Annotated in this window: 51 protein-coding genes (2 of these 51 cut by a window edge); 26 read left to right on the top strand and 25 right to left on the bottom strand. The window is 34.8% G+C overall.

The annotated features are described in order from the left end of the window. Nucleotides 1-1,802, bottom strand: partial view of a T9SS type A sorting domain-containing protein gene (locus IEV72_RS01680; protein WP_229731762.1) — the 5' portion only. It extends 472 nt beyond the left edge of the window; 1,802 of the gene's 2,274 nt are visible here — the first part of the coding sequence; its start codon is at nt 1,800-1,802; its stop codon lies beyond the left edge, outside the window. Nucleotides 1,803-1,968: 166 nt separating this feature from the next. Here IEV72_RS01680 and IEV72_RS01685 point away from each other — a divergent pair, with 166 nt between their 5' ends. The 6 genes from IEV72_RS01685 to tsaB are packed head-to-tail and all read left to right on the top strand — an operon-like array spanning nt 1,969 to nt 8,475. After that, nucleotides 1,969-2,670 (top strand): ABC transporter ATP-binding protein, encoded by a 702-nt coding sequence (locus tag IEV72_RS01685; protein WP_188457337.1) that lies wholly within the window; start codon nt 1,969-1,971, stop codon nt 2,668-2,670. Further along, complete coding sequence (locus IEV72_RS01690) at nt 2,663-3,904, top strand: ABC transporter permease (protein ID WP_188457338.1); 1,242 nt, start codon at nt 2,663-2,665, stop codon at nt 3,902-3,904. The genes IEV72_RS01685 and IEV72_RS01690 overlap by 8 nt, the downstream gene beginning before the upstream one ends. A gap of 1 nt (nt 3,905) precedes the next feature. Continuing rightward, a complete protein-coding gene (locus IEV72_RS01695) occupies nt 3,906-5,165 on the top strand; it encodes an ABC transporter permease (RefSeq protein WP_188457339.1) in 1,260 nt (419 codons plus the stop codon). A 30-nt stretch (nt 5,166-5,195) separates the two neighbouring features. Next, complete coding sequence (locus IEV72_RS01700) at nt 5,196-6,320, top strand: efflux RND transporter periplasmic adaptor subunit (protein WP_188457340.1); 1,125 nt, start codon at nt 5,196-5,198, stop codon at nt 6,318-6,320. A 22-nt stretch (nt 6,321-6,342) separates the two neighbouring features. Beyond that, nucleotides 6,343-7,788 (top strand): TolC family protein, encoded by a 1,446-nt coding sequence (locus tag IEV72_RS01705; protein ID WP_188457341.1) that lies wholly within the window; start codon nt 6,343-6,345, stop codon nt 7,786-7,788. Nucleotides 7,789-7,803: 15 nt separating this feature from the next. Further along, nucleotides 7,804-8,475, top strand: coding sequence for a tRNA (adenosine(37)-N6)-threonylcarbamoyltransferase complex dimerization subunit type 1 TsaB (tsaB, locus tag IEV72_RS01710; RefSeq protein ID WP_188457342.1), 672 nt, complete (start codon nt 7,804-7,806; stop codon nt 8,473-8,475). A gap of 78 nt (nt 8,476-8,553) precedes the next feature. Here the strand turns inward: tsaB and IEV72_RS01715 are convergent, their stop codons facing one another. Together IEV72_RS01715 and metG are read right to left on the bottom strand one after the other, a co-directional pair. Beyond that, nucleotides 8,554-9,393 carry a mechanosensitive ion channel family protein gene (locus IEV72_RS01715; RefSeq protein WP_188457343.1) on the bottom strand — a complete coding sequence of 280 codons (840 nt, stop codon included), beginning with the start codon at nt 9,391-9,393 and terminating at the stop codon, nt 8,554-8,556. A 25-nt stretch (nt 9,394-9,418) separates the two neighbouring features. Beyond that, nucleotides 9,419-11,482 (bottom strand): methionine--tRNA ligase, encoded by a 2,064-nt coding sequence (gene metG, locus IEV72_RS01720; protein WP_188457344.1) that lies wholly within the window; start codon nt 11,480-11,482, stop codon nt 9,419-9,421. A 439-nt stretch (nt 11,483-11,921) separates the two neighbouring features. Here metG and hemE point away from each other — a divergent pair, with 439 nt between their 5' ends. The 4 genes from hemE (at nt 11,922) to IEV72_RS01740 (ending at nt 16,718) form a co-directional block, all read left to right on the top strand. Next, nucleotides 11,922-12,947 carry a uroporphyrinogen decarboxylase gene (gene hemE, locus IEV72_RS01725; protein WP_188457345.1) on the top strand — a complete coding sequence of 342 codons (1,026 nt, stop codon included), beginning with the start codon at nt 11,922-11,924 and terminating at the stop codon, nt 12,945-12,947. Nucleotides 12,948-12,965: 18 nt separating this feature from the next. Next, nucleotides 12,966-13,355 carry a hypothetical protein gene (locus tag IEV72_RS01730; RefSeq protein ID WP_188457346.1) on the top strand — a complete coding sequence of 130 codons (390 nt, stop codon included), beginning with the start codon at nt 12,966-12,968 and terminating at the stop codon, nt 13,353-13,355. Between the two features lie 225 nt (nt 13,356-13,580). Further along, nucleotides 13,581-14,438 (top strand): HAEPLYID family protein, encoded by an 858-nt coding sequence (locus IEV72_RS01735; RefSeq protein WP_188457347.1) that lies wholly within the window; start codon nt 13,581-13,583, stop codon nt 14,436-14,438. Between the two features lie 288 nt (nt 14,439-14,726). Continuing rightward, entirely contained in the window at nt 14,727-16,718 is a 1,992-nt protein-coding gene (locus IEV72_RS01740) for an IPT/TIG domain-containing protein (protein ID WP_188457348.1), read from the top strand. 261 nt (nt 16,719-16,979) lie between these two features. On the opposite strand, the gene IEV72_RS01745 is transcribed toward IEV72_RS01740, so the two are convergent. The 5 genes from IEV72_RS01745 to IEV72_RS01765 form a co-directional block, all read right to left on the bottom strand. Beyond that, a complete protein-coding gene (locus tag IEV72_RS01745; RefSeq protein ID WP_188457349.1) occupies nt 16,980-17,543 on the bottom strand; it encodes an REP-associated tyrosine transposase in 564 nt (187 codons plus the stop codon). A gap of 152 nt (nt 17,544-17,695) precedes the next feature. After that, nucleotides 17,696-19,228 (bottom strand): DUF4301 family protein, encoded by a 1,533-nt coding sequence (locus IEV72_RS01750; RefSeq protein ID WP_229731763.1) that lies wholly within the window; start codon nt 19,226-19,228, stop codon nt 17,696-17,698. After that, nucleotides 19,221-19,784: an AAA family ATPase gene (locus IEV72_RS01755; protein WP_188457350.1), complete on the bottom strand. Its 564-nt coding sequence runs from the start codon at nt 19,782-19,784 to the stop codon at nt 19,221-19,223. Before IEV72_RS01755 ends, IEV72_RS01750 begins: the two co-directional genes overlap by 8 nt. Next, nucleotides 19,739-20,377, bottom strand: a complete 639-nt coding sequence (pnuC, locus tag IEV72_RS01760) for a nicotinamide riboside transporter PnuC (protein ID WP_188457351.1) — start codon at nt 20,375-20,377, stop codon at nt 19,739-19,741. Before pnuC ends, IEV72_RS01755 begins: the two co-directional genes overlap by 46 nt. Continuing rightward, a complete protein-coding gene (locus IEV72_RS01765; protein ID WP_188457352.1) occupies nt 20,361-20,621 on the bottom strand; it encodes a thiamine-binding protein in 261 nt (86 codons plus the stop codon). Before IEV72_RS01765 ends, pnuC begins: the two co-directional genes overlap by 17 nt. A 212-nt stretch (nt 20,622-20,833) precedes the next feature. On the opposite strand from IEV72_RS01765, the gene lepA reads away from it, so the two are divergent. Both lepA and IEV72_RS01775 read left to right on the top strand, forming a co-directional pair. After that, a complete protein-coding gene (gene lepA, locus IEV72_RS01770; RefSeq protein WP_188457353.1) occupies nt 20,834-22,630 on the top strand; it encodes a translation elongation factor 4 in 1,797 nt (598 codons plus the stop codon). Nucleotides 22,631-23,308: 678 nt separating this feature from the next. Then, nucleotides 23,309-24,199: a T9SS type A sorting domain-containing protein gene (locus IEV72_RS01775; protein WP_188457354.1), complete on the top strand. Its 891-nt coding sequence runs from the start codon at nt 23,309-23,311 to the stop codon at nt 24,197-24,199. A gap of 160 nt (nt 24,200-24,359) precedes the next feature. On the opposite strand, the gene IEV72_RS01780 is transcribed toward IEV72_RS01775, so the two are convergent. Together IEV72_RS01780 and rnhB are read right to left on the bottom strand one after the other, a co-directional pair. Continuing rightward, complete coding sequence (locus tag IEV72_RS01780; protein WP_188457355.1) at nt 24,360-26,822, bottom strand: hypothetical protein; 2,463 nt, start codon at nt 26,820-26,822, stop codon at nt 24,360-24,362. Nucleotides 26,823-26,945: 123 nt separating this feature from the next. After that, complete coding sequence (gene rnhB / locus IEV72_RS01785; RefSeq protein WP_188457356.1) at nt 26,946-27,545, bottom strand: ribonuclease HII; 600 nt, start codon at nt 27,543-27,545, stop codon at nt 26,946-26,948. A gap of 150 nt (nt 27,546-27,695) precedes the next feature. Here rnhB and IEV72_RS01790 point away from each other — a divergent pair, with 150 nt between their 5' ends. Then, a complete protein-coding gene (locus IEV72_RS01790) occupies nt 27,696-29,630 on the top strand; it encodes a putative porin (protein WP_188457357.1) in 1,935 nt (644 codons plus the stop codon). Between the two features lie 131 nt (nt 29,631-29,761). Here IEV72_RS01790 and IEV72_RS01795 read toward each other — a convergent pair whose 3' ends face one another. Beyond that, nucleotides 29,762-29,959, bottom strand: a complete 198-nt coding sequence (locus IEV72_RS01795) for a Sec-independent protein translocase subunit TatA/TatB (RefSeq protein ID WP_188457358.1) — start codon at nt 29,957-29,959, stop codon at nt 29,762-29,764. Nucleotides 29,960-30,190: 231 nt separating this feature from the next. Here IEV72_RS01795 and IEV72_RS01800 point away from each other — a divergent pair, with 231 nt between their 5' ends. The 6 genes from IEV72_RS01800 to IEV72_RS01825 are packed head-to-tail and all read left to right on the top strand — an operon-like array spanning nt 30,191 to nt 37,253. Further along, nucleotides 30,191-31,060, top strand: a complete 870-nt coding sequence (locus IEV72_RS01800) for a M23 family metallopeptidase (protein WP_188457359.1) — start codon at nt 30,191-30,193, stop codon at nt 31,058-31,060. 1 nt (nt 31,061) lies between these two features. After that, nucleotides 31,062-32,564 (top strand): GH3 auxin-responsive promoter family protein, encoded by a 1,503-nt coding sequence (locus IEV72_RS01805; RefSeq protein WP_188457360.1) that lies wholly within the window; start codon nt 31,062-31,064, stop codon nt 32,562-32,564. A 15-nt stretch (nt 32,565-32,579) separates the two neighbouring features. Beyond that, complete coding sequence (locus IEV72_RS01810) at nt 32,580-34,256, top strand: DUF6909 family protein (protein ID WP_188457361.1); 1,677 nt, start codon at nt 32,580-32,582, stop codon at nt 34,254-34,256. Nucleotides 34,257-34,267: 11 nt separating this feature from the next. Beyond that, nucleotides 34,268-35,284 carry a dTDP-glucose 4,6-dehydratase gene (gene rfbB, locus IEV72_RS01815; RefSeq protein ID WP_188457362.1) on the top strand — a complete coding sequence of 339 codons (1,017 nt, stop codon included), beginning with the start codon at nt 34,268-34,270 and terminating at the stop codon, nt 35,282-35,284. A 2-nt stretch (nt 35,285-35,286) separates the two neighbouring features. After that, nucleotides 35,287-36,273 (top strand): porphobilinogen synthase, encoded by a 987-nt coding sequence (hemB, locus tag IEV72_RS01820; RefSeq protein WP_188457363.1) that lies wholly within the window; start codon nt 35,287-35,289, stop codon nt 36,271-36,273. A 5-nt stretch (nt 36,274-36,278) separates the two neighbouring features. Next, nucleotides 36,279-37,253, top strand: a complete 975-nt coding sequence (locus IEV72_RS01825) for an ABC transporter ATP-binding protein (RefSeq protein ID WP_188457364.1) — start codon at nt 36,279-36,281, stop codon at nt 37,251-37,253. A 146-nt stretch (nt 37,254-37,399) separates the two neighbouring features. Here the strand turns inward: IEV72_RS01825 and IEV72_RS01830 are convergent, their stop codons facing one another. Further along, nucleotides 37,400-37,828 carry a hypothetical protein gene (locus IEV72_RS01830; protein ID WP_188457365.1) on the bottom strand — a complete coding sequence of 143 codons (429 nt, stop codon included), beginning with the start codon at nt 37,826-37,828 and terminating at the stop codon, nt 37,400-37,402. A 110-nt stretch (nt 37,829-37,938) separates the two neighbouring features. Here IEV72_RS01830 and greA point away from each other — a divergent pair, with 110 nt between their 5' ends. After that, the gene (gene greA, locus IEV72_RS01835) at nt 37,939-38,412 is read left to right on the top strand and encodes a transcription elongation factor GreA (protein WP_188457366.1); all 474 of its coding nucleotides are present in this window, start codon (nt 37,939-37,941) and stop codon (nt 38,410-38,412) included. A 48-nt stretch (nt 38,413-38,460) separates the two neighbouring features. On the opposite strand, the gene IEV72_RS01840 is transcribed toward greA, so the two are convergent. Beyond that, nucleotides 38,461-38,901 carry an exosortase F system-associated membrane protein gene (locus IEV72_RS01840; RefSeq protein WP_188457367.1) on the bottom strand — a complete coding sequence of 147 codons (441 nt, stop codon included), beginning with the start codon at nt 38,899-38,901 and terminating at the stop codon, nt 38,461-38,463. Further along, nucleotides 38,894-39,451: an exosortase family protein XrtF gene (gene xrtF / locus IEV72_RS01845; RefSeq protein WP_188457368.1), complete on the bottom strand. Its 558-nt coding sequence runs from the start codon at nt 39,449-39,451 to the stop codon at nt 38,894-38,896. The genes IEV72_RS01840 and xrtF overlap by 8 nt, the downstream gene beginning before the upstream one ends. A gap of 84 nt (nt 39,452-39,535) precedes the next feature. Between xrtF and IEV72_RS01850 the strand changes: the two genes are divergently transcribed. Continuing rightward, the gene (locus IEV72_RS01850) at nt 39,536-40,015 is read left to right on the top strand and encodes an XrtF-associated fRMsr-like GAF protein (protein WP_188457369.1); all 480 of its coding nucleotides are present in this window, start codon (nt 39,536-39,538) and stop codon (nt 40,013-40,015) included. A gap of 265 nt (nt 40,016-40,280) precedes the next feature. Here the strand turns inward: IEV72_RS01850 and IEV72_RS01855 are convergent, their stop codons facing one another. After that, on the bottom strand, nt 40,281-42,194 hold the full coding sequence (locus IEV72_RS01855; RefSeq protein WP_229731765.1) for a polysaccharide biosynthesis protein: 1,914 nt from the start codon (nt 42,192-42,194) through the stop codon (nt 40,281-40,283). A gap of 196 nt (nt 42,195-42,390) precedes the next feature. Here IEV72_RS01855 and IEV72_RS01860 point away from each other — a divergent pair, with 196 nt between their 5' ends. Next, a complete protein-coding gene (locus tag IEV72_RS01860) occupies nt 42,391-43,074 on the top strand; it encodes a ComF family protein (protein ID WP_188457370.1) in 684 nt (227 codons plus the stop codon). A 40-nt stretch (nt 43,075-43,114) separates the two neighbouring features. Here IEV72_RS01860 and IEV72_RS01865 read toward each other — a convergent pair whose 3' ends face one another. The 10 genes from IEV72_RS01865 to purH are packed head-to-tail and all read right to left on the bottom strand — an operon-like array spanning nt 43,115 to nt 53,494. After that, nucleotides 43,115-43,891 (bottom strand): enoyl-CoA hydratase/isomerase family protein, encoded by a 777-nt coding sequence (locus IEV72_RS01865; protein WP_188457371.1) that lies wholly within the window; start codon nt 43,889-43,891, stop codon nt 43,115-43,117. Nucleotides 43,892-43,895: 4 nt separating this feature from the next. Beyond that, entirely contained in the window at nt 43,896-45,341 is a 1,446-nt protein-coding gene (locus tag IEV72_RS01870) for a sensor histidine kinase (protein WP_229731766.1), read from the bottom strand. Nucleotides 45,342-45,350: 9 nt separating this feature from the next. Then, nucleotides 45,351-45,896: a CopD family protein gene (locus IEV72_RS01875; protein ID WP_188457372.1), complete on the bottom strand. Its 546-nt coding sequence runs from the start codon at nt 45,894-45,896 to the stop codon at nt 45,351-45,353. 45 nt (nt 45,897-45,941) lie between these two features. Beyond that, nucleotides 45,942-46,427, bottom strand: a complete 486-nt coding sequence (locus IEV72_RS01880) for a hypothetical protein (protein ID WP_188457373.1) — start codon at nt 46,425-46,427, stop codon at nt 45,942-45,944. A gap of 3 nt (nt 46,428-46,430) precedes the next feature. Further along, on the bottom strand, nt 46,431-47,672 hold the full coding sequence (rodA, locus tag IEV72_RS01885) for a rod shape-determining protein RodA (protein ID WP_262890022.1): 1,242 nt from the start codon (nt 47,670-47,672) through the stop codon (nt 46,431-46,433). 1 nt (nt 47,673) lies between these two features. Further along, nucleotides 47,674-49,536 carry a penicillin-binding protein 2 gene (gene mrdA / locus IEV72_RS01890; protein ID WP_188457374.1) on the bottom strand — a complete coding sequence of 621 codons (1,863 nt, stop codon included), beginning with the start codon at nt 49,534-49,536 and terminating at the stop codon, nt 47,674-47,676. Next, entirely contained in the window at nt 49,533-50,033 is a 501-nt protein-coding gene (mreD, locus tag IEV72_RS01895; RefSeq protein ID WP_188457375.1) for a rod shape-determining protein MreD, read from the bottom strand. Before mreD ends, mrdA begins: the two co-directional genes overlap by 4 nt. After that, nucleotides 50,026-50,853: a rod shape-determining protein MreC gene (mreC, locus tag IEV72_RS01900; protein ID WP_188457376.1), complete on the bottom strand. Its 828-nt coding sequence runs from the start codon at nt 50,851-50,853 to the stop codon at nt 50,026-50,028. The genes mreD and mreC overlap by 8 nt, the downstream gene beginning before the upstream one ends. 16 nt (nt 50,854-50,869) lie before the next feature. Next, the gene (locus IEV72_RS01905; protein WP_188457377.1) at nt 50,870-51,898 is read right to left on the bottom strand and encodes a rod shape-determining protein; all 1,029 of its coding nucleotides are present in this window, start codon (nt 51,896-51,898) and stop codon (nt 50,870-50,872) included. Nucleotides 51,899-51,952: 54 nt separating this feature from the next. Next, the gene (purH, locus tag IEV72_RS01910) at nt 51,953-53,494 is read right to left on the bottom strand and encodes a bifunctional phosphoribosylaminoimidazolecarboxamide formyltransferase/IMP cyclohydrolase (protein ID WP_188457378.1); all 1,542 of its coding nucleotides are present in this window, start codon (nt 53,492-53,494) and stop codon (nt 51,953-51,955) included. Nucleotides 53,495-53,807: 313 nt separating this feature from the next. On the opposite strand from purH, the gene IEV72_RS01915 reads away from it, so the two are divergent. The 4 genes from IEV72_RS01915 to kdpB all read left to right on the top strand — a co-directional run. Beyond that, nucleotides 53,808-55,154, top strand: coding sequence for a sigma-54-dependent transcriptional regulator (locus IEV72_RS01915; RefSeq protein ID WP_188457379.1), 1,347 nt, complete (start codon nt 53,808-53,810; stop codon nt 55,152-55,154). A 399-nt stretch (nt 55,155-55,553) separates the two neighbouring features. Next, entirely contained in the window at nt 55,554-55,631 is a 78-nt protein-coding gene (gene kdpF / locus IEV72_RS13730; protein ID WP_188457444.1) for a K(+)-transporting ATPase subunit F, read from the top strand. A 3-nt stretch (nt 55,632-55,634) separates the two neighbouring features. Then, the gene (kdpA, locus tag IEV72_RS01925) at nt 55,635-57,329 is read left to right on the top strand and encodes a potassium-transporting ATPase subunit KdpA (protein WP_188457380.1); all 1,695 of its coding nucleotides are present in this window, start codon (nt 55,635-55,637) and stop codon (nt 57,327-57,329) included. A 9-nt stretch (nt 57,330-57,338) separates the two neighbouring features. Beyond that, nucleotides 57,339-57,671 carry the beginning of a potassium-transporting ATPase subunit KdpB gene (gene kdpB / locus IEV72_RS01930; protein ID WP_188457381.1) on the top strand. It continues 1,734 nt past the right edge of the window, so only the first 333 of its 2,067 coding nucleotides appear in the window; it begins with the start codon at nt 57,339-57,341; the stop codon falls past the right edge of the window.

Here is a 57,671-nt window from a genome sequence, read left to right on the forward strand (position 1 = left end):
TAAGGACCTCCACTTGCCACAACTGTTTCGCTAGAATTAACAACCTCCCATGTAGTTTCGTCTGGAAAATTATCTAACTCAATAGTTAAAACAAGGTTTGAAGAACCTACTGTTTCTGCAACTACAAAATCAGTAGTAGCTTGATTGTTGTTTATATCTTCATCTCCATTTAAGTCTATATCAACTACAAACGTATTTTCTTCTACTTGTAAAGTATATTGTGGTACTGAAATAGTTTCTGTTTCTCCTGCTAAAAGATTACCGCTCCAGTCTATATTGGTGGGAGCATCTTCGTTAAAAGCATAATTTATTGAGAGTGAAGTAATGGGATCATTCCCTGCATTTGTTAATACAATTTCTGGGCTTACATTATTGTCACAAACATCATCTAATCCGTTAATACTAACCGCAGCATCTACATCTAAAACTTCCATAGCTGGATACACATCTAAAGTAGTTTGGCCTGTGTTGTTTGGATCAAGCCAGTTACTTAATCGCGTACTGTTTGTATTTCCAAAATCCCAAGATGTAGCAAAGCGACCGTAAAAGTCTATTTGACCATTGTTAGATGTGCCAGAACATGCAGCGCCGCCACCAGCTAGTTGACCAATAATTCTTCCGTTTTGATCGAATAAAGCAGAACCAGATGAACCAGGTTCAGTAACGCCTTCTTCCCAATTGTTTACTAACCACATCTGCATAGAAGGATCGCCATTAAAAGGAGTTGTACTTTGAGTTGCGCCATCATCATCTCGGCAAACTTTCATGATGTCTCCACTTGGGTGGTGAATACCTACTTCAAAAGTGGGATTGGTATTAGACCTGTCCCAACCAGCCCAAACCAAATCCCAACTGTCAGGTAAGTTTGGATTAATTTCGAGCAATGCCATATCAGATTTAGAATTACTAGCTCTTAATACGGCACCACTAGCAGTTTGGTCAAAAGTTCCGTTTTGTGAGTTTGTAAAAGACGCACACACCGGATTTGGGCTCGTCCAATTGAAACGAAATGCCCAACTTCCAACTCCACCGCCTAAACAATGGTTAGCTGTTAAAAAATACTGAGCTCCATTATTAGATGTATTATTTATTAATGTTCCTGTACAAAAACCATTACCACCAACTACCGTCATCGCTACGGATTTCTTCAAATAGTCTTTCATATCTTCGAAATCGTCACCTATAGGACAATCTACATCTAAATTACAAGCACCAGAATCATTCAAGGCTTTTTGCATTGCATCGTTTTCAGTAACAGAACGGTAACCATGAACTACTTGGCTTATATTCAAATCGCCTTTCCCCATAGCTTCTTTGGGTTCGTAGTATTCAACAAAAACTTGCTCACCTTCAATTAACCATGAGCCAAAAACCATTTCATCTGAATTTTGGGTATGCGTATATGCACCCAAAAGGTCTGTTCTATCTTCATTATAAAAATACAACTTAGCTCCTTCAGGTAAGTAAAATTGGTCAAAAATAAAGTTGAGTGTTTTTGCTCCTTCCGATTTGAAACTGACTAACCAGATTCGATCGCCATTAGGTAAAGTTTCCCAAGTTCCGGTATTATCTAAGCCATAACTTACAGAATGTTCGTAACCAAATCTCCACGGAACATCATCTCGTTCATCGTTTACTTGATCTTCTTTTTGTAATTTTTTCAAATCGAAATCAGGTAAATCAATTGGGTCTAAATTTTGGACATCAAGTTTCCAACTAATTGGTTTCCCTTCATTAGTTACTTGACTCCAAGACAACGTAGTACATAAAATTAAAAGTAAAAGTGTATAGGTTTTGTTCATTATTTAATATTTTAAACCGCAATCTATTGTTTTGAATTGAAAAAAAGAAATTATATCGAGCTTTAACAGGTTGATTAAAATTACGTAAACAATGTTAACAATATAATAACAAAAAGTTTTTGTAACATTTTGGTAAATCTTCAGTCATATAAGCAAAGTATATTACATGATTGAAATTAAAGACTTACACAAATCTTACCAAATTGGTAAAAATTCGCTTCACGTATTAAAAGGAATTAACTTTAGCGTAAAAGAAGGAGAATTGGTTTCAATCATGGGTTCTTCAGGTTCTGGAAAATCTACCTTATTGAATATTTTAGGCATTCTTGATGAAGCAGATTCAGGTTCATATAACCTAGATGGAGTTCCAATTAAAAACCTAAATGAACGTATTGCTGCTAATTACAGAAATAAGTTTTTAGGATTCATCTTTCAATCTTTCAACTTAATCAATTATAAATCTGCTTTAGATAATGTGGCTTTACCTTTATATTACCAAGGTATTTCAAGAGGCGAAAGAACCGACCGCGCTATGAGTTACTTAGAGAAAGTTGGACTAGCCGATTGGGCTTCTCACAAACCCAATGAACTTTCTGGTGGTCAAAAACAAAGGGTTGCTATAGCGCGCGCTTTAGCCAGCCAACCCAAAGTTTTACTTGCGGATGAGCTAACAGGAGCTTTAGACACTAAGACTTCTTATGAAATTATGGATTTAATCCAGCAAATTAATGATGAAGGAAAAACAATTTTAGTGGTAACCCACGAAGAAGATATTGCACAAATGACTAAGCGCATTGTTCACTTAAAAGATGGTGTAATTATAAATGACGAAAAAGTTGAACAAGTAAGAGCAATCGAGAATGTTTAGTTTAGAACGTTGGCAAGAGATTTTTGAAACCATTAGCAAAAACAAACTCCGTACTTTTTTAACTGGGGTTTCTGTTGCTTCGGGTATCTTCATTTTAATTATATTATTAGGAGTAAGCGTTGGAATGCAAAACGGGATTGAAAAACAGTTTCAAAACGATGCATCTAACATTATTAATATTTATCCCGGTTATACAACCTTAGAATACAAAGGCTTAAACCCTAAACGAAGAATTCAATTTACCAATGAAGATTACGAATTGGCTTTAGGCGACAAAGAAGAAGTAGTACATAAATCTTCCGATTTTCAGATTTGGAGCCGTTTAATTTCCTATAAAAAAGAATTTGGCAGCTACCGAATTCAAGGTGTAATGCCCGATTTTCAATACTTAGAAAATGCTTCGATTATTGAAGGCAGGTTTATCAATCAACTCGATTTAGATCATTTAGAAAAACATATAATTATTGGTAATCGCGTAAAAAAAGATTTATTTAAAGATAATTCACCCTTAGGAGAATACATCAGTTTGTCTGGTTTAAATTTTAAGGTTGTAGGAGTTTACACCGATCCAGGTGGCGATAGAGAAGAAGCTAGAGTGTACATCCCACTTACAACAGCTCAGGTAGTTTTTGGTGCAGGCATCAATATTCGTTCTATGGGATTTACCCTACCAAAGGTAGATGATTATGACGAAGCTTTAGCCGAATCGAATAAATTTACAGCTAAAATTGAACGCCAACTAAAAGCTAAACTTCTCGTAAATCCTTTAGATACCAGTGGGATTTTCATCAGTAATAATATTGAAAATACCAAAGAAATTTATCAGCTCATTTCTGCTATGAAAATATTTTTCTGGTTTGTAGGTATTGCTACTTTGCTAGCTGGAATAATTGGTGTAAGCAACATTATGCTAATTATTGTAAAAGAACGTACTAAAGAAATTGGAATCCGAAAAGCGCTAGGAGCAAAACCCATGTCTATTGTTGCCATGGTATTGCATGAGTCGGTTTTTGTTACCGCTTTTTCAGGATTGATAGGCTTAATTTTAGCATTAGCATTATTAGAATTTGTAGGACCAATGGTTGAATTAGATTTCTTAATCAATCCTTCAGTTAACTTTAATATCGCCATGACTACCGTTGTTATTTTAATTGTAGCAGGAGCAGTTGCTGGATTTTTTCCAGCTTGGCGTGGAGCAAAAATTAAACCCATAGACGCATTAAGAGACGAATAATATGTTTAGTAGAGACAAATGGAATGAAGTAATCGAGTCGCTGTCTTCTAATTTATTTAGAACAGTACTTACTGCTTTTGGCGTATTTTGGGGAATTTTTATTCTCGTAATATTATTGGCTGCAGGAAATGGTTTAGAAAATGGAGTGAAGCAAATTTTCTCTGGTATTTCATCCAATTCTATGTTTATGTGGACACAAACCGCATCTAGACCTTATGATGGTTTGCCCAAAGGCAGACGCTATAATTTTGACGTTAACGATGTTACTGCCATCAAACAAAAAGTAAACGGCTTAAAATACGTTTCCCCAAGAAACCAATTGGGTGGATTCGGTGGCGAAAATAATGTAGTTCGGGGTTTAAAAAATGGAGCTTTTAACGTGTACGGAGATTATCCTGATATTCAGGAGCAAGAACCCATGAAAATTGTACGAGGTCGATTTATTAACCAAAACGACATTGAAAACAAACGCAAAGTAGCTGTTATTGGCGAAGGCGTACAAAAAGAATTATACGGAATAGATGAAAACCCACTTGGAACCTACGTAAAAATTCAAGGGGTTAATTTTATGGTGATTGGTATTTACAAAAAGCGAGGCTTTGGTGGCGGTAATGCAGAAGAAGACCAAAAACAAATTTATACACCTTTTACTTCCTTTTCACAAGCTTTCAATTTTGGTGAAGTAGTTGGTTGGATGGCCATAACCGCTAATGATAATTATTCTATCACCAACTTAAAAGAACAAATATTTGATGTAATAAAAGCTAATCACAGAATTCATCCAGAAGATGACCGAGCAATTGGCAATTTTGATTTATACGAACAGTTCTCTAAAATTCAAGGTTTATTCATTGCTTTAAATGCAGTAGCTTACTTTGTGGGAATTTTAATTTTACTTTCTGGAGTTATTGGCATCAGTAATATTATGCTTATTGTAGTAAAGGAAAGAACTAACGAAATTGGTGTTCGTCGCGCATTAGGTGCAACGCCTTGGAACATACGCGGACAAGTTCTGTTTGAATCTGTTTTTTTAACCTTAATTGCTGGAATGGCAGGAATTGTATTTGCTACAGGAATTTTAGCCATTATTAACCAAGTTTTACCTGAAGATAGCGACATACCATTTGTAAACCCAAGTGTAGATTTACCAACCGTTGTTACCGCTTTAGTTATATTGATCATTGCTGGATTGTTTGCAGGATTTATTCCAGCCCAAAATGCTATAAAAGTAAAACCTGTAGACGCTTTAAGAACCGAATAAAAACCAAAAGACCTAATACCTAAATAAAAAATGAAAAAAGCTCTTACCATCATTGTTCTCTTAATCATCGTTGCGCTCTTTGGCGGATCATTGTATTATTTGTATCAAAAAAACCAAGAAAACCCAGAAGTTTTCAAAACTGAACAAGCTTCAGAAGAAACCATCATTAGAAAAACAGTTGCTACGGGAACTTTAATCCCACGTGAAGAAGTGGAAGTAAAACCCAACATTTCTGGAATTGTAGATCAATTACTAGTAAAACCTGGCGATACCGTGCAAGTTGGAGATTTAGTTGCTAAACTGAAAGTTGTTCCTAATATCAACAATTTAAATTCAGCTAAAAACCAATTGCGTCAAGCTAAAATTAATCTTGAAAACGAAAAAAGAATTTTCGAACGTCAAGAAGAATTATTCGAAAAGGGAGTGATTTCTGCAAACGATTATGATTTGGCAAAAAACGCCTTCGATAATGCAAAGCAAACTGTTCTTGCTGCAGAAGAAAATTACGAAATAATTCAAACTGGTACTACGCAAGATGCAGGAAATGCAGCTACTACCGAGATTAAAGCTCGAATTTCTGGAATGGTACTCGATGTCCCTATTAAAGTTGGAAATCAGGTAATTGAAGCCAATAACTTTAACGAAGGAACAACCATTGCTACCATTGCTAAAGTAGATGATATGATTTTTGAAGGAAAGGTAGACGAATCTGAAGTTGGAAAAATTAAAGAAAGTCTTCCACTAGAAATTACAGTTGGTGCAATCGAGAACACCAAATTCGATGCTATCTTAGATTACATTGCGCCACAAGGTGTAGAAGAAAACGGAGCGGTTCAATTTGAAATTGAAGGAAGTTTAAAAGATACAAAAGGAATTTTTATCAGAGCAGGATTGAGTGCAAATGCATCGATTATTCTTGAAAAAGTAGAAAATGTTTTAGCTATTAAAGAAGCTTTAGTTCAATTTGATAAAGAAACAAAAGCTCCTTACGTTGAAGTTGAAGTAGGAGACCAAAAGTTTGAAAGACGTGATATTGAACTAGGCTTAAGCGATGGAATCAACGTTGAAATAAAGTCTGGAATTGACAAAGACGATAAGATAAAAGTCTGGAATAAAGTTGAAGAACCTATTGCTAAAGATAGAAGAAGAAGATAAATAATATCCCAAATTGAAGTTTATGAAAATTATATATAGTCTTATTCTTGTTGTGTTTGTTTTCTGTACGAGCACAACTTCTTTCGCACAAGAACAACCTACAGAGTGGACATTAGAAGCCTGTATTAAACATGCACTAGAAAATAACATTACCGTAAAACAAACACAACTCGATTTAGAAAATGCAGAAATAGACATTAAAGATGCTGTTGGAAACTATTTACCAAGCTTAAATGTTGGTGCTAACAATCAATGGGTTTCTGGTTTAACGCAAAATGTAACTACGGGTGTGTTAGAGCAGCAAGTTAACCGAAATTTTAGTGCAAATGCCACTTCTACAGTTTCTATTTTTAATGGTTTATCTAATTTACGCCAGTTTGAAAGAGCAAAAATAAATAGGTTGGCTAGTACGTATAACCTCAACCAAATTAAAGACGATATTTCACTTGCTGTAGCCAATTCGTATTTGCAAGTTCTGGTAAGCAAACAAAGCCTTGCTATTTTAGAAGAACAAAACAAAGTAACCCAAGAGCAATTACAGCAAACTCAATCTTTAGTAGATGCAGGCACGCTACCAGAAGGTGAAATCTTACAGATTAGAGCTCAAAATGCTGATGAAGTTCGTCAAATTGCTGTTGCTGAAAATGATGTACAAGTAAGCTTAATTGGTTTAGCACAAAACTTATTGATTAAAGATTACGAAAACTTTGATATTGCAGATGAAGAATACGATATTCCCATCACTGAAATCTTAGAGAAAAATCCTGACGAAATTATTGAAAAAGCAAAACAAGAGCGTTATGAAGTTCTTCTTGCAGAGCAAGATGTAGAATTAGCTAAAAAAGATTTACAATTGGCTAAAAGTCAATATTACCCAACGTTGAATGCTTTTTTTAATTACAACACCCGAGAAAGTGACAGAGAACGAGTTATTTCTGGTGGACTAGATCCAGACAACCCAACGCAACAAATAGGAGTTGTAGAAAATACTGGGCAAGCGGTAGTTTCTCCCAATTTCTTATTAGAAACAGTAAGTGCAGATCCATTTTTCGATCAATTGAGAAATAACGATGGATATGCTTTTGGACTTCAATTAAACATTCCCGTTTTCAATGGTTTTTCGGTACGCAACCAAGTAGCTAGAAATAAAATTAATGTAGAACGCAGCGAATATCAATTAGAGCAAATTGAACTTAACTTAGAATCAAATGTGTATCAAGCTTACTTAGATGCACGCGGAGCGGCAAAAGCATACGATGCAGCACTTTCTGCAGTAGAGTCTCAGCAAACTGCTTTTGATTATGCTAAAGAACGTTTTAATGTTGGCGTTTCTAATGGATTTGAGTTTACCCAATCTAAATTTAGGCTAACCAATGCTGAAAATCAACTAATTCAAGCCAAATACAATTTTATTTTTCAGATAAAAGTCTTAGAATTGTTCTTTGGAATTCGCCCAATTGAATATTAATTAGAATTTAAAAAATTGGCATATATATTAAGTATTGAAAGCGCAAGCACCAATTGCTCGGTTGCAGTTTCTGAAGATGGAAAAACAATTTCAGTAAAAGAATTGAATGCGGCTAATTATAGTCACGCAGAAAATTTACACGATTTTATTCAGCAAGTTGTAAACGAAGCAAATCTAGATTTAAACCAAATTCATGCGGTTTCGGTAAGCAAAGGTCCTGGGTCTTATACTGGACTTCGTATTGGTGTTTCTGCAGCAAAAGGATTGGCTTTTGGCATAGGAGTTCCGTTGATTTCAATAGGAACTTTAGAAGCGCTAGCTCTTCAAATTAAAACTGAATCTGCTGTGATTATTCCAATGTTAGATGCACGAAGAATGGAAGCCTATACACAAGTATTTTCAGCTAAACATCAACATTTAAGTGCTGTTGAAGCCACAATTTTAAAAGAAGATTCATTTGAAAATTACTTAAAAGAAAATCAAGTTCATTTTATAGGTTCGGGCGCAGCTAAATTTGGTGAAATCTGCTCACATTCCAACGCGCATTTTCACCCTAATTTGGTTCCTTCAGCAAAAGAACAAGCTGAATTAGCGTTCAACAAATTTCAACAAGGAGATTTTGAAGATACTGCTTACTTTGAACCCTTTTACTTAAAAGATTTTGTAGCAGGTAAGCCCAAAAAATAATTTTGAAACCATTCAATAAAAAAAGCTGCTTCCGTTTAAGTGGAGCAGCTTTTTTATTTTAATGTATTGAGTTGAATTCTATTGTTCCTTATCCATGTTGTACAAATGCACATCGCGTTGTGGGAAAGGGAAGGATACTCCTGCTGCTTCTAATTCTACTTTCATTTTTTCCATAAAATCGAAGTGCAGCCCCCAGAAATCTTCGTTAGTTGCCCAGAAACGAACTGATAAATCTACTGAATTATCTCCCAAACCTCCAAGAAGTACAACAGGAGCAGGGTCTTTAAGTGTTCGTTTGTCGTTATTTAATATATCAAGCAAAACCTCTCTTGCTTTTTTAATATCACTATCATAAGAAATACCTACGGTAACAACGTCTCTTCGGGTTGGCTCGTAACTGTAATTGGTCACTTTGTTATTAGACAACTGTCCATTAGGAATGACAATACGCTGATTGTTGATGGTAGTAATATGGGTGTAAAAAATAGTGATTTCAGTTACTGTACCCGACTCACCTTGCGCGTCTATAAAATCACCAACTTTAAATGGTTTTAATAAAATAATAAGTACACCACCGGCAAAATTGGATAAAGAACCTTGTAATGCCAAACCTATTGCTAAACCTGCAGCCGCTAAAATAGCTGCAAATGAAGTTGTTTCAACTCCTAATTTTGAAATAACGAAGATGAATAATAGGATTTTTAAGACAATACCTAAAATACTGAGTGTAAATCCACGAACACCGGGATCTACTTCCCGTTTTTCCATTATTTTTCTAATTCTCCCTGTAATGAGTTTTATAACCCACCAACCAAGAATTAAAATTACTAATGCACCTACTACACTTGGCAGGTAACTAATTAAAGTTTCTAAGCCTTCTTTGGCTAAGCTTGATAAATTTTCTACTGAATCATTCATGTTTAGTTAATTTTAAAATGCAATATTAAGAAATAATTTTACCATTTTTAACATTTTTTTGTTCAGAACTTACAAAAACCAATTGACCTTCAGTGTCTTCAGTCATTAAAATCATGCCTTCGCTTAAAGTACCACGCAATTTTACAGGTTTTAAATTCACAACTACGGAAACTTTTTTTCCAAGAATTTCTTCTGGCGTGTAATGTTCTGCTATTCCAGAAACTACACTCCTAACATCAATGCCTGTATCAACTTTTAGATGCAGTAATTTCTTAGCTTTTGCTATTTTTTCAGCAGAAACAATGGTTCCAATTCGTATATCTAACTTAGAGAAATCTTCAAAATTTATCGTTTCCTTTGCTGGTTCAACTGGTGTTTTTTCTGTTGAATTTGCTTTTTTGGTCGCTTCCAATTTATCCAATTGCTTTTGTATTTCGTCATCTTCTACTTTAGCAAAAAGCAATTCAGCTGTATTGATTTGATGTCCTTCTGAAAGCAATTCTTCCGCTTCTGCTAAATCATTCCAATAAATTTTTCCCACTTCATCTTGATTTAGCATCTTGCGTAATTTTTCACTGGTAAAAGGTAAAAATGGTTCAGCAATTACCGCTAAAGCCGAAGCAATTTGCAAACCAACATACATGATAGTTTGTGTTCTAGCTGGATCGGTTTTGGCTTTTTTCCAAGGCTCTTCATCGGCTAAATATTTGTTGCCTAAGCGCGCTAAATTCATCATTTCAGCTTGGGCTTCTCTAAATCGGTATTTTTCCAAAGCATTGGAAATGGTATTGGTAAACTTCTTGATTTCACTTAGCACATTTATATCTACAGCTTCTAAGTTTCCTTTTGCTGGAATTTTGCCTTCGTAATATTTGTTGGTCAACACCACTACTCTATTTACGAAGTTTCCAAAAATTCCGACCAATTCAGAATTGTTTCTCGTTTGGAAATCCTTCCATGTAAAATCGTTGTCTTTGGTTTCGGGTGCGTTGGCAGTTAAACAATAGCGCAAAACATCTTCTTTTCCAGGGAAATCTTCCAAATATTCATGCAACCAAACCGCCCAATTTTTAGAAGTGGAAAGCTTCTGCCCTTCTAAATTTAAAAATTCGTTTGCCGGAACATTTTCGGGTAAAATGTAGCTTCCTTCGGCTTTTAACATCACTGGGAAGATGATGCAATGAAACACAATATTGTCTTTTCCAATAAAATGAACCAATTTGGTTTCTTTATCTTTCCAATAAGGTTCCCAATCTTTTCCTTCGCGTTTTGCCCATTCTTTGGAAGCTGAAATGTATCCGATAGGCGCATCAAACCACACATACAATACTTTTCCGTCGGCTCCTTCAACGGGAACGGGAATGCCCCAATCTAAATCGCGGGTTACGGCTCTGGGTCGCAAACCATCGTCTATCCAAGATTTACATTGCCCATAAACATTGGGTTTCCAGTCCATTTTATGGTCTTTCAAAATCCATTCTTTCAGCCAATCGTTGTATTGGTCTAGCGGCAAATACCAATGTTTGGTTTCTTTGGTGATGGGTTTGTTTCCTGTTATTGCTGAAACCGGATTGATTAAATCGTTAGCACTTAGTGAAGTTCCACATTTTTCACACTGATCGCCATAAGCTTCTTCGTTACCACATTTAGGGCAAGTTCCCGTTACAAATCGATCGGCTAAAAATTGCTTGGCTTCTTCGTCATATAATTGTTCTGAAGTTTCTTCAACAAACTTGTTGTTTTGGTATAAATTTTTGAAAAATTCGGATGCCGTTTCATGATGAATCTGCGCTGAAGTTCTAGAATAATTATCAAATTGAATTCCGAAATCTGCAAAAGATTGCTTGATGATTCCGTTATATTTATCGACCACATCTTGAGGTGAAACGCCTTCTTTTTTGGCTTTTATGGTAATGGGCACGCCGTGTTCATCACTTCCACAGACAAAAAGTACATCTTCGCCTTTCAATTTTAAGTAGCGCGAATAAATATCGGCAGGAATATACACACCAGCTAAATGACCAATGTGAATCGGTCCGTTGGTGTACGGCAAAGCAGCAGTTATGGTATAGCGTTTGGGTTGATTCATCTTCAAAATTTAAGCTGCAAAGGTAGGTATTTTTGGAGATTGAGCATAAGCATCGCATCGCTTGATTGTTGAATTTCTAAAAGAAACCTGTACCAAGAACATGTTTTTCGCCATTGTGTAAAAAAACCACTAGCATTTGCATCTTTTATCTAGTACTGGATAATCCGGTTATTGTTTAAGCATCAAGCCTGCCTGAAGACTAGGCAGGCGAAGTCGAGATGTAGGTGGTTCTCGACTTCGCTCGAACTTGAAACAAAAAACAATGTCACTTCTCATTAAATGGAATTTTCAGAGGTTAAATACACCGATATTTTGTTTAACTATTTGTGATAGTAAACTAGCGGACAAACAAAGCATTGTTAAGATAGAATTTTGATGATGCATTAAGGAAAAAACGCTTTAATTAAGCTAAATTTGCAACTTGAATTAAATGCAAATTATGCTTAAAAACGATTTATTTCTTCGCGCTTTAAAAGGAGAAACCGTAGAACGTCCACCCGTTTGGATGATGCGTCAAGCTGGAAGGTACCTGCCTGATTTCATGAAGTTGAAAGAAAAATACGACTTTTTTACTCGCTGCCGAACTCCAGAATTAGCCACCGAAATTACGGTGATGCCAATTCATCAAGTGGGAACCGATGCAGCTATTTTATTCAGTGATATTTTGGTGATTCCACAAGCTATGCAAATTGAAGTAGAAATGAGACCTGGCGTTGGACCGTGGTTACCAAATCCTATTCGAGATAAAAAAGCAGTTGACCAAGTGGTTATACCGAATGTGTATGAAGAATTGAATTATGTTTTGGAAGCCATAAAAATGACCAAAAAGGAATTGAATAACGAAGTTCCTTTAATTGGCTTTGCAGGCTCACCTTGGACTATTCTGTGTTATTGCGTACAAGGTCAAGGCTCCAAAAACTTTGATAAAGCCAAGGAATTTTGCTTTACCCAACCTGAATTAGCACATCAATTATTGCAAAAAATTACCGATACGACCATTGCCTACCTAAAAGCCAAAGTAGAAGCTGGTGTAGATGCCGTTCAAGTATTCGATTCGTGGGGCGGAATGCTTTCGCCTGCAGATTACCAAGTATTTTCTTGGAAATACATGCAGCAAATTATCGATGCTTTAAAAGATGAAATTCCTGTAATTGCTTTTGGAAAAGGTTGCTGGTTTGCTTTAGACACGATGGCCAAATCGGGTGCTTCCGCTTTAGGTGTAGACTGGACATGTTCACCAAAAAATGCACGTTATTTAACCGGTGGCAACATTACGTTACAAGGTAATTTTGATCCATCGCGATTGTTTTCACCACCTGCTGAAATTACCAAAATGGTGCACCAAATGATCTATGAATTTGGAAAAGACAAGTATATTGTAAATTTAGGACACGGCATTTTACCCAACATTCCTGTTGAAAATGCTAAGGCATTTGTAGATGCTGTAAAATCGTATAAAGGTTAATCCTTCAATTTTAAAATAATGCTACTTCAAAGCTTTAGAAATACCACTTTCGTCAGATTCTTTTGGGGTTTCATGGCATTGTATTTTCTAAATATTTGTGTAGATGCTTCCGATATTCAGCATAACTCGATTGCAGAAGATTTGGCATTGAATGAACAAGAAAGCATTATAGAAATCGTCGTTGAAAAAGTTTTTGATTTAGGCGACGTTATTCAAGAACAAAATGATGAAGACCATGAAGATTATAGCAAAAAGGGGATTTCAAAATTCGATTTAAGTTTTCTGAAACTCGATTTTTCAATTCAAGTTTCCGCTATTTTTTCAACTTTAAAAAATAATTTTACACTACGTAAATCCTTCTTTTCAGAACCACACTACCAACTCGAAAAACCACCACCAGAAGTTTAGTCCTAAATTATGCAATTAAAAATTTAATTGCATAACGACTAAGAAAATTCAACCATTTTCTTGTTTTTACAAAACACTAAAATGGTGTTTTTCTAAATCGGGATTAAGCCTTACTAAAGCAGCTAGTTCTGCTCAAACTTCGCTTCCTACTGCATAAGTCGGGTTTAATTTATTACTCCGTTTTTCATCAATAGCTGAATAAACTTTTTTAATAAATTAAATTTTATGAATACAAAACCATTATGGTTGGTATGTTGTTTATGCATACTAAGCCTTTGCACCAATGCACAAGAAAATAAAACCACAAAAGACAGCCTTTATATTGAAGAAATAGAAGCTAAAAAAGAACCTGTAAAAGTACTTCACGCCGAGCCATTGTACATCGACCTAATTCGAGATTTGGGCGCTAGAAAAGGCGAAAGAGAATGGAACCTAGGTTTAGGATTAACAGACAACCTTCGCTTTGATGCTTACGAAGCTTTAATAGAATACGAATGGGCACCGATTGACCGATTAGGATTGGAAGTTGAATTACCTTTCACTTTTTACAGTCCCATCAACGGAAATGGAAATACAGCATTACCATCAAACGAACTCAATAGTTTGAAAATTGCTGGGCAGTGGTCGTTTTATGTGAATGAAAAAATGGCCACTTCTATGGCAGTGGGTTATATCAATGAATTTGAATTTAGTGACTTTGGCAATTTCGGCAAACCACTCATCGATGGCAATGTGTACAATCCGTTTTTTATCGTTGCCAAGCGTTGGGGAAATAACTTACATTCGCTCTTATACACCGGCCCAAGAATTGAACAGCATTTTAGCAACAACCAATTTAGAACTAGTTACGAAGCCAATACCAGTTTTCATTACATGATTTCAGGCACACGGAATTTTATTGGCGTAGAATTCAATAAAGAAATGAATAAAGACGATTTTGATATGACCATAAGACCCCAATTGCGGGTGGGCATTGCAGATAATTTGTTAATCGGAATTGTAGCTGGAATTCCCATCAGCAGAGAAAATGAAAGATTAAGCTCTTTTGTAAGATTAATTTGGGAGCCAAAGCATAAATTCTAGTAAGTTTTGAAAAAATTTAAATCTACGACAACTCGATTGCAAATCTGAGTTGTCGTTTATTATTCGTGTTCATTAGTGAACCTGCCTACTGATAAGTAGGTTCGTGGCATTTTTATAAAGTAGCTTAGTACGCGCGATACAATCGCGCGACAGCAATAGTGTAAGCTAACTTGATTTTAAAATCAATTTTATTATGCTCCGAAGTTGCAAACTTCGGAGAGCTTGTCCAGATAATATATTTAGATATTTATTGAAATAAATTATTAAATTTGACACGAACTTATTAGAATGAAAAAAGTATTATTTCTCTTAACTATTTTTTTAGTTTGGTCTTGTGAAAATGACGACGATTTACCAATAATTGTAGAAACAGTAAACGCTGTTTTGCTCGAAGATGGCGGGGTAGAGTTATTTGGTAAAATTGAAAACCTACCGCAAGAATCTTTATATGGCTTTGTCATATCAACAACACCAGATGCATCATATTTTAATACAAATAGTATTCTAGTTTCAGAATTTGGTTTTAGCCCTGGAGAATTCTCAGAATTGATAAGAAATGATTTAGATAATGGTCAGACTTATTACTACAAGGTATTCCTAAATTTAAATGGTGAGACTAGAACTGGTGAAGAAAAATCATTTATTTCAAATGGAAGTGCATCACCAAAAATTTTAGAAGTCAATCCTCGTTCAGCACATATAGGAGATACCATTCGTATTTCAGGGAAACATTTTTCAAGTAATTTTAAATTATATTTCAATGAAAGAGAAATTGAATTGACAACAAAATCTGATACTTTAGCGGAGGCAGTTGTTCCATATCTGCCATTTAGAGAAGAACCTTTCGATAACTTAAAAATAAGAAAATCTACATCCGAGTCTGCCGTATTTGAAAATTTTGAACTTTACACTCCGATTGTAGATTCTGTAGAACCTTATCAAGCACATGAAAATGATACCATAACCATTACTGGTAATCATTTTGATTTAATCAAAGAGCAGAATAAGTTAACAATGCTTGATACATGGGGTAACTATCAACCACTGCAAATACTAGAAAGTTCAAGAAACCATATCAAATTTGTAATTCCTAATTCTTTCTACCACGTGTTCCCGAAAATGAGATTAAAAAGTCAATACCACACCTTAGACTTTGATGATAAATATAGAGTTATTGCTCCAGAGATAACCAGCTTTCCGGAATGCTTAAAATTCAATGAGCAATACACGATAACTGGACAGAATTTTCCATATCTAATGAACTTCACAATTGGAGATTATGCATATACAGCTCAATCCATTTCAGAAAATGAAGCCATATTTACTTTTGAAAAAGATTTTTTTACAGACTTTAACCTTGGAAACCTTAGTCTTGATCTTTACGGTGAATTAATTACTTATGATAATGAAATTTGTATCGATGAACCTTGGATAAAAGTTGGTATAGCCCAAGTTTTAAATAAAATACATAACTATCAAAACGAAACGTATGCAATAGTTTATTCAGGCTATAATTCTTCACAGACAATAGCAAAGTTTAATGAGAATACATTTGAATTTGAAAGCGTCTTAAACCAATCCTTGCCAGATTTAGTGAATAACGGAAGCCTAAAAACCTGGCATGAAGATAAATTGTATCACTATGATTCAAACGATGAGTTTTTTTATAGTTACAACTTTATAACCGGTCAAGTTACACAGTTGAGTTCATTCCCAGGAACACCACGAACTGAATGTTTTATTACTACAGTTGGCGACTACATTTATTTGGGTTTTGGACGAGATATTCAGAATTATCACAACCCTCCTGACGATATTTGGCGCTATTCTATAGCTAATAATACTTGGGAATTTGTACTTACGTTCCCCGGTATTAATTTTGGTCAGGACAGAATTGTTGATCCGTTGGTTTTTGCGTTCGATAATCGATTATTGTTTAGTGGTCGAAATTCCAACAACCAATCCAATACATTATGGGAAATAAATTTGAACGATTTTAGCCTGATACAAAGAGCAGATGTTCCTGTAAATGGCTCCTCAGAAAAAAGAGGAATTACAGTTGGGAATACTGGTTACTTTGAAAGTTCCCATCTCTACGAATACGATTCGGTTAATGATCAATGGAAAGTGCATTTGGACATAAATCTTTCAGAGCAAGTATATCCGTCTCAATTGGAAAGTTTCTTTTACCAATCGGGAAATTTCTATAGAACTATAAACAGTTCCTTTTACGATTATTCCCCGATGTATAAAATGAATATGGATTACTTAAACGACTAGTTTATTAAAAACTACTTCTGGTTCTTTCATAAAAAACATAAGCGTGCTACCGCACGATTGCATCGTGTGGATTATTGAATCAATTTTGAGCCAAAATACTGAAAACCCCCGCTACCGCACGAATCCTTTCGTGTGGTAATATGAATCTGAAAATGAATAGCCTAAGACTAACAACCAAAATCTAAATCGCTACCGCACGATTGCATCCCCCCGCTACCGGACGATTGCATCGTGTGGTTTTCTGTTAATAGTTCAAATTTCTTAGCCAAAATACTGAAAAACAATAATATTATCTAACAATCCTTTATTTTCTGCATAATCAGCTGCACTACTGTATACATAATCTTCTGGATGATAAACTAAACCGGCAGCTACGGGATTCTTATGCACATAACTAATTTTTTCTTGAATTACTTTATTACTCCATAGCTCGATAGGTTTATTATCGTGTCTCCAAAATTGAAATTTATCTACATTTGAAGACTTACTAGCTGCTTTTTTAAACTGGGCTAATAAAAATTCTTTCCTGCTTTCCCTAGGATTTTCCTGAATTGCTTTAACAATAGCTTTACTGGTAAAACGTTTAAAATCTCCTAATAAATTTGCTGGGTTTAATCCATCGATGCTTCTAAAAACCAAGTGAACATGATTAGTCATTATACACCAAGCAAAAATCTCCATTCCTTTGTTCTTTTGGCAGAAATGCAGACTTTCAACAAGTATATCTTTGTATTCATTTCTAGTGAAAACATCAAGCCATTCTACTACAGCAAAACTCACAAAATATAGACCTTCTGGATTATGAAATTTATAATTCCTGCTCATTTCATAAAATTACTTATTTTTTTGAATTACAGCAACAAGCAAGTTTAGTCTTTACGCCACACGCGATACAATCGCTCGGCAGCTGAGTTACACACGCGATTTAATCGCACGGTAGCAGTGGTTAACATCCAAACCAAGTTATTTCTTTCAATTTATAAATGCTGCCCACTGACATGCAAGGGCTTCAACAAATCATTAACCGATTTTACAGGGCAAAACGTGCTAGACGGAACTTCTACAAAAAGCGTGTTCCAATATTCCATGGCGCCGTTCCATAAACCAGGAAGCTCCAATGCTTTTAAGGCTTTTCCTTCTACCGATTTTTCAGTTATAAAGCCACGGTCTGGATTTACATATTCCAATAAATTGAATTTCTCCCCTTGGTAATTCTTTACTCCACAAACCAAATCGACTGGATTAAAATGCGTGGCATCGGTTAAAATACTGGCTTGTTCGGGATTGTTTAAATCAATTTGCGATTTTTCTACAATTTGCAAGGAAGTGTTTCCTTTTCCATTGACCATCCAATACGGACCGCCGCCGGGTTCGCCTTCGTTTTTTACCATTCCACAAACGCGAATCGGTTTGTTTAAATGATGAATCATTTTTTGTGCGTCTTCTAAATCTTGGTCAACATTCAAGGAATCTTGTAGAAAATGAGCCGCTTTGTCCAATATTTCTTGACTTGGATTGTTCTGTAAAGCTTGGATTAATTCAAAGGTTTTTTCTTGAATTTCCAACAAGTATCCAGCTAAAGCTTTTTTGTAAAACGCATTGCTTTCTAAGTTGTTTCGATGCGAAATATTATCGATGTTTTTAATGAAAATGACATCGGCATCTACATCGTTTAAATTTTCAATTAACGCACCATGACCGCCAGGACGGAATAATAATTTTCCATTGGCTAAGCGAAAAGGCTGATTTTGCATATCTACCGCCAAGGTATCGGTGGCTTTCTTCTGAAAGGAAAATGAAACTTCAAATTCCACTTGGGTTTCTTTTGAAATACGGTTTTTGATGTCGTTGAATTCAGCTTCAAATTTAGTGAGGTGTTCTTCTGAAATGGTAAAATGCAAATGTGCTTTTCCTTCTTTTGAAGCATAAGCGGCAGCCTCGTAAAAATGTTCTTCAAAGGCAGAAACAGTGGTTTTGTTGTAATCGTGAAACGGAATTAATCCTTTAGGTAATGCATCCAATCCCAAGCCATTTTCAGCTAACATGAGTTGAAAAGCTTGATAAGCTTGTTCAGTTTGATTTAAACTTTCAAAATTTTCGATGCCGCTTTCAATGGCATCATAAAAAGGAAGCTCATCTAATTGATTTGCCATTTTTTGCAAACCCGCATATTTTTCTTTTTGCAATAAGTTGCTAAATTCTTCAACTGAATTAGCTTTTTCCATCAATTGATGCATGGCTTTGAACATTCGGGTTGCTGCACCACTAGCTGGAGTAAATTTTACTACTTTTAGTTGAGATTCGGCATCGTATTTTTCAACAAAATCATGTAGTTTTTCATCTGTAAAGGCTTCAATTCCTTGGTTGATATTAGCAGCAGAGCAGACTTCAGAAAAAGGAATTCCTTCTTCAAAAATTTCGAGATACCGATTTACCTTTTCTTGGCTTATGTTTAGTGCTTTAAGTTGTTGTTGATCATTTTCATTGAATTGAAACATGGTTTTATTCATTTAATAGGTTCTGCAAAATGGGCTTACATTGCGCCAAACGCTGTGCTAAACTTCCGGTAGTTTTAATGTAAGGTAAATTGCGCTTAGTTAGTTCGTTAGCAAATATAGCAAACATTTTTTCTCTTTCGTTGGGTTTGTCGCGTAAGTCGTCAGGCTTCCAAGGGACATCGATGTCACATAAAATATACAATTGATATTCGTGTTTTTCGACGTGTTTTTCCAGCAAAGGATTGGTATAATTTTCAAAATACACATTGGCATACACCCAATTTTGAAGCAAATTGGTATCGCAAAACAAGATTTTATTCGCTTTTTTAGCTTCTTTATTTTCCAAGGCAATTTGTCCTTTGGCAATGGGAATCATGTCTTCTTCGGTACAGATTTCGTTATGCTGATCCCATTTTTTTTGCAGATACGTCCGCATGTATTCGGGTACCCAGCGCGTATTAAATAGTTCGGCTAAAGCTTTTGCTAAAGTAGATTTCCCGCTGCTTTCCGGACCAAATAAAACTACTTTAATAATTCCGTTTTGGGCTTGTTCAAGTTCTTTTTCCATGCGTAGTAAGCAAATATAGCAATTAAGCCGAAGATAAAATATTGAATGGCGGTAAGCAGCAAACCTTTGTAAATGTACATGGGAATGGAAACAAAATCGCCAACAATCCAGAAAAGCCAATTTTCGATTTTCTTTTTGGCCATGAGCCACATGCCGACGAAAAAGATGCCTGTGGTGACCACATCTGCATACGAAACCCAATTTTCCCATTTGTTGAATACTTGGTACACCAAAGCCACACCTACCAAAGTAGCCATAAACAAAATCAAGCTGGTACGTTGTTCATTTTTAGTCCACGAAGTAATGGGCAAATAGGCTTCATTTGAAACTTTTCTAGTCCACATATACCAACCGTACACACTCATGATAAAATAGTACACATTAATGAGCATATCGCCCAGCAAACCATACACCAATAAAATATAAACAAAAATCAAAGTACTGATGATGCCCGTTGGAAAAACCAAAATGTTATCCCGTTTAGAAAAGAGAACACTGAGCAGTCCGAAAAACACCCCAAGGATTTCTAATACTAGTAAATGCGTTTCTACACCTTGGTAAGGTTCGAGTAACTGATTAAAAATGGGGTTCATAGTCCGCTCGATTGGATTTAACGATTTTTACGTACAACAAACCCCGCTCAATGGCTTCAAAAGCTACTTTCATTTCTTTGTTGAGCACTTGCATTACTTCATCGTATTCGCCATAAACTTGGGTGCTTAACGGATTTTCCTTCATGGCTAAACCCGAATCGCGCAAAGCTTGTATAAATTGAATAATAGCCGGCTCGTAATCGTCTTGAATGGGTGTTAGGGTTAATTCTACTGAAATTTGCATGTTTGTTTTTAGGAACAAATGTAAGGAAATAGAAATGTACTCATGTTGAAATGTGTTATTAAGCTATTAGCCAGTAGCTCTTGGCTCTTGGCTATCCGCCAAAAGCTATCAAATTAAAAGCAGAATTTCGGCATTTTTATGCTGAGCCTTGCAAATAGTTTATATTTGCAAAAAATTAGACGGCGGAAGCAGTTGAAGCATGAATTTTGTGTATGAAAAACATTAGAAACTTTTGTATTATAGCCCATATCGACCACGGAAAAAGCACCTTGGCAGATCGTTTGTTGGATTCAACCAATTCGGTTACCTCTCGCGAAAAACAGGAGCAATTGCTGGACAGTATGGACTTAGAGCGTGAACGTGGAATTACCATTAAAAGTCACGCTATACAAATGGTGCATACACATGAAGGTGTAGAATACACACTGAATTTAATCGACACCCCAGGTCATGTTGATTTTTCCTACGAAGTGTCGCGTTCCATCGCGGCTTGCGAAGGCGCTTTGCTTATTGTAGACGCCGCACAAAGTATTCAGGCACAAACCATTTCCAACTTATACTTGGCTTTAGAAAACGATTTGGAAATTATTCCTGTGTTGAATAAAGTAGATTTACCCAGTGCCAATCCAGAAGAAGTAACCGACGATATAGTAGATTTACTGGGTTGCGATGCTTCGGATGTAATTCCTGCCAGCGCCAAAACAGGCTTGGGCATCGATGAAATTTTAAAAGCCATTATCGAACGTGTTCCCGCTCCAAAAGGAGATCCTGATGCACCTTTGCGTGCTTTGGTTTTCGATTCGGTGTACAATCCGTTTCGGGGTGTGGAAACCTATTTTCGGGTTTTTGATGGAAGCATAAAAAAGAACCAGAAAATTAAGTTTGTTGCTACCAACAAATCTTATGGCGCTGATGAAATCGGCACCTTAAAGTTAAAGCAATTCCCCAGAAATGAAATAAAAGCAGGTGATGTTGGTTACCTCATCACGGGTATTAAAGATGCCCGCGAAGTAAAAGTAGGCGATACCATAACCGATTCAGAAATACCAACAACGGCGGTAATTTCTGGTTTTGAAGATGTAAAACCCATGGTTTTTGCTGGAATTTATCCAGTGGATACCGAAGAATATGAAGATTTGCGTGCTTCCATGGAAAAACTACAATTGAATGATGCTTCTTTGGTTTTTCAACCAGAAAGTTCGGCTGCATTAGGATTTGGTTTCCGCTGTGGATTTTTAGGCATGTTGCATTTGGAAATCATTCAAGAACGTTTAGAACGTGAATTTGATATGACGGTCATTACCACCGTTCCTAACGTTTCGTATTTGGCATACACCACCAAAAATCCTGATGAAGGAATTATAGTGAGCAATCCAAGTGATTTACCTGAACCTTCGACTTTAAGTCATGTAGAAGAACCTTACATTAAAGCCAGCATCATTACCAAAGCCGATTTTGTTGGACCTGTAATGGGTTTATGTATCGAAAAACGTGGGGAAATCACCAACCAAAGTTACTTGACTACCGAGCGCGTAGAATTGAGTTTCGATATGCCGCTAGCGGAAATTGTATTCGATTTTTACGATCGTTTGAAAACTGTTTCCAAAGGCTATGCTTCATTTGATTATTCGCCTATTGGAATGCGCAAATCGAAATTGGTAAAAGTAGATGTACTCTTAAACGGAAACACAGTAGATGCGCTTTCGGCATTAATTCACCAAGACAATGCTTACAACATTGGTAAGAAAATGTGTGAAAAGTTGAAAGAACTCATTCCAAGACAACAATTTGATATCCCGATTCAAGCGGCAATTGGCGCCAAAATCATCGCTCGTGAAACCGTAAAAGCTTTACGTAAAGATGTTACTGCCAAATGTTATGGTGGAGATATTTCACGTAAACGAAAACTGTTAGAAAAACAGAAAAAAGGAAAAAAACGCATGCGCCAAGTTGGTAATGTAGAAATTCCGCAAGAAGCTTTTATGGCGGTGTTGAAGCTGAATGATTAGGTTTGGTTTAGAAGTTAGACCGTTTCAATTAAAATAAAACAGAGATAGCTCGGATTTGCAATCCGAAAAGATAATGCTATACTTCAATAATTATAGATACAGATAATTCGGATTTGCAATCCGAAAAAATAATGCTACAATTCAATAATTATAGATTTCAGGGCGCTGCCCCTTTTCTTCTTTTTAGGTCTACACAATATTAGGAAGATTTGTGAGCCATGCTCCCAAAAATAAAGATAGCTCGGATTTGCAATCCGAGCGAAAGTAAAATACTCAAATCCCATAAGTAAGGCTATCCGAAGTTTGCAACTTCGGATTACGCTAAACTCTAACAAACCGAATAACAGATAACAGAGATAGCTCGGATTTGCAATCCGAGCAGAGAATGTTACACTTCAATAATTATAGATTTCAGAGCGCTGCCCCTTTTCTTCTTTTTAGGTCTACACAATATTATGAAGATTTGTGAGCCATGCTCCCAAAAATAAAGATAGCTCGGATTTGCAATCCGAGCAGAAATAAAATACTAAACTACCCTGTAGGTAACGCTATCCGAAGTTTGCAACTTCGGATTACACTAAACTCTTATAAGCCGAATATCTTTTTTGTGAACAAAATAAACTTTAAATTTGTTGTAGTTAATACGCTAAAATCTTGATTTTTACTTCTTTTAATATAATGAGAAACACGTTACTTTTAAGCTTTTTTATCTTTGGACTTGGAGCCACAGCTCAAGATTACACGCCATTATTGGACGAATTGAATGAGTGGCAATTTACCAGTTGTTATTTTGGTTGTGGAACAGACATATATTATACCGATGGAGATACCATAGTAAATGGCAAAGAATACAAAATCTTAGATGGTTATCATTATATAAATCGAAATGTATTAATTCGAGAAGATGTAAATGAGAAAAAAGTATTTCTCACCATTACGCAACCTCAATATGCTGAAGACATCTTATTATACGATTTTTCTTTAGAAGAAGGAGATTCGATAAATATGAAAAATCCGTTGACACCTTTTCCAACTAATGCAGGTTATTTTATGCTGGATTCCATCAGGTTGCAACAAAATGAAAACGGAAATAACAACAAGTATTTTTATTTTACCCCGACACCAAACAACTCAACTTATATTGAAAGTGCAAAATGGATAGAAGGTGTTGGATCGATATCATTAATCAATGCGCCTGGGGGTGAACCTGATATTAATCAAGTTGGCGAATTGAGCTGTGCATTTAAAAATACTGAATTGTTTTACTCCAATTTAGATTCTATATCTAGCTGTGACCCTATGCTTTTAAGTATTGATGAAATAATCAACGCTCCAATAGAAATTGAATTGTTACCCCAACCCGAAAGAAATCATTTTTTATTAACCAATGCAAAAGATGTCAGAGAAGTTTTAGTTTATGGTATCAATGGAATGCTTTATAAAAACATTCTTTCTCACAACCAAACTGAGTTTAAATTGGATTTAAGCGATTTAGAAACGGGTATTTTTATTTTAAAATTAAGTTTACACCATCGCAAAGCTGAAACTTTTAAAGTGGTAGTAAAATAAAAAAACACCTAACGGGATAAAGGTATAACTAAACATATGCTATCCGAAGTTTGCAACTTCGGATTATGCTAAACTCTTACAAACCGAATAACAGATAATTCGGATTTGCAATCCGAGCAGAAAAAATACAGATTTAGCTAAGTTAAAAGTAATAAACTAATCAATTGATTTCATAAAACAAAATGGAATCTTCTTCGCCCATTAACATCAGTTGAATTTTACTAGCCTCTGTGCTAAAATAATCTACAGCAGAATTTCCGTAAACAGGAAAGCCTTTCAATGCATTTCCAAACTCATCAAAAACATAGAGCTTTTTAGCTTGCGTATCGGTTACACTTACCCAAGTTTTGTCTTGACTTTGTATGATTTGCGGAGCAGTGTACAAGCCATAATCTAATTCAATTTGTACTTCATTTATTTGAAGTATGTTTTCAGAAAGCGTGACCAAAAGTCGGTTGTTTGCTGAAATAAAATGCGTGGGCAATAAATCTTTTTCGGTGATTTCTAATTTTCCTTCTTCTGAAATTTGCACTAAATTTCCATCTTTGGTAGTGGAAGTAAATTTACCATCGTAGAGAAACCAAGGATTTCCAGAAAATTCAACATCGGTTGTATAAGAAACCCGTTCTTTCCCAGTTCGGTCTAAAATATGAAGTTTCCCTGAAGCTTCTTGCACTAACAAATAATCTTTTCTACCAATCCTAAAGTGCTTGGGTGGATGGCTAATGGCTGAATTATCAGTTGTAAAGGCAAAACCTTTTACCTGTTTTCCTTCTTTGTTAAAGGCTTTCATTTTGTTGCCTTGACAAATAATAAATCGGTGTTTACCATTATTGTCGTAATCAAAAATTTGCAGGGGTTGCGTGATTTTTTCTTTTAATTGAATTGGAAATGGCGCTACATTATTTCCGTTTTTATCCAATACATAAATCTTATTTTCAGTAGCAAAAGCCAATTGAAGTCTTGTATTTCGGTAAATATCAAATTCAATGGCTTGACCTAAAATAACTTCATTCAATTTTTTATCCCATATCAGGTTACCGTTATCATCTAAAAGTTGGGTCTGTAAATTTTGGTCTTGTAAAAAAACATCGCGTTGCTTGGTACGCCAATTGGTAAAAAACTGGGGTTTATTTAAGGTTTTTGTTTCTAATTTAAATCTGCCTTTTTGCTTAACCACAGCCGTTTCAATATCTTGTTTTGTTTCTTGTAAAACGGCGTTTAAATAAGCGTATTCTTCATCTACATTCATTTGCAGTGCCAAACCTTTGTAATCTGAAAACGAAAGTGCCTTTACATTTTGTTTAAAAGTTGAATGACTCTTGGTTTGCATGTAATCTGCCCAATTTTCTGACAATGCGTATAACAAAGCGGTAGACTCGTTGCTTAATTTTTCTACTTGCGTTTGGTAACTGCTTTGTTGATGTAAACTTAAGCGATTAACGTGATTTATAATGGTATTTTCAAGGGCTTCAACAGAAGTGGAAAACACAAAGAAATCTTCAATTTGCGTTACAAAATTAGCTTGCTTCAACACGATAAGCGGTGCATAAATTTGAAGCAAATCCGTTTCGTTCAATTGAAAAATTTCAAAATTTCTAAAATTCTTTTGAAACTCCATTAAAGGTTTTAAATCTTCTAAAGTTGTTGCTGCTTTCTTGCTTCGCAACACTACTAAATCTTGATTAGTAAAGTGAATTTTACTTACTTCGCTTAAGTGTTCTAAAATGGGTTGATACTTGGTTTTATCTGGTAAACCAAGTGTTTTTCGTTGTGCTAAATAAGCTTCAAAATCAGTAATGGCATAACTTTCAAAACCTATGGCATTTAACGGGACTAGCTTGGCAATTTCATGCTGAATACGCTTTTGGTTTTTCAACAAACCTACTTTTCTTTTTTGAGCATGATTATTTATACCTACGCCGCTTAATTGTAATTTATCTGAATTTATCTTTACATCTAATGCAACCCAATCGGTTAAGTTACTAAACAAAAAATAGGTATGTTCTGCAAAAGCTTTATTGTATATATTTTTAAATTCATCTAAGTGTAAAAACAAGCTTGGCGAATCACCATCTACCGTTTTGAGCACATCAGTAAAAGCTTCATCTATAGGAATTTGGTTTTCGATATCTCGAATTTTATTTTCTACAATTAATTTTGAATCGCTAACCAAAATATTATTTTCAAACCAAACTGCATACAGATTTTTCTCTTTCCAAGTGAACTCGTGTATTTGTTTGCCTTCGTAATTGAAGGTTTTATGATTGGAAATTTCAGCTTTTAATCCTTGAAAATTTACATCTTCAGATGAAGCAATAAAGCTGGCAGCAATATCTTTCTTTCCTACTGCAGAAAAACAAAACACGCCATTTGCAGCCGTTTCAAACTGATTAAAAAATTCAACTTGATTTGCCACTTCTTTAAAAATAGGTAAGTCTTGATTTTCTTCAAAAAAAGAATTTTTTAATAATGTTGAAGAAGTGCTTGCCAAATCTTCACTTTGAAATATCAAGATGGAGGAAGACGGAATTAAATCGATTGGACGCCATGCTGATGGTTGCGTAGATGAAGTACAAGACAGAAGTAAAAAGGTAAGAAAGAGACTGAAAACAAACTTCATAGCACAAATATATTATATTGCAAAGCAACAGAATTTTTTTAAAACTAATTGAATAAAGTAAGGCTTTAATAAAAGAAAATTGATGGAATCCGATTCCCTTTTTATTTCTAACCGAAAAAAGCATCAAAATGAAAAAGCCAACTGGTCGGGCAATAATTTGAAGCTTTTTCTATGGTATTTTGTAATGCCGTATTTCTGGATGGCCGCCCGATGTTCTTTAGTAGGATAACCTTTGTTTTTTATCCAATTGTACATGGGGAATTCTTCATGAATCTTTGCCATAAAAGCATCGCGTTCAGTTTTAGCTAAAACAGAAGCTGCTGCAATGCTTAAATATTTTGCATCGCCTTTTACAATACATTGATGTGGGATTTTTCCGTAATTGTGGAATTTGTTGCCATCTACCAAAATAAATTCAGGCTGGGGTTGCAATTGGCTTATGCTTTTGTGCATGGCTTTAATAGAAGCTTGAAGAATATTAATTTGGTCTATCTCTTCCATCATGATGTGTGCGATTCCATAAGCAATTGCTTCTTGTAAAATTACTTCTCTTAATTGATTGCGTTTCAACAAGTTTAATTGCTTAGAATCGTTAAGCACTTCATTAACAAAGTTTTCAGGTAAGATTACAGCAGCGGCCGTAACAGGTCCAGCTAAGCAACCACGACCAGCTTCGTCTGTACCGCATTCTAAAAAATCAGGATTTAAAAAAGCTTTCAGCATAGCTTCAAAAGTAGTAATTTTCAGTTTAGTGTTAAGAAGTGCTTCAATTGAAAAATCATTCCTTAAAATAATGCTACTTTTGCGGCTATTGTTTACAAATCTATGTATCGCTATTTAATTTATATTTTTTTTCTACTCTTTTTGGGCTCAATGCAGGCTCAAACTTTAAAGAAAACCAACGATGGTCGAGCTTCTGGAGAAAGGGTTAATCGAGCCGATCGAGAAGAAAGCTCCCAAAGAGTGAACAAAAAAGACGACATGCCACCTGCATCAGAATACAAGATTATTGATCGGGAAAGAGATACAACTGTGGTAGATACTTCTTTGAGTATACAAAAATACTTTAAAGCCAATTATTTACGTCAAGATAATTTTGAGTTAATTCAATTTCATAACGTAGGAATGACCTACAATAAATTGGGGTACAATTTTCGTGATTTTTCGTTGAATCCCACTATTGGAGCTACTGCAAAACATTACAACTACACTTCTAAAGATGAGATTTATTACTACGAGACGCCTACTCCTTTAACTGAATTTTACTTTAAAACCGTTTTAGAACAAGGTCAAAATTTAAAATCGTTTTTTACCACTAATTTAAATCCTAGACTTAATTTTTCAATAGGATATGAAGCATTGAATTCGCTAGGAGAATATGTACATGCTCGTTCTACAGCCAACAATTTTAAAACTAGTTTCAATTACCGAAATAAATCAGATCGATATTTTCTCCGTTTTCATTTTACATCTCAAGATTTAGAGCAACAAGAAAACGGTGGATTAACTTCTGAAGGTATTGAAAATTTTGAAGAAGAAGTTCCTGAGTTTGAAAACAGAGCTTCGCTAGCTGTTCAATTTCAAGATGCTTTTAGCCGTTTATGGGGAAACCGATTTTATTTAGACCAAGAATACATCTTGATTCGCGGAAACGATTCTACACAAAATAACCAAGTACGAATTGCACATGAATTTAGTGCAGAAGACAAAAATTATTCTTATGCACAAGGGGAAGCAAACGAATATTTTGGTCCTTCACTTGAAGATGAAGACATAAAAAACGAAGTAAAACACTTTGAATATATAAACGAATTTAAAGCAAATTACTACCAACGGCTTCTAGGTAAATTTGAGTTTTCTGCAAAAATTACAGATTACCGATATGAGTATAATTCTATTATTGTACAAAATGACGGAAATGTAATCCCAAACCTTTTGAATGGAAATATATATAGCCTAGGTGGAAGTTACGCTAATAAAATAGGCAGATTATCTTATCAAGGGGAAGCAAAATACAATTTTGCTGGAGATTTTGATGGCAGCTTTTTAAATGGGCAACTCAATTATAAATTAACAGAAAACCTAAATGTAAATGCGCATTTATCTATTAGTTCTCGAGCACCCAATTTAAACTATTTGCTTTTTCAAAGTGCTTACGAAAACTACAATTGGTTTAATGATTTTAGCAACATAAACACACAAATTTTAGGTGGAGAAATCAGCCATAAAAAATATGGTAAAATTGAAGCTTCTTTAACGCAAATAAACAATTTCACCTATTTTGGAACCGTAGGAGAAGCTGAAAATATAAACGAAGTGTTTAGAAATGTTGAAGCTTTTCAAGCTACAGATCAAGATGTTAGGTATGCCAAATTAAAAGCTACAAACGATATGAAATTTGGTGTTTTTGGCATGCATCATACCTTGATGTATCAAAATACCTTAAATGGAGCTAAGCTTCTACCCACTCCAGAATTGGTTACACGTAATAGCTTGTATTATCAAGATCATTGGTTCAAAAAAGCCACTTTTATTCAAACTGGAGTTACCTTAAAATACTTTTCAGACTTTAACTCCAATATGTTTAACCCGATTTTAAATGAATTTGTAGTTCAAGATTTTACAAATTTGGATGGGTTTTATAATGTAGATGTATTTTTTAATGCGAAGTTAAGAACAGCTAGACTCTTTTTTGCGCTAGAAAATGTAACCAATCTCTTTAATGGAAATACCAACTTTACCGCTCCAGGTTATGCATTAAGAGACTTCAGATTTAGATTTGGTTTGGTGTGGAATTTCTTTTTATAGTTCACTACTTTTAATTTTAAAAATAAACTTGAGTTGTAGCAATTGAAAAAGTTGATGTAGGATCAGTATTTCTTCAACAAAAAAAGCGCTTCGTTAAAAGCGCTTTTTTGTTTTGTATCTCAAAATTCAGTTTACTTAATTGTCTTTTTTGAATCTTCAGTCTCATCTCCTTCTTCCTTCGAAGCATCTTTAAATTCTTTTATTCCGCTTCCAAGACCTCGCATTAATTCAGGAATTTTTTTACCGCCAAAAAGCAGTAAAATCAACACGACAATAATTGCAATTTGCCATGGTCCAACCATTCCCATTATTACAAATAAACTATTCATATGCTTTTAATTTGGTGCAAAATTACACAATTAAAAACAAATGAAAGATACATCTAATTAAAATAGAGTTAAGCTTCAGTTGAAAAGCATTAGAAATTAAAAATAAGCTTGTTGATATTTGCTGGTACATAATAAAATTGTGGTTAAATAAATGCCTAATCTAGCAGGCTTTCAAATTAATTAACTTTCATGTAAACGTTAAAATGTATATTTGCCAGATAGTATTTTTAGATGGGTAAGAAAAAAGAGAAAAAGGATAAGCTGTTACAAAAAATGCTTCATCGTTACCGTTTGGTAATTTTGAATGAAGATACATTTGAAGAGCGCATCTCTTTTCAAGTAAACCGTTTAAATGTAATTTTAATTGGCGTTTTTTCAGCCATATTACTTATTGTCTTAACCAGCGTTTTTATTGCCTTTACTCCGTTACGTGAATATATACCAGGCTACTCTTCTACTGCATTGAGAAAAAAAGCTACCACTTTGGCTTACCAAGTAGATTCTTTAGAAATGAAAATGAGTAAAAACGATCAGTACTTGAATTCAATACGTTCTGTACTTCGTGGTGAAGATGCCGACGATGAAAACGATACGAGTTCTACACCTGTAAAAGAAAAAATTGACCCAACTGATGTAGATTTTTCCGCTTCGCAAGCAGATGCAGAATTAAGAGAAGAAGTAGAACAAGAAGACAAATACAATTTAATGGAAGAAGCCGTTTTTAGGTCAGATTTTAGTTTATATCCGCCCGTAAACGGAATTGTAACTTCTAATTACAACGCTCCAGCCAAACATTATGCGGTAGATGTTGCCACCCAAAAAGACGAGCCTATAAAAGCAACTGCAGACGGAACGGTTATATTTGCAGAATGGTCTGTAGAAACAGGTTATGTAATAATTGTAGAACATCAATTTGGATTAATTTCTGTGTACAAACACAATTCGTCTTTGCTTACCAAACAAGGCGACTTGGTTAAGGCAGGACAAGTTATAGCCTTAGCAGGAGATACAGGCGAGTTGAGCTCGGGCACACATTTACATTTTGAATTATGGATTGATGGAAACCCCATAGACCCAACCGAATTTATAAGTTTTGAATAATATGTCTTTAAAACAAATAGGTGCAAAAATTTATGCAAAAATTAGTGCATACAAAACCGCTTCTTGGTCAAACAACCCGGTTAAAAGTCAAGAGCGCGTTTTTAAGGATTTAATTGCTAAAGCCAAACATACCAAGTTTGGTAAAGAACACGATTTTGAAAAAATTTCAAATTATGAAACTTTTCAAAAACAAGTTTCCATTTCAGATTATGAAGCTTTACGACCTTATGTTGAAGAAGCAGTAGCCGGAAAAGAAGATATTTTATGGCCAGGAAAACCATTGTATTTTGCCAAAACTTCAGGTACAACCAGCGGAGCAAAATACATTCCGTTAACCAAAGATTCCATGCCAAACCATATTGATGCGGCTCGAAATGCCATTTTAAGTTACATACACGAAACTGGAAATACAGAATTTGTAGATGGTAAAATGATATTTTTGCAGGGAAGCCCAGAGCTAGACCAAAAAAACGGAATTCATTTTGGAAGACTTTCCGGAATTGTAGCACACTTTATTCCAGCCTATTTACAAGCCAACCGAATGCCAAGCTGGGAAACCAACACCATTGAAGACTGGAATACTAAAATTAAAAAAATTGTAGAAGAGACTGAAGTAGAAGACATGAGACTCATTAGCGGGATTCCTTCATGGGTACAAACCTACTTTGAAATTCTAGTTAAAAAGCACCAAAAAAGCATCAGCGAGATATTTCCAAATTTTAGTTTATTCATCTATGGAGGAGTAAATTATGAACCTTACCGTTCTAAGTTTGAAGAGTTAGTTGGCAAAAAAATAGACAGTATTGAACTCTATCCCGCTTCTGAAGGTTTTTTTGCTTACCAAGACAAGCAAAATGTAAACGGGATGCTGCTTCTGCTCAATGCCGGAATTTTTTATGAATTCATTAAAGCAGACGAATTTTTTGAAGAACACCCAAAAGTGTATACCATTAAAGATGTTGAAACAGATGTAAATTATGTAATGATTATTTCGAACAACGCTGGACTTTGGCGTTATAATGTGGGCGACACCATAATGTTTACTTCAACAAAACCATATCGCGTAATTGTTTCTGGTAGAATAAAACACTTTACATCTGCGTTTGGAGAACATGTTATTGCAAAAGAAGTAGAGCAAGCCATACAGGAAGCAAGCCAAAAACACAAAGCACAAATCAGCGAATTTACCGTGGCTCCTCAGGTCAAACCAGAAAAAGGTTTACCATATCATGAATGGTTTATCGAGTTTCAAAAAGAACCTGATAATATGGAAGATTTCATCAACACTATAGACCATTCGGTTAGAAAACAAAACTCCTATTACAACGATTTAATCAGTGGAAATATTCTACGTAAGTTAGTAGTTACAAAAATTGAAAAAGATGGTTTCCAAGAATTCATGAGTGCTCGGGGCAAACTTGGAGGACAAAATAAAATACCCCGGTTATCTAACGATAGAGAAATAGCAGAACAATTATTACCTTTTACCCAAAAGGCAGATTAAATAAGAATAATACATATGAAAAGTTTACCAGATATAACCAGAAGTAGAGCAAGAGAAAGCACCAACGCCATAGAACGCATTTACATCACTATGCGCCATTTATTTATACGCGGTTTTTATAAACCCATGGGTATTTCTGGAGAAACCTTACGCCAGTCTTTATTAACATTAAGACCAGAAATTTATGGCAGTATTGCTGAAGAAAAAGTAGAACTAAACGGTCTGCTTTACATAATTGAAAGACTTCCTCTAGGTATTGAAGAATGTAGGTTTATAAACCTAACAAGTGATGAAGGCTATTCCGATTCTCATTTTCAAGCCATTGTTCCGCCTAAACGAAGAAGAAATTGCTACCGTATTGATGAAGAGCAAATGAATATTGAAATTACCCGTGGTCGCTCAGAAATTTATGATATTTTAACCCACCTAACTTTCATGTTTATCGAGTCTCATAAAATCATGAAACGCGTCATCATCAATGAAGCGGGACACGTAAATAGAGATTGGCAAAAGCTTGAAGAAGCCATAAAATATAGAAAAGAACTCAACCAACCACAACGAGAAATTGCCATTACTCACACAGCAAATATTTTAGGCAGAACTTTTTTAGAAGTAAACCAAGTCTATAAAAAGTTTGCTACTAAAAACAACCCAGATCAGTTTTTAAACATCATCTACAATTTAGGAAAATTGGCCATAGATGAAGAAGTAAAAAACAACAAAAGAGTAATTACCTTTAGTCCAGTGCTCAGAGAACGCTTAGGACATCACATTCATGGTGAAGTTTGGGCAGAGAACATCAAAAAAACATTAGCAAATCATCAGCTTTTAGATCGAAAAATTCATATTATCAGTGCCAATATGCATTCGGTAATGAATACTTTGTATGCCAAAGGCGCTTTAGGGAAAGATGTTGATGAGAACAACATACTAGCCACTTTTGAAGCATTGAGTAAACCAGAAAACAATAGCATGCGTAAAAAGGTAGAACAACACGCTACCGAGCAAGGCATGATTTACATTAAAGATGAAAGCGGCACTAATATAGACGTACAAATTTTCGATTTAAAAAATTTACAAAACAAGCATTCTCAGTTTCAAGTAAAAGATAAAGAAGATGATGTAATTATTGTAATGGATTACGCTTTTGGAGAACAAGCTTACGAAACCATGGATGAATTGCTAAAACCTATTAAACTTGATGAAGAGCGTAAATTTATGAATGTAGATTCCATTTCTATCATGGGAAAAGCCGGAATTTTACAAGGCGGAAAAGGAGACATTATGATTCCAAATGCGCACTTATTTGAAGGCACAGCCGATAATTACCCATTTAAAAATGAGCTTCGAATAGAAGAATTTGGAGGTCACGGTCTTCAGGTTTTTGATGGTGCCATGGTAACGGTTTTAGGCACATCGCTTCAAAATAAAGATATTTTAGAGTTTTTTCATAAATCTTCTTGGCGTGTTGTAGGTCTAGAAATGGAAGGTGCGCATTACCAAAAAGCCATACAAGCTTCGGCAATGCTTCGCCTTAACATTAGCAAAGATGTAAAAGTAAGATATGCATACTACGCTAGCGACAATCCTTTAGAAACAGGCAGTACATTAGCTTCAGGTGGTTTAGGAACAACCGGAGTAAAACCAACGTACTTAATTACTGAAAGAATACTAGCTCAAATTATTAACTAACATATATCATCATGAAATACGCATTAGTAACAGGTGGAGCCGGATTTATTGGCGCTAACTTTTTAAATTATAAAGTACCACAAGAAGACTTTCATTATGTAAATCTGGATAAACTAACTTATGCTGGAAACTTAGAAAATATTGAAGTAAGCCAAGCTAAAAACTACACTTTTTTGCAAGGAGACATCTGCGATAAAAAGTTGATAGAAGATTTATTTGAAAAATATCAATTTGAAAAAGTCTTTCATTTTGCAGCAGAATCGCATGTAGACAATTCCATAAAAAACCCTGAAGCTTTTATTGAAACCAACATTACAGGAACTTTTAATTTGCTCCACAAAGCTTTTAGTTTATGGATGGATGGACCGTTTCAATTAAAAAAAGAATTTAAAAGTGCGCGTTTTCTTCATGTTTCAACAGACGAAGTATATGGAACTTTAGGCGAAACAGGTTTGTTTACCGAAGAAACACCTTACGCTCCAAATAGTCCGTACAGCGCATCTAAAGCATCATCAGATTTCTTAGTAAGAAGTTATTTTCACACTTACGGAATGCCTGTAGTTACTACTAACTGCTCTAATAATTACGGACCGCATCAACATGAAGAAAAGTTAATTCCTACCATTATTCGGAAAGCCTTGGCAAAAGAACCAATCCCAATTTATGGCGATGGTAAAAACATCCGCGATTGGTTGTTTGTACTCGACCATTGTAAAGGAATAGATTTGGTAATGAAGGACGGAAATCTAGGCGAAACTTATAATATTGGTGGACGTAACGAACGCACCAACATTTACATAGCCGAAAAAATTTGTGAACTTTTAGATGAAAAAAACACAAGTGCAAACCAAACTTCCTATAAAGAATTAATCACTTATGTAAACGACAGACCTGGACACGATTTTAGATATGCTATTGATGCTACCAAACTAGAAAACAATTTGGGCTGGAAAGCGGAAGAAAACTTTGAATCAGGCATCGAAAAAACCGTAGATTTTTATATTGATGTATTTCAGAAAAAACAATAAACATGTATCCTAATCAACGTTTTAGAAGACTTAGAACCAATCAAGCTATTCGCAGTTTAGTTAGAGAAACAAGCTTAAGCCCAAACGATTTTATTGTTCCTTTGTTTGTGGTAGAAGGCAAAAACGTGAAAGAAGAAATTGCTTCTATGCCTAATTATTTCCGCTTGAGTTTAGACCATTTAACTCAGGAAGTGAAAACACTCTGGCAAATGGGGTTAAAGTCGGTTTTACTCTTTGTAAAAGTAGATGAAAAGTTGAAAGACAATGCCGGTGCAGAAGCTATTAATCCCAACGGATTAATGCAACGTGCCATAGACACCGTAAAACAAGCTGTTCCAGAAATGCTAGTCATGACAGACGTAGCCTTAGACCCTTATTCAGTTTACGGACACGATGGAATTGTACAAAATGGTGTTATTGAAAACGATACCACCAATTTGTTTTTAGCGGAAATGGCTGTAAGCCATGCTAAAGCTGGTGCCGATGTGGTTGCACCAAGCGATATGATGGATGGCAGAATTCAAGTCATGCGTCAGCGTTTAGAAGATGAAGGTTTTTACCATACAGGAATTATGAGTTATTCTGCAAAATACGCATCTGCATTTTACGGACCATTTCGCGATGCTTTAGATTCTGCGCCAGTAGATGTAAAAGACATACCGAAAGATAAAAAAACCTACCAAATGGATCCTGCAAACCGAAAAGAAGCCATTAAAGAAACACTTGCAGACGTTCAAGAAGGTGCAGATATTGTAATGGTTAAACCCGGTTTATGTTACTTAGATATTGTTCGAGATTTGGCCAACCAAGTACAACTTCCCATCGCCGTTTACCAAGTTAGTGGCGAATATGCCATGATTAAAGCCGCTTCAGAAAAAGGCTGGCTGGACCATGATGCGGTAATGCTAGAGCAATTATTGGCCATAAAACGCGCAGGTGCCAGTTTAATTGCTAGTTACTTTGCAAAAGATGCTGTACAATTGCTCTAACCACTATGCTAAAAGTAAACCACTTACATTTTGCTTATACCAAAGAAAAACCAACGCTACAAAACATCAATTTTGAAGTAAAAAAAGGTGAACATGTTGCGGTTATTGGCGAAAGTGGTTGTGGGAAAAGTACTTTATTACATCTTATTTTTGGAAATTTAGACCTAGATGAAGGGGAGATTTTTTGGAACGAAAAAAAAGTACTCGGCCCTGCTTATAATTTAATTCCGGGTCTTGACGATGTAAAATTACTCACACAAGAATTCGATTTAATGCCGTTTACTAGCGTTGAAGAAAACCTAAAAAAACACCTTTCCCGAATGAACCCTGAAGAAAATGAAGTTATTTCTCAGGATTTATTAAAAACCGTAGACTTACTAGAATTGGCTACAACTAAAGTAAAATATTTAAGCGGCGGACAAAAACAGCGCGTTGCACTAGCACAAGCTTTAGCTAAAAAACCAAACTTAGTTTTACTAGACGAACCTTTTAGCCATATAGATCAATACAAGAAAAATCAGTTGAGAAGAGAGTTGTTTTCATATTTAAAAAAAGAAAAAATAACCTGTTTATTTGCCACCCATGATGTAAAAGACATGCTTTCCTTTTCAGATAAAACCTTGGTATTAGAAAAAGGCAAAATGCTAGATTTTAGAACCCCAGAAGAGCTTTACCTGCAACCTAAATCTTATAAAGTGGCTTCTTTATTTGAAGAAGTGAATCTTATTTCTGGAGAATTTTTAGGTGGGAATTCAGCTCAAAATTATGTGGTTTACCCGCATGAAATTGAACTAAACCTTTCAAATAAGCAGTGGGAAGCAGAAGTGAAACAATCTTATTTTATGGCAGATCGATACTTAATTTCGCTTCAATTTAAGCAGCAAATTCTTTTTGCTTATCATCATTCAAAACTAGCTAGAGGTAAAAAGGTTTCTTTGCATTTTTCAGTAGCAAACTTAGAAGACCGCCTTATTGATTAATTTCAGCTTGCCTGTTCAGTCAGACAGGTTCGGCATCGTAAATTTGAAAATTTTATTTTAGTTACAATGTAAATATCTTCCTTAGATTAAAAATTAAAGTGAATGTTTAGCTGCACAATCAAAAAAAATACAAAATAGAACTCAATTTAATTGAAAACGCGAATAACATTTCCGTTCTCTTCTACTCTATAATTAAAGAGTCCAAATTGAAGTTCTCCAGACTCTAAGGGTTGTCCATCTACTAAGCTGTAGGCATTTGGTGGCTCGCAAGTGGTTTCAGCAGATAAACCTTGTATTTGTAAGCGAGTACAGTCTCTGGGAACTTCGTTAGGATCTGATGCATCCCATGCTACAATTCCTGGACCTGTGTTTACTATAATTATTCCATCGTTGCCAACTCCAGGGTAATAAACTGCATTTCCTGGAAAGTTTAGAGAATTATATTGAGGTAAATTGGTGTTTATTGTTACATCAATTCTCAAATTTAATAAATATGGATTCTCTCTTCGCATATCGTCATCTTCACATCCTAAAAATAGAGTACTTATTAATAAAAGTGTCCATATTTTTTTCATATTGAATTGAATTTAAACTAAATTGATAATAAAAACAAAATTAGTACATTTGTACTTGGAATCCTGCCAGAGCGGGATTCTTTATTTTTATATGTTTAAACGAAGGAGTTATGAGTAAAGTATCTTATTATACTGAAGAAGGACTGAAAAAATTGAGAGCTGAGCTAGATCAGCTACGCGATGTAGAGCGTCCAAAAGCTTCACAAGCCATTGCTGAAGCAAGAGACAAAGGAGATTTGAGTGAGAATGCAGAATACGATGCAGCTAAAGAAGCGCAAGGAATGTTGGAAATGCGCATTTCAAAACTAGAAGAAGTGGTTGCCAATGCAAGAGTGATAGATGAGTCGCAATTAGATACTTCAAAAGTATTGATTCACTCAAACGTGAAATTGAAGAATACAGCCAACCAACAAACGGTTACATACAAATTAGTAGCTCAAAGTGAAGCAGACTTAAAAACAGGAAAAATTTCTGTTGATTCTCCTATTGGAAAAGGGCTTTTAGGCAAAAAAGCTGGCGAAACTGCTGAAATTACTGTTCCTAACGGAAAAATTACTTTTGAAATTATAGAAGTTAGTCGATAATTCTAACTTTTTTACAATAAAAGCTTGGTGAGAAATTACCAAGTTTTTTTATGCTTTGTCTTTTTGTACTTTGTGCTGATAATAAAAAGCGGGTAACAAAATTATCACAAACAAAGGCTGTATTAAAAAGCGCCGCACATAAAATAAAGTGCTGTATAATTCTGGTGTAAGTTGGTGAATTAAAATTATTTTTGTGAGCATTAACACTATAAAAGCTACCCCATAAAAAACCAACGAAAACTTTAATACAGATTTTTTAGGAAAGGCAATCCAAATAGCAAAAAGACTGATTATTGTATTTAGAAAATATCGAAAAGCAGTATTGATGTATAAGTTTAATTCGTCAATATTTGGTGGCGTTTTTTGCAGATAATTCCCTTTGTAAAAATCGATAAAAGGATCTGTAAAAAGTTCTGTTTGAAACATTCTTACAAGTGCCAATAAAACAAAAGAAAAGAAAATTAAGCCTATTTTTAATGCTTTATTCATCTTTTAAAGTTTTTGGTTTTTGGTAGCGATTTACCCAAATAATCCACAAAAGAAATACTACACCATAGATAAATAATGGAAACAAGATTTCATGCAATAAATCGGTATATTGAGGATAATGATAAATGCCTATGGTAATTAATGCAATCCGTAAAACATTTAAAGTGTAAATTAAAACGGAACCTCCAAAAATAAACAAAAGTGTTTTTTTCCATCCGGAGAAAAATGCTAAGATAAAAGACAGAAATAAAATAATAACACTTACTGCATTACAACCTTCGATTACTTGAACAACAAACTGGTCTTTGATGCCAATTCGCACCGATGCATTTTTTTCATAAGCCATGCTAAACGTTTCGTAGCCCAATGCTTGCAAAACACTTTCGGTTTGCACTGCAACTAAATGCGTTATGTAATCTGGAAAATAAGTTTCTGAACTTCCTAAATGAAGATACAATTTATATCCTGCTGCAAGAATTAGGTAGCTTCCAAAAAAAATAAGAAGAAACTTTACAACCGCTTTATTTTTTTGAATGAATGTAAAATTCAATTGTTTAAATTTAAAATAGGTTTAACAAAAATAGGCATTTAAAAAAAGTACTTGGATTGAAATATGAATACTTTTGCAAAAAAAATGAAATTGGAAAATTTGAAACCGATAATAGATGAGATTTGTGCTACTACAGACAACTTTGACACGTTGCTTTTCAGGATTTGTGAAGTATTAAAAAGTGAAGTGAAGCATTACGATTGGGTTGGCTTCTATTTTAAAAATGGAAACAAAAGAGAACTGAAATTAAAAGCATTTGCGGGTTTACCCACAGACCATGAAATTATTCCATTTGGGAAAGGAATTTGCGGTCAGGTTGCAGAAAGCAATCAAAATTTTGTAGTTGATGATGTAAATGCGCAAGACAATTACATTTCGTGTAACATTAATGTGAAATCTGAAATAGTAATTCCTTTGTTTTATGAGAAGGAAAACATTGGCCAAATAGACATAGACTCGAACACGCTGAATGCATTTACAGAAGAAGATGAAGATATACTAACTTACGTTAATTATAAAGTAGCTACTAAGATAAAAGAATTGGGTGTTTTTCCAATCTTTTAGCCTGGTTTTGGTTATTCTCAGTTTGTCAAAACTGTTTTAAATAGTAAGATACGAGCCTTTTTTATGACGTAATATCAGGATATTGCGGAGTAAAAAAGTAAAGTAGATTGCTGTTTAAAACTGAATATTATATTTCGTTCAATAAGAACATCCATTTACTGCGTTAATTTTTATCGTGATAGCTATTGCTATCGATCAAAAAATTACCTTGTAACTAAATACACTTATTGATTTTGACTTTGTAAATATAATCGAAGTCAGGTTATTAGCCCACTACTTTAGAAGTTACACTTATAGATGCAGGTTTATACTCGGGAACAATTGCCTTTAAAATTTTGATAGCTTTTTGGGTTTGACATGCTTTAATGCCTTCGGTTAGGTCTTCAATTAATTGATAATTTTCTGTATCAAATTCAAAAGAAGATTTTGCAATAAGTATTTTTTGGTGATGTGTAGGTTGTGTATTTTCTTTATCTGCTAACAATTCTTCATAGAGTTTTTCGCCTGGGCGTAAACCGCTAAAAACAATATCAATATCTTCATTTGGAACATAGCCAGATAAACGAATCATTTGTTTAGCTAAGTCAACAATTTTTATAGGTTTACCCATATCAAACACAAATATTTCTCCACCTTTTCCCATAGCACCAGCTTCTAAAACCAATTGACAGGCTTCGTCTATGGTCATAAAAAAGCGAGTAATTTCAGGATGTGTAACAGTAACAGGTCCACCGCTTTCAATTTGTCTTTTAAAATGAGGAATCACAGAGCCGTTAGAACCCAGTACGTTTCCAAAACGAGTGGTTATAAAAGCCGTAGTATTTAAACGGTTTCTACTTGCAGATTGCACGTATATTTCTGCGCTGCGTTTAGAGGCACCCATAATGTTTGTTGGATTTACGGCTTTATCTGTAGAAACAAACACAAAGCGTTTTACTTTATGCTTTTGAGATAAATCAACTAAATTTTTTGTCCCTAGATAATTCACCATTAAAGCTTCAATTGGATTGGCTTCCATCATGGGTACGTGTTTGTAGGCAGCTCCATGAAATACAACTTCAGGAGCATAATTTTCAAACACATATTGCAGGCGATGAACATTGGTTACATCTGCAATAACTTTTTCGTAATTAATTTCAGGATGTTCTTTGTCTAAAAACACACTCATGTGATGCAGAGGAGTTTCTGCCTGATCTAGCAAAATAATTTTCTTTGGTTCAAAAGGAATTAATTGCCTTACAATATCGCTACCTATAGAACCTCCTGCTCCTGTTACTAAAACAACTCTAGATTCATATAAACTTCTCAGCTTTCCTTTGCTTAGTTTAATAGGGCTTCGTTGCAATAAGTCTTCTAAATTCACTTTCTTTATTCCAGAGGAAATAGATTTATCATCCCAATTTTGCAACTCAGGAAGCTTGTAAACTTTCAGATTCAATTCTAATAGTTGGTTGATTAACTTAGAATTTGTGTTGGTTAATTTTTGGAGTTTTTCTGCAGAAACAATAACACAAGAACCCTTTTTAACATTATACGAAAGCTGCTCTAAACTGTAAATAGGCAAAGTGAAGATTTTAGTTTTCTTGGGTTTGTTATTTTCTGAAATGAAACCTACAATTTCAAACTTTTTTTGTGTGTCCGAAATAATACTTTCGGCAATAGCCACATCGGTAAGTTCTGTTCCTAAAATATACGCATTGGAAGTACTTTTTGAAGATTGAATAAGCTGATAAGCTCTTTTTACTACAATTCTAAAAAAATATAAAGATGAAAATGCGATAAAACCATATATAATTACACCAGCATCTACAATTAATTTAACACCATTAAATTGAAAAAGTATTTGGTTTATAATTAACGCTGTAACAACAGTAAACAATGTAGTTTGAAGCTGCCTAAAAGCATCTTTAAAACCGGTATACCTTACAATTCCAGCGTAAGAATTGAATACAAAAAAGTAAACCAACTGTATACCAAAAAGGATAAATAGTTCTTTTGAAAAATCGAAAAAATGAACTAGAGAATCTATTGAAGGCTGTACCGTGTCTATTAAAAAAAAAGTAAGTTGTAATGCTAGAAAAACAATAAAAGCATCAATAAGTAATATTACTGATCTGGGTACATAATTTTGGGATAATTTCCTAAATACCCGCAGCACGAAAAGCTTAATCTTTCTCAAAATATGTTCAGTTAGTTAATAACACTATTTAAATCTTGCTGTGGGATTTTGATGTAAAAGTGTGAAATATTTTTTAAACTACAAAAAATATATTAATTTTAACTAACATGTAATGAATAATTTACAATTACGTAACAAAATGAATTTATTAGTTATTTATTAATAGTTTAAGTTCTACATAAACAACACCGATAAAATGATTTTAGACTTTGTAGACCTACTTTTTCCTAAAATATGTGCTAGTTGTGATCAAGCGCTTCAAAAAAATGAAATCTGTTTTTGCACCAATTGCAGAATTGATTTACCAACCACACAAGACTATTCAATAAAAGAAAACGAAACTAAAAAAGTATTTTACGGAAGAATTCCGCTTGAAAATGCTTCAGCATTGCTATATTATGAAAAAGGAGGAATTGTTCAAAATTTACTTCATGATTTAAAATACCGTGGCAACCAAAAAGTAGGCGAGGTTTTGGGGAATTGGCATGCAGAATTATTAGTCGAAAACGGTTGGAAAAATCAATTTGATTGGGTTATTCCAGTTCCAATTCATAAAAAGAGATTAAGCGAACGCGGCTACAATCAAGTTGATTTATACGCAGATGCTTTTGCAAAACACATCAATGCTAGATGCGTTAAAGATTTATTACTGAGAAGCCATAAAAGCAGAACACAGGTTTTTAAAAATAGAATAGCACGAAGTAAAGTTACCAAAAGTGATTTTTACCTGACAGATAATTACGAAGACGTAAGTCAAAAAAAAATATTATTAGTAGACGATATTATTACTACAGGTGCAACCATGGAAGCTTGTTGTTCTGAGCTTCTTAAACTTCCTAATGTAAAAATTAGTATTGCAAGCATGGCTTTAGTTAAGTAGCCAAAACCCCAATACTAATTTTTAATGTATATGAATTAGCTTACTTAAAATCTGGTTTTTGCTTGTTTAAAAATGCCGTTGTTCCTTCTTTAAAATCGGAAGTCCCAAATGCTTTTCCAAAAGCATCTATTTCAGATTCAAAACCGTTTACTCCGTCTACATAAGCATCGTTTACTGCTTTTATAGCAGATTCAATAGCTTGTAATGAATTATTTAGAATTTTTTGAACAATACCATTTACTTTCCCTTCGAGTTCTTCTAACTCACAAACATGGTTAACCAATCCGTAATTTATAGCTTCTTCGGCAGAAATCATTTTAGCTGTCATAATCATTTCCATCGCTCTTCCTTTGCCAACCAATTGTGGTAAACGTTGAGTTCCGCCATAACCAGGAATCACACCTAAGGACGTTTCTGGCAAACCTAATTTTGCGTTGGTACTAGCTACTCTAAAGTGGGCTGCCATAGCCAATTCTAAACCTCCGCCTAAGGCAAATCCATTTACAGCTGCAATAACTGGTTTTGGAAAATTGGCGATGAAATCAAAAACCAATTCTTGACCTTTTGCGGCTAAATCTTTTCCTTCTCCTACACTATAATTAGCAAATTCTGCAATATCTGCTCCCGCAACAAAAGCTTTCTCTCCTGCACCAGTTATAACTACAACTTTTACATCTTCATTAATTTTACACGCTTGTAAAGCATTGTGAATTTCTTCTAAAGTTGCTCTATTTAATGCATTGAGTTTTTTAGGTCTGTTTATTACTAACTTGGCTACTTTTTCTTCTACTTGTAAAATGATGTTCTCAAAATTCATTGTTCTATTTTTTTGGGATTTGAATTGTAAATGTGGTTCCTTTATTTGGTTTTGAATGAAGACTTATGCTTCCTTTATAATTTTCAACTATGTTTTTTACCATTCCTAAACCCAAACCCATTCCGCTGGTTTTGGTGGTAAATTTTGGTTCAAATATTTTCTCTTGGTTTTCTTCTTGTATTCCAATTCCGTTGTCTGAAATACTTAAGAAAACAAAATCTTGATCCTGACTTAGTTGTACAACAATCTTTGGTTCATCTTTTTCTGATGTAGCTTGTATTGCATTTTTCAACAAGTTGGTAACTACGCGGATTAACTGGGTTTTGTCAAAATTAATGTAAATTTTCTCTTTTGGAATTGAAACCCGAATGTTTTCTTCACTAAAAATACCCGTTGCCAGTTTAATGGTTTCAGAAACATCTATTAATTTATTTTGTTGTGCTGGCATACTAGCAAAACTAGAAAATGCGGAAGCTATTGAACTTAGTAAATCTATTTGTTGGATAATTTTTTGGGTAAACTCCTGCAATTTAGAAACCGCTTCGGCATCTGCGGGATCAAACCTTCGTTGAAAGTCTTGAACACTTAAACGCATTGGTGTTAGCGGATTTTTAATTTCGTGTGCTACTTGTCTAGCCATTTGTCTCCAAGCTTGTTCGCGTTCAGATTTTGCTAATTTTACGGCGCTTTCTTCTAACTCATCTATTACTTTATTGTAAGCATTGATGATGGGTTTCAATTCAACGCTTAATTTTTCAGTGCCAATTTTTTCGTTTCGCTGATTAAATTTGGTTTGGGTAATTCGCTGACCAACCAATTTAAGCGATTTTGTAATGTAATTAGAAAGTAAGTAAGCAATTGCAATGGCAGCTAAAAACATCAATAAATACACTTGTAGTAAAAGTTTAAAAAACTCTTTTAAATTGGCATCTAAAAAGCCATCATCTTCAATATAAGGTATATTTAAAATTCCAATGGGCTTAAAATAAGCATCTGTAATATAGGTGTAAAGTGATTGATGCCGTTGTCCATCTACTTTAAAGTCTACTACTACTCTACGGTCTGATGACTCTTCTAAATCTGATAAAATTTCTGGTTTAATTTGAAGCTTTAATGTATCTTGTTGAAAGTTTGATGCATAAGAAGATTTTATCAAGTTGCCTTTTAAATCGTAAATATCAATTTCTTCATTATGTATTTCTTGAATTTCGTATATGCGTTCCTTAAAAATCAGATTTAAACTTTCGGTATCTACAGGATAATAGGTTTTCCTAAAAATAAATTGAATGTTCGACTTTATGGCTTTTTCTTTACGTTCTAATTTATCAATATGCAATGCTTTTGCTTCTTCGCTATACTGATAAATAGTAACTCCTGCTATTAAAATAGAAGCTGCTAATACCAAAAAAAGCATGGATAAAAAAATTCGTATACGTAAAGAAGTTTTCATCTACACAGTTTATTGTTCCCCTTTTTTGGTTCTGTAATTTTTGTACAACTTAATACCTAGCATTAGTAATAAAGCTAAACCAATTAATCCGCCTAAACCAAAAAGCCAATTAGTAGTAGTTTTGGTGATAACCAAAAACACTACTGCAAACAGAATTATAGTCGCGCCTTCATTCCATAAACGCATTTGGTTAGATGTCCATTTTATAATGTCTTGCTGAAATTGTTTAAAAATAAAATGGGTCTTGATATGGTATGCAAACAACAACACAACAAAAGTAAGTTTAATATGCATCCAAGGACTTTGCAACCAACCTGGTTGTAAAATAAGTAACCAAACTGCAAATAAAGTAGCTAAAACCGCAGACGGCCAAGTTATAATATTCCATAACCTTCTACTCATCAATTTAAACTGCTTGGTTAAAACATCAGCTTCATTTTGTGGTCTTTGTGTAGCTTCAATATGGTAAATAAATAATCTTGGCAAGTAAAACAAGCCGGCAAACCAAGTAATTACAAAAATTAAGTGAAGTGATTTTATATATAGGTATTCCATAAATTCATTAAAAAGCAGATTGTTTCAAAGATACAGAATAGCAATTTAATCTGCTTCATTTACATTATGCTTCTTTAGTTTATGTTGAATTACTTTTTGTAATTCGTCTGCTTTTTGACTTCCGATGAAGAAAGGTTTGCTGTCTTGTATTTTAATGAAAACACCTTCACTGCCATACATTCGGTATAAAGTCCCGAATTTTTTGTGATAAATTCTTCGATTGTCTGGAAAGTTTAAACTGACTTTTTCAGTTGAAGCAATTTCACTCATAGGAATTGTAAAACTTCCAACAAAAGGGTGATTAACCTTCAATTCTGTTGAATCTACTTTGGTTTTCATTCCTAATTTTCGAAATAAAATATATAGCAATAAAGTGACAATACATATAACTATAAAAGTTTCAAACATGCTTTTATCTATCGCCAAACCAATTACAATACCGGATAGATGAACAAAAAAAGCAATTCTAAAAATCCATTTTACAGATTTTTGCTGGGTTAAAACTTGGAGTTCAGAGAAGTTGGTCTGCATTGTTTAATCCATTCGTTTTGCATCAAACTTTAAAAATATAAAAATAAGAATAAGCATTCCCCATAAACCTGAACCACCGTAACTAAAAAAGGGAAGCGGTATTCCAACCGTTGGAAAAACGCCTAATACCATTCCTATATTTACAAAAAAGTGGAAGAACAATATGCCAACAACACTATAACCATAAATTCTACTAAAATTAGATTTTTGGCGTTCTGCTAAAAACCAAAGTCTAAGCATTAAACTACAGAACAATAAAATTACGATGCTGCTTCCTAAAAAGCCCCATTCTTCTCCGACGGCACTAAAAATATAATCGGTATGTTGTTCTGGCACATAGCGTCCTGTGGTTTGCGTTCCTTGTAGCCATCCTTTTCCAGAAAACCCACCACTGCCAATTGCCACTTTACTATGATAAGTGTTGTACTCAGCTCCAGACGGGTCAGACTTCATTCCCAAGATTATTTCAAACCGATCTTTGTGATGTGGTTGTAAAAGTTTATCAAACATCAAGTTGGCAGAAAATGAAAAACCAATACACAAAGCTGCTATTGCAATAAAAAGAAAATAGTTGGGTTTTTGTTTTCGCTTGATGTAAAGTAATAAAAATAGAATTGCTAAAATAATTCCACTAACGTAAACAGCGCCAAATTTAATTGATGTTAAAAAAATAGTAACTGCTAGTGTTCCTACAATTAAATAAAAACTTGGTAAGCCTTCTCTATACAAAGGAAAAATAAATGCAAGGTAAATTAATGCACTACCTGCATCAGGTTGTAACATAATTAATGCCATGGGCAAAAGCATTAATAACAATACTTGAAATTGGTTTTTAAAATTTTTTAAGCTGACATTTATTCCTGTTAGGTATTTAGCAATGGCCAAGGCGGCAGCAACTTTTACAAATTCTGCAGGTTGAATACTAAAGCTACCAAAAGAGTACCAAGCTGTTTGGCCTGCTATTGTTTTTCCAAAAAAAGGCAAACCCAATAAAGCCAATAAAGCTACAATATAGATAATGCTTGCAAAACCTTGATAAAATTTAGCTTCTACTGATAAAACAAGCACTACTAAGAAAACACCTAAGCCTATCCATAGTAATTGTTTACCATACAATTTTGAAATGTCAAAAATGTTAGCATTTACTTCTGCTAAGGTAGTAGAATAGATTGTTGCCCAACCCATAGCAACCAACAGCAAGACAATTAAAACACTCAGCCAATCAAGTTTTATAAAAGTTTTCAATTTATTGGTTTATTTTAAAGGGTTCTCCGCTGTATGGTTTTGCATATTCTTCTTCTAAGCTATTAGACAAAATCCATTGTTCTAAATCAGTTCTAGTGATGTTTCCTTTAAGGTATTTTTCCACCATTAAACTGGCTATTCTTCCAGCATATCTAGCGCCATAACCGCCATTTTCAACAAAAACAGCTATGGCAATTTCAGGATTTTCTTTAGGAGCAAAAGCAACAAAAATAGAATGGTCTGTTAACTGCATGCGTTCTCCATCTATTCTAATAAAATTCTCAGCTGTTCCCGTTTTACCACAAATTTCAATTCCTTCTACATTTAAAAATCGAGCTGTTCCATATTTATAAACATCATGCATTCCTTCTATAATAGGCTCAAAATATTTTTCATTGATGGTCGTTTTGTTCTTTACCGTATAGACCGAATCTTTTATAGGATTGCCATTCATTTCTTTTAAAATATGCGGACGGTAGAACCAGCCTCGATTAGCTACAGCAGAAATTGCATTGGCTAATTGAATAGGCGTAGTTTCAACTTCTCCTTGACCTATGGCATTAGATAATGTTGCGGTAGCATACCATTTATTAGTTGGGTATGCACGATTGTAATAAGTAGAGTCTGGAATTCTTCCTCTTCTTCCAACAGGCAAATCATAACCTAAAAAACCGCCTAGACCAAAACTTTTCATGTGTTTACTCCAAGTTTCAATACCCAACTGTGGGGTTTCGTATTTTTCTATTGTTCTTCTATAAACCTGGGCAAAATAAGAATTGCAAGAATACGCAATACCAGATATCATTTCAACAGGACTTGAGTGAGCATGACAGCCCATTCTAGCGCTTCGACCATAAGAATAACCTCCATAGCAAGAAAATTTTTCGTTTAACCCAACAACTTCTTCTTGCAGCGCTGCTAAACCTGTAAACACTTTAAATGGTGAACCTGGCGGGTACATGGCTTGCAAACCTCGATCGTATAATGGTTTTGAAATACTATCGTACCACATTCGCGTATAATTTCTAGAACGCTTTCTACCTACCAACTCATCTGGATCGTAATTGGGTGCCGTAACCAGTGATAAAATCTCGCCAGAACTAGGTTGTATTGCAACAATACCACCACGCTTGTTTTTCATCAATTTTTCGCCATAAGCCTGTAAATCAATGTCTATGGTTAAAGTTAAATCTTTTCCTTTTTCTGAAATAGTATCAAATGAACCGTTTTCATAACTACCAATGTTTCGATTAAAATTATCTCGTTGATAATACTTCACCCCTCGAATACCACGAAGTAATTCTTCATATTGACTTTCTACACCTTGCCTGCCAATTAAATCTCCAGATTGGTAATAGGGTTTTTGGTCTAAATCCCGTTGATTTACTTCTGCAATATAACCCAAGAAATTGGCGCCGTGTTCGGTTTGATAATCTCTCAACTGTCGTTTTTGAATATAAAATCCATCGTATTTATGAAGCTGTTCTTGCAGGTAAGCATATTCCTTCTTGGTAAGCTGTGGTGTAATAATTGAAGGCAACCTAGGCGAATAAACCCAGGCACGCTCAAGTTGTTGCTTCAAACGTTCTGGTGTAATGTTTAGGACTTTTGCAAATGCTAAAGTATCAAAAGCTTGCACATCTAATGGCACAGCCATTACATCATAGGCTGGTTGGTTAGCTACAAGTAGTTTTCCCTTTCTATCAAATACATAACCGCGTTGTGGATAATCATACACTTTTTTAGTTGAAAAGTCTATAGCGGCTTCTTTGTACGAATCGTCTACTAATTGTAAATAAGCTAATCTTCCAATGAAAATAAATGCAACAAGACTTATTAATATAATTGGGAGTGCTTTTCTCATTTTTCTTTTCGAATTAATTGAATAATCAACAACATTAAGAATAATGAAAACAATCCAGAATACAAAGTGTTTTTTAGCACTAGCATAGCATGCTGAAAAGAAAAAGCTTCTAAGGAAAACATGACTAAGTGATGCGCAAAAATCATAATTGCCAAATAGTTGAAGCGCTGTTTAAAGCCTTCATTATAAAATTTTAAAGTTTGGTAATCGTAATTTATTCCAAAAGAAAAGCGTAAAACTAAAGGCCTGATATACGCAATCACTAAACAACTTGCGGCGTGAATTCCACCTGTATTTTCAAAAAAATCTAAGCTTAAACCCATTGTAAAAGCTAAAAACAATGCCTGAATTTGATTCAGATTTAAAGGCAATAAAATAATGAAAAGCGGATAAATGTAAGGGTTTACAAAACCGTACAGCTTAATATTGTTCAAAATTAAAACTTGCAAAAGCAATAAAATAACAAAGCGTAAAATATGTAAACCGTAATTACTCATCTGCTTGTTTGTTTTCTAAAAGAAAGCTTGCTTCTTCGCGACGGTTAAATTGAATTGCATATAGGTTTTTTAAACTTGTCATGTCATTAAACAGCTTTATGCTTATATCGTAATAACCTTGATTTTCGTTTAATTGAAAGTCTGAAATCTCACCTATTGGAAGGTTTTCTGGAAATATTAAAGAATTACCACCCGTAACTACACTATCGCCTACTTTGATTACCGCAGACCTAGGAACATCGACTAATTCTACAAAATTGGGTTGTTTAGCATTCCAAGTTAACGAACCAAAGTGATTGGATTTTTTCAATTTTGCATTTATTGAAATATTAGAATTTAATATTGAAATCACACGCGCATAATTAGCTGTGGTTTCTTCAACAATACCAACTATTCCTTGACTAGAAATTATACCCATATTTTCATACATACCATCTTTCTCTCCTTTGTTCAGCAACAGATAATTGTCGGTTTTTAGATATGAATTTGAAATCAGTTTTACTGGAAAACTAATAAAAGTAGAGTCTTTCAATATTAAAGAGTCTTGATCAAAAATGGCATTCTCTTCTAAGTTGAGTAATTTATTTCTAAGTCTGGTATTTTCTAATGTAAGTTTTTCATTTTCAGAATATAAACCAATATAATCTGTTATTCCTGATTTAAATTCAAAAATAGAAGCACTGATAAAATTAGTAGAAGAAACCCATTTTGAAGTATGGTAAGAATGTGCTTCTACAGTTAAAAATAGGGCAACAAACATGAGTAGCAAAAACGTCAACCCGGTTTTAAACCTTACAATAAAGTTGAAAATTTGTTGCATACATTAAAAAGTTACTTTATTTAATGAGCACAGTTTTGTATCGCTCAAGATCTTTTAAGGTAATTCCTGTACCACGAACAATAGCACGTAAAGGATCTTCTGCAATATAAACAGGTAAATCTGTTTTTTGAGAAAGACGTTTATCTAAACCGCGTAACATCGAGCCACCACCTGCTAAGTAAATTCCTGTATTATAAATATCCGCAGCTAATTCTGGCGGAGTTTGCGAAAGGGTTTCCATAACCGCATCTTCAATACGTAAAATAGATTTATCTAAAGCTTTGGCAATTTCACGAGAAGAAATTTCTACTTGCTTTGGTTTCCCTGTTAGTAAGTCTCTCCCTTGCACATTCATATCGTCTGGAATGGTTTCTAACTCTTCAGTTGCTGCTCCCAGTTGAATTTTAATCTTCTCTGCTGTACGTTCTCCAACAAATAAATTATGCTGTGTACGCATGTAATAAATAATATCGTTGGTAAATACATCACCCGCAATTTTAACCGACTTATCACACACAATTCCACCTAAAGCAATAACGGCAATTTCGGTAGTACCACCACCAATATCTACAATCATGTTTCCTTTGGGTTGCATAATATCTACACCAATACCAATAGCCGCAGCCATAGGTTCGTGTATTAAATATACTTCTTTACCATTTACGCGTTCAGCCGAATCTTTAACAGCACGCATTTCTACTTCAGTAATACCACTTGGTATACAAATTACCATACGCAAGGAAGGCGTAAACATGCGTTTTTTTAGCGCTGGAATTTCACGAATAAACATACTAATCATTTGTTCACTCGCTTCAAAATCGGCAATTACTCCATCTTTTAACGGCCTTATGGTTTTAATGTTTTCATGGGTTTTTCCTTGCATCATCGCAGCTTCTTTTCCAGCCGCAATAATTTTTCCGGAGATACGATCTTTTGCTACAATAGACGGACTATCCACCACAACTTTGTCGTTATGAATAATCAAGGTATTTGCTGTACCTAAGTCAATAGCAATTTCTTCAGTTAAAAAATCAAAAAATCCCATAATGTAAAGGTGGTAAAAAGGGTATTATTTCTATCAATTGATAAAAATAGTAAATTAATGTTTAAAATGTCTTGTTCCTGTCATTAACATAGCCATATTTTTTTGGTCGCAAAAATCAATACTCAATTGATCTTTAATCGATCCGCCTGGCTGAATCACACTCATAATTCCCGCATCATGCGCAATTTCTACACAGTCTGGAAATGGAAAAAAAGCATCGCTTGCCATAACGGCTTCATGTAAATCGAAACCAAAAGCTTTTGCTTTAGCAATGGCTTGATTTAATGCATCTACACGCGAAGTTTGTCCAGTTCCACTGGCTAGCAACTGATTGTTTTTAGCCAACACAATGGTATTGGATTTGGTATGCTTACAGATTTTTGAAGCAAACAGTAAATCATTAACTTCGCTATCTGAAGCTTCTCTTTTAGTGGCCGTATTCAACATTTCTTTATCGTCTGTAATGGCATCTCTTCCTTGTACTAAAACACCGTTTAAGCACGTACGCACAATTTTATCTGAAGGTGTAAAATTCTTCAACACGAGTAAGATTCTGTTTTTCTTTCCTTTTAGGATTTCAATGGCTTCATCAGAAAAACTTGGAGCAATCACTACTTCACAAAATAATTTATGAATTTCTTCAGCAGTAGCCGCATCAATTTCGGTATTGGCAATTAAAATTCCACCAAAAGCTGAAACTGGATCGCCCGCTAAAGCATCGTTGTAAGCTTGTAGAATGTTGTCTCGCTGGGCTAAGCCACATGCATTGTTGTGCTTTAAAATAGCAAATGTGGGCGCATCACCTTTAAATTCATGCATCAATTGTACTGCCGCATCAACATCTAACAAATTGTTGTAAGAAAGTTCTTTGCCGTGTAATTGATCAAAAACCTCATCAAATTTACCAAAGAAACTTCCTTGTTGATGTGGGTTTTCGCCATAGCGAAGTGTTTTTCCTTCTTCAAAACTCATTTTGAAAACATTTTCATCTTCAGTTGAAGTAGTGTCGCAGAAGTAATTAAAAATCGCCGTATCGTAATGCGAAGAAACTTGAAATGCTTTTTTGGCAAACTCCTTACGTTGCTCTAGACTTGTTGAAGCCGACTGACTTTCAATTAATTTCAATAACTCGGGATACTCGTTTCTTGATGAAACACACAGTACATCTTTAAAATTTTTGGCTGCTGCTCGAATCAAAGAAATGCCACCGATATCAATTTTTTCAATAATATCTTGCTCGCCTGCTCCTGAAGCTACGGTATCTTCAAAAGGATATAAATCTACAATCACTAAATCAATTTGCGGAATGTCAAACTCACCTAACTCTTTTTGGTCTGAATCATTTTCTTGTCGGTTTAAAATACCACCGAAAACTTTAGGATGCAAGGTTTTTACCCTTCCACCTAAAATGGATGGATAGGAAGTAATTTCTTCTACAGGAGTAACTTTTACACCTTGTTCTTCTATGAATTTTTGGGTGCCACCTGTAGAAAACAATTGAACTCCTTCTTTGGCTAAAGCCTTTACAATAGGCGCTAAACCATCTTTGTGAAAAACCGAAATTAAAGCCGATTTTATTGTATGTTGTGAATGCATTTGTAGGAAATTTTTTGCTTGTGCGAAAGTAGTTTTTTTTGAAGCAAAATGAAAAGCTTTTTTTATGAAAACTTTTAATAAAATAGACTGATTTTCATCATGCTAGAGAGAAATAATAATTTAATTGATCTTCGTTCCTAAAACAATAACACAATTGAGCTAAAATTGATGCTTTAAACGTCAAAAAATTACATATTATGTAGTTTTTTCTTTTTCAAATTAATGGTTTTAAACTTTCCAAAAGTTTAAGTTTGAAATTCACTTTATTTCTATCTTTACCAAAATAAATTGTTTTACATTTTAGTCCTACCCTGTGAACAAGAAAAACACCCACATTCTTATTGTCGATGACGAGCCGGAATTGCGAAATCTTTTGGCGAGAATTCTGGAACTTGAAGACTACAGCACATTTACGGCGAAAGACGGTAAACAAGCCTTAAAGCTTCTTGCACAACAAAGCATTCACGTGGTCATTACCGATGTGCAAATGCCAGAAATGAACGGCATAAAACTCATCGAAAAAATCAAAACCCAATCGCCAGAAACCGAAGTGATTTGTTTGACGGCTTACGGAAAAATTTCAGACGGGGTAAAAGCCATAAAAAACGGTGCATACGATTACCTTGAAAAAGACAATTACCGAACCAAAATTATTCCCATCATCGCCAAAGCCGCTGAAAAAGCCAGTCTTCAATTTGAAGTGCAAAAACTTCGGAAAAAACTCAACAATCAAAAAGGTTTTGAACAAATCATTGGGAAATCACCAGCCATCCAAAAAGCCATCGATGTAGCCAAAAAAGTGGCTCCTACTGATGCCATGGTGTTACTCACAGGCCAAACCGGAACAGGTAAGGAAATTTTTGCCAATGCCATACATCATGCAAGTCCGCGGGCTAGTGAAAACATGGTGGTCATCAACTGTGCTGCCTTGGGTAAAGACATTTTAGAAAGTGAATTGTTTGGTCATAAACAAGGTGCGTTTACTGGGGCAACCAAAGACAAAATAGGTTTATTTGAAGAAGCCCACAAAGGCACCATTTTTCTAGATGAAATTGGAGAAATGGAATTGGATTTACAAGCCAAAATCTTACGCGTTTTAGAAGATGGCAGTTTTATCAAATTGGGCGATACCAAACAACATAAAGTTGATGTGCGTATTTTGTCTGCCACCAACCGAAACCTTCAAAAAGAAGTAGAAAACGGAAATTTCCGGGAAGATCTTTTCTACAGGCTTTCTATGTTTCAGATAGAATTGCCTTCTTTAAACGAGCGTCCCGAAGATATCATTCATCTGGCTCAGTATTTTTTAAAAGCGTCAAGCTTAAAAACCAATAAAAACATTGAAAGCCTAAGCGAGACCTACCAAAAAGCACTACAAGACCACAACTGGCGGGGAAATATTCGTGAGCTTAAAAATTTGATTGAACGTTCGGTCATTTTAGAAGACACCGACACTTTAACTCTGGAAACGCTGCCGTTCAATTTTCAAAATGAAGCTAATGAAGATTCAGGCTTGCCCTTGTCGCTAAAAGATATCGAAAAAAAACACATTCAAAAAATCCTGACACACACCAACCAGAATAAAACCCAATCGGCTAAAATTTTAGACATCGGTCTCACCACGTTATACGCCAAAATCAAAGAATACGGTTTAAATTGAGATGAGTGTATAGACTGTTCAATAGACTCTACGATTTTTACTCTGCGCCCTCTGCGCCTCTGCGGTAAAAAAACCTCACAACTAAATCAAGTCTAAAGAGAACGTTTCCACATAAAAAACCCTTCCATTTCCGAAAACCACCCTTCCATTTCCGAAGGGTTTTTTGTAGTCTATATTTCTACTAATTTCCCTTTACAAGTTATATCTAATTAGTATTCAATTAGTTAAAAACTAATATCAAAACATGTCATGCCGTGGCATCGGCTTTGGAATAAACCCTGTGAACATTAAATATACAACTATGACTATTTTACTATCCATCGGGATGCTGCTATTGGGCTTGGCAGTTTTTGGTTTGCTCAGTCGATCTATCAAATGGTTCGATAAACTCTAAATCTTATGATTGTCTTATTAATTATAGCAATTGTAGTTTTTGCTTACCTCGTTTACGCCATTACTAAACCTGAAAAATTTTAAACAATGAACACAGAAATCTTAGGAATTATCCTGATTTTCCTTTTAAGTGCCTTGCTCGCTTGGCCTTTAGGAAAATACATGGTAAAAGTTTTTAAGGGTGATAAAGTCTGGACAGATTTTATGAATCCTTTTGAAAAGTTAGTTTTTAAACTTACCGGCATCAATCCCAACAAAGAAATGGATTGGAAACAAAACCTGAAGGCTATGTTGGGTCTGAATGCGGTATTTTTTACAGTAGCCATTGCATTTTTAATGTTGCAAGGCTATCATCCGTTTTGGAATCCGAATGATTTTAGCAATTGGGACCCTACTTTAGCATTTAACACTGCGGTGAGTTTTACCACCAACACCAATTTACAACATTATAGTGGTGAAACCGGTGCGAGTTATTTTACGCAATTATTGGTTTTTTGCTGGTTACAATTTGTAAGTGCTGCCACAGGAATTGCGGTTTGTGCATTATTATTCAAAGGTTTACTTAATAAGGAGTCTTCCAATTTGGGTAACTTTTTCAATTTGTTTTTAAAAACCTGCACACGTATTTTACTACCACTAGCTATCATATTGTCGTTGGCTTTAACATTCAATGGCACCGTGAGCAACTTTGATGGCTTACAAGAAGTAACCACCTTAGAAGGCGATACACAAATGGTAGCCGGCGGACCTGCTGCACCGATGGTTTCTATCAAACAGTTGGGAACTAACGGTGGAGGTTTCTTTGGTCCTAACTCCACTCACCCATTTGAAAATCCAAATTATTTCACCAATATTTTAGAAAACATTGCCATTTTGTTGATACCCATGGCTTTGGTATTTGCTTTTGGATTTTACATCAAACGAAGAAGAATTGCGATGCTGTTTTTTGGTGTGATGAGTTTGCTGTTTGTCAGTTTTGTGGCGATTTCAGCTTATCAGGAAATTCAAGGCAATCCGGCAATTCATCAACTCGGCATTGCTGATGCCCAACCCAATTTAGAGGGAAAAGAAGTACGATTTGGCCCTGCGGCTTCATCGATGTGGGGTGTATCTACTACTTCCACTTCCAATGGGTCGGTTAACTCAATGCACGATAGCCATACAGCAATTTCAGGAGGTATATTCCTGTTGGATATGTTTATCAATGCCATTTACGGCGGAGTTGGCGTTGGCTTTATCAACTTCTTTGTGTTCGTCATTATCGCAGTGTTTATCGCCGGACAAATGATTGGTCGAACCCCTGATTTCTTAGGGAAGAAAATCGAAGCTAAAGAAATAAAAATAGCAGCCTTGGTAGCCATTCTGCATCCGTTTTTGATTCTGGTTTGCACAGGTTTGGCAAGCTATATAGTGGTTAACAACAGCGAAATAGGTTGGTTGAATAACCCGTCTTTTCATGGCTTTTCTGAGATGTTATATGAAAATTCATCGGCTGCCGCCAACAACGGTTCCGGTTTTGAAGGACTTGGAGATAACACTCCATTTTGGAACATTATGAACGGACTTACCATGTTATTGGGAAGATTTCTTCCTATCATCGGTCCGTTGGCTATTGTAGGTTCATTGGCTGTAAAAAAACAAGTTCCTGTGACGGTAGGTTCATTAAAATTAGACAGTGCGGCTTTTGGTGCTGTGTTAATTTCAGTGATTTTAATCATTGCCGCTTTAGCCTTTTTCCCAGCCTTGGCCTTAGGCCCGTTAGCTGAATATTTCACCTTATAATTTAAAACAATGGATACAAATAATAAAAAATTATTTTCGGGAGCTCTACTATCAGTGGCTTTAAAAGAGTCTGTTATTAAGCTCAACCCAAAAGTAATGATCAAGAACCCGGTCATGTTTTCCGTAGAAATTGGTTCGGTTATCATGCTTGTAGTGACTATTCTTTCCGCATTTATGAAAAATGACTCTTTGGGAGACTTTGGTTACAATGTGGTCATTAGCTTTATACTAATTCTGACCGTTATTTTTGCCAATTTTGCTGAAGCTATTGCAGAAGCCAGAGGTAAAGCACAAGCCGATACCTTGCGAAAAACGAGAAAAGATACCATCGCCAAAAAACTA

Origin of the sequence: Psychroflexus planctonicus (assembly GCF_014640195.1) — a bacterium.
GTDB lineage: Bacteria > Bacteroidota > Bacteroidia > Flavobacteriales > Flavobacteriaceae > Psychroflexus > Psychroflexus planctonicus.

Coding starts and splice junctions, on each gene's coding strand:
- IEV72_RS01685 (WP_188457337.1), top strand. CDS start 1,969: ATGATTGAAATTAAAGACTTACACAAATCTTACCAAATTGGTAAAAAT.
- IEV72_RS01690 (WP_188457338.1), top strand. CDS start 2,663: ATGTTTAGTTTAGAACGTTGGCAAGAGATTTTTGAAACCATTAGCAAA.
- IEV72_RS01695 (WP_188457339.1), top strand. CDS start 3,906: ATGTTTAGTAGAGACAAATGGAATGAAGTAATCGAGTCGCTGTCTTCT.
- IEV72_RS01700 (WP_188457340.1), top strand. CDS start 5,196: ATGAAAAAAGCTCTTACCATCATTGTTCTCTTAATCATCGTTGCGCTC.
- IEV72_RS01705 (WP_188457341.1), top strand. CDS start 6,343: ATGAAAATTATATATAGTCTTATTCTTGTTGTGTTTGTTTTCTGTACG.
- IEV72_RS01715 (WP_188457343.1), bottom strand. CDS start 9,393: ATGAATGATTCAGTAGAAAATTTATCAAGCTTAGCCAAAGAAGGCTTA.
- metG (WP_188457344.1), bottom strand. CDS start 11,482: ATGAATCAACCCAAACGCTATACCATAACTGCTGCTTTGCCGTACACC.
- hemE (WP_188457345.1), top strand. CDS start 11,922: ATGCTTAAAAACGATTTATTTCTTCGCGCTTTAAAAGGAGAAACCGTA.
- IEV72_RS01730 (WP_188457346.1), top strand. CDS start 12,966: ATGCTACTTCAAAGCTTTAGAAATACCACTTTCGTCAGATTCTTTTGG.
- IEV72_RS01735 (WP_188457347.1), top strand. CDS start 13,581: ATGAATACAAAACCATTATGGTTGGTATGTTGTTTATGCATACTAAGC.
- IEV72_RS01740 (WP_188457348.1), top strand. CDS start 14,727: ATGAAAAAAGTATTATTTCTCTTAACTATTTTTTTAGTTTGGTCTTGT.
- IEV72_RS01745 (WP_188457349.1), bottom strand. CDS start 17,543: ATGAGCAGGAATTATAAATTTCATAATCCAGAAGGTCTATATTTTGTG.
- IEV72_RS01750 (WP_229731763.1), bottom strand. CDS start 19,228: ATGAATAAAACCATGTTTCAATTCAATGAAAATGATCAACAACAACTT.
- IEV72_RS01755 (WP_188457350.1), bottom strand. CDS start 19,784: ATGGAAAAAGAACTTGAACAAGCCCAAAACGGAATTATTAAAGTAGTT.
- pnuC (WP_188457351.1), bottom strand. CDS start 20,377: ATGAACCCCATTTTTAATCAGTTACTCGAACCTTACCAAGGTGTAGAA.
- IEV72_RS01765 (WP_188457352.1), bottom strand. CDS start 20,621: ATGCAAATTTCAGTAGAATTAACCCTAACACCCATTCAAGACGATTAC.
- lepA (WP_188457353.1), top strand. CDS start 20,834: ATGAAAAACATTAGAAACTTTTGTATTATAGCCCATATCGACCACGGA.
- IEV72_RS01775 (WP_188457354.1), top strand. CDS start 23,309: ATGAGAAACACGTTACTTTTAAGCTTTTTTATCTTTGGACTTGGAGCC.
- IEV72_RS01780 (WP_188457355.1), bottom strand. CDS start 26,822: ATGAAGTTTGTTTTCAGTCTCTTTCTTACCTTTTTACTTCTGTCTTGT.
- rnhB (WP_188457356.1), bottom strand. CDS start 27,545: ATGCTGAAAGCTTTTTTAAATCCTGATTTTTTAGAATGCGGTACAGAC.
- IEV72_RS01790 (WP_188457357.1), top strand. CDS start 27,696: ATGCAGGCTCAAACTTTAAAGAAAACCAACGATGGTCGAGCTTCTGGA.
- IEV72_RS01795 (WP_188457358.1), bottom strand. CDS start 29,959: ATGAATAGTTTATTTGTAATAATGGGAATGGTTGGACCATGGCAAATT.
- IEV72_RS01800 (WP_188457359.1), top strand. CDS start 30,191: ATGGGTAAGAAAAAAGAGAAAAAGGATAAGCTGTTACAAAAAATGCTT.
- IEV72_RS01805 (WP_188457360.1), top strand. CDS start 31,062: ATGTCTTTAAAACAAATAGGTGCAAAAATTTATGCAAAAATTAGTGCA.
- IEV72_RS01810 (WP_188457361.1), top strand. CDS start 32,580: ATGAAAAGTTTACCAGATATAACCAGAAGTAGAGCAAGAGAAAGCACC.
- rfbB (WP_188457362.1), top strand. CDS start 34,268: ATGAAATACGCATTAGTAACAGGTGGAGCCGGATTTATTGGCGCTAAC.
- hemB (WP_188457363.1), top strand. CDS start 35,287: ATGTATCCTAATCAACGTTTTAGAAGACTTAGAACCAATCAAGCTATT.
- IEV72_RS01825 (WP_188457364.1), top strand. CDS start 36,279: ATGCTAAAAGTAAACCACTTACATTTTGCTTATACCAAAGAAAAACCA.
- IEV72_RS01830 (WP_188457365.1), bottom strand. CDS start 37,828: ATGAAAAAAATATGGACACTTTTATTAATAAGTACTCTATTTTTAGGA.
- greA (WP_188457366.1), top strand. CDS start 37,939: ATGAGTAAAGTATCTTATTATACTGAAGAAGGACTGAAAAAATTGAGA.
- IEV72_RS01840 (WP_188457367.1), bottom strand. CDS start 38,901: ATGAATAAAGCATTAAAAATAGGCTTAATTTTCTTTTCTTTTGTTTTA.
- IEV72_RS01850 (WP_188457369.1), top strand. CDS start 39,536: ATGAAATTGGAAAATTTGAAACCGATAATAGATGAGATTTGTGCTACT.
- IEV72_RS01860 (WP_188457370.1), top strand. CDS start 42,391: ATGATTTTAGACTTTGTAGACCTACTTTTTCCTAAAATATGTGCTAGT.
- IEV72_RS01865 (WP_188457371.1), bottom strand. CDS start 43,891: ATGAATTTTGAGAACATCATTTTACAAGTAGAAGAAAAAGTAGCCAAG.
- IEV72_RS01870 (WP_229731766.1), bottom strand. CDS start 45,341: ATGAAAACTTCTTTACGTATACGAATTTTTTTATCCATGCTTTTTTTG.
- IEV72_RS01875 (WP_188457372.1), bottom strand. CDS start 45,896: ATGGAATACCTATATATAAAATCACTTCACTTAATTTTTGTAATTACT.
- IEV72_RS01880 (WP_188457373.1), bottom strand. CDS start 46,427: ATGCAGACCAACTTCTCTGAACTCCAAGTTTTAACCCAGCAAAAATCT.
- mrdA (WP_188457374.1), bottom strand. CDS start 49,536: ATGAGAAAAGCACTCCCAATTATATTAATAAGTCTTGTTGCATTTATT.
- mreD (WP_188457375.1), bottom strand. CDS start 50,033: ATGAGTAATTACGGTTTACATATTTTACGCTTTGTTATTTTATTGCTT.
- mreC (WP_188457376.1), bottom strand. CDS start 50,853: ATGCAACAAATTTTCAACTTTATTGTAAGGTTTAAAACCGGGTTGACG.
- IEV72_RS01905 (WP_188457377.1), bottom strand. CDS start 51,898: ATGGGATTTTTTGATTTTTTAACTGAAGAAATTGCTATTGACTTAGGT.
- purH (WP_188457378.1), bottom strand. CDS start 53,494: ATGCATTCACAACATACAATAAAATCGGCTTTAATTTCGGTTTTTCAC.
- kdpF (WP_188457444.1), top strand. CDS start 55,554: ATGATTGTCTTATTAATTATAGCAATTGTAGTTTTTGCTTACCTCGTT.
- kdpA (WP_188457380.1), top strand. CDS start 55,635: ATGAACACAGAAATCTTAGGAATTATCCTGATTTTCCTTTTAAGTGCC.